Below are 57,671 nucleotides of genomic sequence, written 5' to 3'. Positions count from 1 at the left end.
GCTTAATGTTCTTTTGATGGTTATTAATCACAGTATTGCAGTTTATGAAAACATATATCATCATAAACTACCATAGCAAATGCTATCGGCCTTAACGGATAATACTGTGAATGATAAAATGATGTATGAAAAACCTATTTGAGTAGGGCTACTCAAATAAAAGAACTATTAGCCTGTGGTGATGAGGCTAATATTAAGCCAGTATAAGTTTAAGAATTACTCTCAAAATGTGATTATTTACAATTACGGGGCAAAGATAATCATTTTTGTTTGATTATTAAGATTTTGGGGTTTGAAAATATAGTTTGAATAATCATTCACTTTAACCTATTTTTTCTTCATTGTTGTAGGTATGAAGAACACGAGGGTACATATACCCAGAAATATACCCAGTTCGATTGAACTTCCCGGAAATATAAATTCGGCAATAGTCCTTATAAAGAAAAAGAAAGCCAAGGCAAATGACAAGGCTTTGCCTAACTTTGTATTGGCGATTTCTTTTCGAAAATTTATAAAGATTATTCCCAAAGACAAAAACAGGCATACGAACCCGACAGTTGACATTTGCATAATCCCGCTGTTTTCTGCGCTTAGCCTGGGTAATTCTTCCTGCCAGTTGAACAGGCTCCAGAATGAGAGGTGAAACAAAGCAAGTACTATCAGCAATACACCTCCGGTAATAATCAGTTTATTTTGCATGTCATTTTTAACTTTTATTTTTTTACTGACAAAGGTAAACCCTGAAATATTTAGGATAGTTGAAAATTAAGCCATATTTTTGTCCAAAAACGACAATGATATGTTTGTTGCAGCTGGTTTATTGAATCTATTAATAGCGCATTTTAAAACCGATCTGGCCGATATTTCTCGGATATTATCGGAATTGAAGCTTGATGGCTCGATTTTACAAAATCCGACAAATAAGATTGATGCAGATGTATTGGGAATGTATTTGGATTTTATTGTAAAGAAAACAGGCGATAATAGAATCGGGCTGAAAACCGGGTTTTTATTGCCATTTGTTTATACAGGAAGCCTTTATAATATTTATAATCAAAGTACAACTGTTCGTGAGATTTTTGGAAATCCGGAACCTTTTGAACCTGCTGCCAATAATATAGTAAACTATACAACAAAGGAAGAGGGAGATTGCTTCTTCTTTGAAATAACGCTTAACCCTGAATTTGAGCATCGGTTTCCTATTGCCTCCAGACATTGGCTTGAAATGCAATATGGGGTTTCGCTTCAATATGCATATAGCTTTACAGGTAGGTATTTATATCCTATCAGAGCGTATTCTGCGTATCAAAAAGAAGGGGAAAAAGATATGTTGGAAGAATTTTTATATTGCCCGATAGAATTTTATCAGGATAAATTAAGTCTTATTTTCAACAAAACTGTATTGGATCTACCAATAATTACAGGAAGCGATTCTTTATATTCAGTATTCAAAGATTACATGAATGAGATAAGAAACCTGGATATAGGACAGAACAATATGCTCTCCCGATCTGTTCGACGAAATCTGATGCACAACCTTTCGAATACAACTCTTTCTCTGAAGTATATTGCTGCCAGATTCAATATGAGTGAACGAAATATTCAACGAAAGTTAAAAGAAGAAGGTACGTCTTATCAACAGATATTAGATACTTTACGCATAGAGTTATCCCGGAAGTATTTAAAAGAAAAAATCCCGTTGGTGGAAATTGCGTTTCTTTTAGGCTTCGAGAGCCAAAGCGCTTTCAATAAATTTTTCCGGAAACATTTTCAGATTAAGCCGGGCCAATTTAGAAAAAATGGCGATGGGTTTAATATGTTTCAACCAGCCAAACCCTGACACATTTTATTTTATCTTAATTTTTTTTGCAACTTTGTATTATGGCAAAAATCAATGTAAAAGATACGGAAATAACGATTATATCGGTCGAAGAGCGAGATTATATTTCGTTAACGGATATGGCAAATGCCAAAGAAAGCGAAAGCCGAGCTGCTGATATTATCAAAAACTGGATTAGAACCCGCTATACACTTGAGTTTATCGGAACTTGGGAGCAAATCAATAATCCGAATTTTAAAGTGGTGGAATTTGACCACTTTAAAATGCAAGCAGGTTTACCGAGTTTTGTATTAAGTGTTTCCGAATGGATTGATAAAACAAATGCCATTGGAATAATCGTAAGAAAGGGTAAATATGGCGGAACATATGCACATAAAGACATCGCTTTTGAATTTGGTTCAGCTATAAGCGTTCCGTTCAAATTGTATTTGATAACTGAATTTCAACGTCTCAAAGAAGAAGAACAAAAGCAATTGGGCTGGACAGCTAAACGAGAATTAGCAAAACTTAATTACCACATTCATACAGATGCCATAAAACACAATTTGATACCGCAAGAACTTTCGTTTGCCCAAACATCAATCATTTATGCCAACGAAGCAGACGTTTTGAATGTTGCTTTATTCGGAAGAACAGCCAAACAGTGGCGTGAAACAAATGCAGATTTGAAAGGAAATATCCGTGATTATGCGACAATCAACGAACTGATTTGCTTATCCAATATGGAAAACTTAAATGCCGTTTTCATCAATGAGAAAATTCTACAAAAAGAACGATTGATAAAACTGAATAAAATTGCAATCCAGCAAATGAGTATATTACAAGACGTTGAAAAACGGAATTTATTAAAATAACGGCAAGAGGAATCCACGCTTTTGGTAGTACATTTGCAATTCGTACAAGCCAACCGTATAAAGCCAAAATTGCAAAAGAGCCTCCAAGCCAACGCACCACGAAGCGAGTAAACCAAACAAGATGAAAAGCATTACAAGCGGTTTGGTGTCACTCAGGCTGATTAGTGGAATTTTGGAAGTTTAATCGCTCGCTCAGGCATTTGCTTCGGTTGACAAGATTAAAGTCCCACCAACCATACTCCGCCAAGCGTTGTGTGCAAGTTGAGAACAGTACTATAATATTGAAATGCGAAAAAAGCGTAAAGAATTACAATATGGAAGAGTTTTTAATTGAAAAAATAGATAGTTCAGAGATTAATGAAGTCGCTGATATGCTAACTGATGCTTTTATAACAAATCCAGCCTATTCGATTATCTTTAAAAACAAAAATCAACTAAAAGAAGGTTTAATATGGGTATTCAGAGCGAGTCTTATTCTCAACAATCATAAACAGACCTTGACTCGTATTATTAAGAGAAAAGATACAGGAAAAATAATCGGTACCTTTACTTTATTGCCACCACAAGGAGTGAAAAACGGGATTGCTGTTTATTCGAAAATCGGGATATTTGACTTTATTTTGAAATTTGGATTGAAGTCATTTATTCGAATGTTGTATTTGGACAACTGTAATAAATTGACACTTAAAAAATCAATAAAAGAAGCAGATTTTTATTATTTGTCTATGGTCGTGATCCGAAACGAATACAGGGGTGTGGGTATAGGTTCTTATGCAATCAAATATGCTATAAAGGAACTAATCTCTTCGAATCCAGCGTGTAACTTAATTGGATTAACAACACAACTTCCTGAAAATGTAATATTTTATTCTCGATTGGGTTTTGATAAACCAAACGAAGGATATGTTTATTTCAAAGGAGACAAATATTATAATTACAATATGAAACTAACTATTTAGAAACAATTAATCCTTTTCAGAAATTTAATTACTTTGATTTCATCAATTGCAGGGATTGAAGCAGTTGTTCAATAGTAAAGTTTTCAGTATCAACAACGATATGAGCCTGGTTGTAAAACGGTTCCCGTTCTATCAGTTTATCTTCAATGTATAGTTGTAATTCTTCCGGGGATTTACCTTTGATAAGGGGTCTTTCGGTACGGGAACGCATCAGGCGTTTGGCCAATGTTCCGGATTCGGTTCTCAGGTATACTACCTTTCCTTTTCCTGACATGACTTTCATGTTCTCGTGATAACAAGGCATACCTCCACCAGTGGATATTACTATATATTCCCGTTGCAGGAGGGTTTCCAGCATTTCCTGCTCTATACGGCGGAAGGCTGCTTCTCCGGATTCAGAAAAGATTTCAGGAATGGATTTTCCGTATTTATGTTCGATCAACTCATCCGTATCCACAAAATCAAAACCTATTGGTTCAGCTAATCGTTTACCGATCGTGGTTTTGCCACTTCCCATGAATCCGATCAGAAATATTCTCATCTTTCTGCTTTTATATGACAGATACGATAACTGTCCGTTTTTCGATTACTCTACGGAAATAGGTTTAAATGATATCAGGCGGAATGGAATTTCTTCTTGTAATCACTGACAAAGCCGTAAGAATTGTCATCGATCCGTATTTCTTCTCTGGTAACATGTCCCAATGTCATGAAAGAAACACCCGTTTCCATCATAAAATCAATAAAATCCGTTTCCCTGGAGGTTGCGACACTTACGACGACACGGGAGGGAGATTCACCAAACAGGAAAGCATCTTTACGTATCTCTCCGTCGACTGTGATATCAAATCCAAAACCACGTATCATAGAGGATTCGAGCAAAGACAGGAACAAGCCTCCGCGTGATATAGCATGAGCCGATTTTACCAGTTTTCTCGAGATCAGGCGTTGAATGACAGATTGTACTTTCGCTTCGGCTTCCAGATCAATGGAAGGAGGAGGAGTATCTTTCATCTGATGGTAGGAACGGATGTATTCCGATGAGAGAAGGCTTTCCGTAGATCTGCCGATCAGGTAGATCATATCTCCTTTTCCTTTGAATGACATGGTTATGTGATGATGCTTGTCATTCAGGAAGCCGATACATCCGATGGATGCCTGAACCGGAGCGTCATTTGACGGACAGGCATTTTTAATATTGATGCCTGAAGAAGACATTCCCAATTTTTCACATGCAACAGCAAAGTTTTTTCTGATGGCATGCAGGTATTCCGGTTTTTGAATATCATTGATCTTGTCGAAATTCATACAACCGGTCAGGGCAAGGGGGGCTCCACCGGAGCAGACCACTCTTCGGGACGCTTCAGCAGCGATATTATGGATGGCTTCAGGGTATTTTTCAATATTGAACAAATGGTTACAGAATGATACGGCTAGGGCGTGACGTGAGCCTTTGACCTGCAATACGGAAGTGTCGGAAATAAAATTGGTGGTCAGGTTATTGGTGCCGATGGTACTGTCAAACTGTTCAAATATCCATTGTTTGGATAAAAGATTAGGGTTGCTCAGCATGAATTTGGCAATTTCCTGGTCATTTTCAGGAAGCGGTACTTCGGGAAAGTCCGGATCATTCCGTTTTTCAGGTGAGAGGTCTGCATTTCCCTCTTTCTGATCCGTGTTTTTAAAGGCTGTGAGGATATTTGCAGGAAGTTCGGCTATCTTCGTTTGATGATGAAGCACTGTTAACTGATGTTCATCTGTCACGGTTCCGATGTGTAACCATTGTTTGTTCCATTTACGGCACAATTGCTCCATGTCTCCCCGATGTTCCTCTTTGATAATAAGGACAATCTGATCCGGATCGTATTTCAGCAATTGTTGGAAATCAGGGGCCTGCTCAGTAAAAGGATCGGCATAAAATTCAATACCGTTATTTCCGGCAGCCACCATATCAGCACATGCACCCAGTACTCCTTGTTTTCCTACTCCACGTGCGGAAACGATCAGCCCTTCGTCATGCAGGTCACAGATCAACTCGTATGTCGTTCTGAAAGAAAAAATTTCCGGTTCGTTTTTATCATATGTACTAAGCAGATATACATGGTTACCTTCCCCATTACTGGCAGGAGACAACCAGGCGCTCTTATCGATGATACCTATGGACATAACGTCAGCGCTTACTCCCTTTCCGGCATCGCTGAAACAGATGTCTCCCCCTACCATCGGTATTCCGTACAGGTTATTGGGCGATGCGATCTGGGCAATGAGGTTCCTTGTTTTTTCAGGGGATGACATATCGGTTTTACTGACAGATAGAGATAATAATGATGCCATAGGCTGTGCTCCGTGCTCGAACAGATCCTGGTACATTTTTCCGTTTGTGGTGGCGATGTTTTCATCCGGAGAAGAAACACAGACCGGTTCGGTTTTGAATACACATGCGTAATCCTCCGTTAGATCCACAACTCCCGCCCTGTCGTCTGTTTCAGGCAGCAACAAGCCATCATTTTTGTTCACGATGATCCGGTCAACAGAAGCTGTATAATCATCATATAAGGAAGTGATGAGACTTTGTTCCAGACTACTCAGGTTACGGTTAAGGCTTTTTGCCGCGTATTTCAGTATTTCTTCCAGGTTATCCATTTCCTGCTTTCCAAAAGCGGATGTGTTTTGTGTATCCATAGGTATGGTAATTGTTATATCAACAGCTACTGTTTTGTTTTAATTATCTTTGCAAAAATAATGATAATCGGAGAAGAAAACTAATTTGTTGATGATTTGTACAGATGGAATGGTTATCCAGAACTGAAATGCTTGTAGGTAAGGGCGGCATGGATCAATTGCAATCTGCTCATGTGCTGGTCGTTGGACTGGGTGGAGTAGGAGCGTATGCTGCGGAAATGTTGTGCCGTTCGGGTATTGGCCGGCTGACGCTTATCGATGGGGACAGGGTACAGCCAAGTAACCGTAATCGCCAGCTCCTGGCACTAAAAAGTAATGAAGGTTGCCTGAAAACAGAAGTAATGGCAGAACGTTTGCAGGATATTAATCCGGAGATAAAATTAGATCTGATCAGTGAATTTATCCGGGATGATCGTTTGATCGAAATTATCAGCCGGCCTTATGATTATGTGGTAGATGCCATAGATACGCTTTCGCCGAAAATATTCCTGCTGTATTACGGGTTAAAGAATAAGCGGCGTATCGTCAGTTCCATGGGAGCAGGAGGTAAGTTCGATCCGTTACAGATAAAGGTCGAAGACCTCTCGAAAACCTATAATTGCCGGTTGGCCTATGTTCTACGGAAACGACTTCGTAAGCTGGGGATCACAGAAGGAATAAAAGCTGTTTTCTCGACGGAACAAATTAATAAAGAGTTGGTAGAGCCCTGTGATGAACAGAATAAGAAGTCGGTAGTAGGTACCATTTCCTATCTTCCGGCTATGTTTGGTTGTACCTGTGCTTCTGTTGTTATCCGGGATTTAATTGAACAATCTCATCTTAATTCGGAGGAAAATGAATAAGAAATGTTCATTTAAGACAAGATCAATGAATATATCACATAATGCAAATAGAGAACAGAAAGTTTTAAAAGCAGAACAATCATAGTAATAGTAACTTTCGCTTCTGGCTTTATATACATTCAGACATGCTAACTTTTACTTTATCAACTTTCTGATGTTAATATTGCATTTCCTATTTCTTCATTAATCATTCCACTTTGTCTCCACGGTCATCCGCTCTCCGTCATCGGAAGAATATTCTTCCAGGGAATTTTCTTTTGATTGAATTACCATGTACATCATCGGTTCATCCGATGAATTGTACAATCCCCGTTTCCCTTGCGGAGCGATCCGTATGATGCTTCCTTCCGTAATCGGGAAACAATCATCGTTTACCTGGAATTTTCCCGAACCTTTCAGGATCAGGTAAGTTTCTTCATTTTTACGATGAGTATGGAAATACGGTAATTCGGTTCTGGGAGGGAGTATCTGGAATGAAATTTCCGTTCCAGTAGCCTTTGTCACATCTTTCAGAAATACCTTTCCTTTGATCTCTTTCCCTGATTTGGGATGAATCATCGAGTAATCTGTAATCCCATCCAGTTTTCCGATATTGACGGCTGTGTGGTATTTATTTTCGGATATAAGTTCGGGTTTTTTCATTTTTTCCGGATAAAAGATTTTATCATCCATTATTGTTACCTGATGGTGGACAGTATCTTATCGATTCGCTTCACCACTTCTTCTTTGCCCAGCATGTTTGCGATCACCTGCAGGTCGGGGCCAAATGTTCCTCCTACCAGGGCGATACGTAACGGGATCATTACCTGTCCCATACCTATGGCTTTTTCTTCGGAGTATGCCTGTAAGGTATCATGGATATTTTGCTCCGAAAAGTCGGTCATTCCGGATAAAACTCCTTTTACATCCTGTAAAATGGACGGAGTATTTTCTTTCCAGCGTTTTTTGATGACAGCTTCATCATAGCTTTTGGGAGCAGTAAAGAAAAACGAGGACTGTTCCCACATTTCGGAAACAAAATTGACGCGGTCTTTTATCAGTCCGCATATTTTTTCCACATAACCTGTATCTGCAGTGATTCCTTTTTCATGTAGTATCTGCATGAATAATCCGGCCAGTTCCTTATCCGGTTTTGCGATCAGGTATTCATGATTGAACCAGTGCGCCTTTTTCAGGTCGAATTTAGCACCGGATTTACTGATCCGATCCAATGAAAACAAGTCGGTAAGTTCATCCATACTGAATATTTCCTGTTCAATACCTGGGTTCCAGCCCAGCAGTGCCAGCATATTTACCACTGCTTCCGGAAAATAGCCGCTTTCACGGTATCCCGATGAAACCTCATTGGTTTTCGGATCGGTCCATTGAAGTGGAAATACCGGAAAACCCAACCGGTCGCCATCGCGCTTACTCAGTTTACCGTTTCCGTCGGGTTTAAGCAATAGCGGCAGATGTGCGAAGCAAGGCATGGTATCTTCCCATTCGAAGGCTTTGTAAAGCATTACATGCAGGGGAGCGGAGGGTAACCATTCTTCGCCGCGTATGACATGGCTGATCTCCATGAGATGATCATCCACGATATTCGCCAGGTGATAAGTCGGCATTCCGTCAGATTTAAACAATACCTTATCATCCAATTGATTGGAATTAACCACTACCTCTCCACGGATCAGGTCATTGACATGTATTTCGGTATCGGCAGGGAATTTGAAACGAACCACATAAGGGGTTCCTTCATTCAGACGTTGTTGTACTTCATTTTCACTTAAAGTAAGGGAATTACACATCATACCACGTGTAGATGCGTCGTACTGAAAAGTCTTCTTTTCCTGTTCGTATTCTTTTCTTTTCTTTTCCAGATCCTCAGGCAGGTCAAAGGCATAATAGGCCCATCCGTTGTCAATCAGTTGGTCCGCATACTGTTTGTACATGGATTTCCTGTCTGATTGCCTGTAAGGTGCATAATCTCCTCCGGTATGTACACCCTCGTCGAATTGTATTCCCAGCCAGGTAAGCGCTTCGATGATGTATGATTCGGCTCCGGGCACAAAACGTGTCTGGTCGGTATCTTCGATACGGAGAATCATACTACCTCCATATTTACGGGCAAACAGGTAATTGTACAATGCTGTCCGGACACCTCCGATATGCAATGGTCCGGTGGGGCTGGGTGCAAAACGCACACGTATTTTTCTTTCTGTCACGGCTGGTTAATTATAATGATGAATTATAAATTGAAAATTGAAAATTTTCCATTCTCAATTCTCCATTTTCAATTAATTATACGTTGGCTACCCTGATGATGTCGGCAAAAACCCCGGCTGCGGTTACTTCCGCACCGGCGCCATAACCTTTGATTACCATGGGTTGTTCGAAATATCGGGCGGTAGTCAGCATGATAATGTTGTTACTTCCTTCCAGTTCATAGGAAGGATGTTTGCTGTCTACACTCTGCAATCCGACTGAAGGCTGTCCGTTTTCGAGTGATGCGATGAAGCGCCATTTTTTATTTTGTGCTGCAAGCTCTTTCCGACGGATTTCAAAGTCGGCGTCCAGCGCTTCTACCTTTTTCCAGAAATCATCCAGTGTGCCTTCGAAGCAATCATCCGGAAGGAAGGTTTGTATCTGCACATCTTTTTTCTCAATAGGGTAATCCGATTCCCGTGCCAGGATGATCAGTTTGCGTACTACATCGGTACCGCTGAGATCAAGACGGGGATCCGGTTCGGAATATCCTTTTTCTTTGGCCATCCGGATGGCTTTGCTCATAGGGATATCTTCACTCAACACATTGAAAATGAAGTTCAGTGTTCCGGAAACAACGGCTTCTATCTTTAAAATACGGTCACCGCTCCGGATCAGGTCATTGATGGTGTTGATCACCGGTAATCCCGCACCGACATTGGTCTCGAACATAAACCGCACTCCGTGCTCCTTGGCGTTTTCCTTTAAGGAGTGGTACAGGCTGTATTCAGAAGAACAAGCGATTTTATTTGCCGTTACTACAGAAATATAGTGTTCGAACAACTTACCGTAGGAGGAGGCGATGACTTCGCTTCCTGTACAATCGATGAACACGCTGTTACGCAGATTTAGTTCGGAAATATTGTCCGTAAACAGGTTGATATCGAAAGGTTCTCCTTTTTCTTCCAGGGTTTCGGCAAAAGTAGCCGGTTCGATGCCTCCGGGAGTAATGTACATCTTACGTGAATTGGTCACTCCTATCAGGTTGATCTTCAGCTTAAGCTCATCCATCAGTATGCTTCGCTGACTCTGTATCTGTTGGAGCAGGCTTCTTCCCACATTTCCGACACCCACCAGGAACAAATGAAGTTCTTTGTAATTCGAGAGGAAAAATCCTTCATGGATCGCATTGAGTGCCTTCCGGAGGTTATTACGGCGAATGACCAGCGAAATATTCAGTTCCGAGGAACCCTGGGCCGTAGCAATAACGCTTATTCCATTATATGCCAGTGATTTGAATAATGTGGCGGATATCCCCGGAGTGTTACGCATACGTTCACCTACAATGGCGATGATGGACAGGTCGGTTTCCACGATCAGTTTGATCTCTCCGGCTGTAGTGATCTTCGGATAAAATTCCTTATTCAACGCATCGATAGCGGTATCCGCTTCTTCGGGCCTTACAGCAATGGTGATGGAATATTCAGACGAGGCCTGGGTGACCATAATGATGTTGATCTTATGGTCTGATAATACTTTGAAGAACCGGGCCGATGTATTGGTGATCCCTACCAGTCCCGTTCCCTGCAGGGAGATCAGTGAAATATTTTCAATGGACGAGATCCCTTTGATCAGGGATGTCTCATTGTCCTGGAATTTCTTTTTGTTATATATCAAAGTCCCTTTTGCCTCGGGATTATAGGTGTTCTTGATCGTGATCGGAATATTTTCCTCGTATACCGGACGGATAGTCGGCGAGAAGATCACTGATGCACCGAAATGTGATAATTCGATGGCTTCGGAGTAGGATAGATGTTCGATAGGCTGGGCCTTCGATATGATATCAGGGTCGGCTGTCATGAAGCCGTCGACATTCATCCATAATTCCAGTCCGGTTGCATTCAATGCAGCAGCCAGGATAGATGCCACATAATCCGCTCCACGTTGTCCCAGATTGGTGATGTTTCCGTTTTTGTTACCGGCCATATATCCGGGAAGTACAGCTATATGGTCGAGACGGTCGAAACGCTTCCGGATAAGTTTATTGGTCTCGTTAAATTCCACTTTGGCATCAATATATCCCGAATTGGTACGAATGATCTCACTTGTACTATGGTACCGGGCATTATTTACAACCCGGCTGAGTACATAGGCCGACATACGTACTCCAATACTGAGAATCCGTGCCCTGGTTTTCGGGGTCAGATCCTGTAAGAGGTATAATCCCTGGAGGATATCCTCGTATTCTTCAAGGATACGTTGTACTTCGGCCAGTACGGTGGTTCGTTGTGCTGCAGGCACCAGGGAATTGACCACATCGAAATGTAGTTTGGAGATCGACTGTATATCGCTTTTATAGGAGTCGTCGTGCTGAACGGCCTGTTGCGCCAGTTTTAATAATTGGTGGGTAACTCCGTCAAATGCAGAAACAACAACGATACACGATTCTTTCTGAGATTCGATAATCTGTTGTACCAGGCTGATGGAACGGGCATCCCGCATAGATGAACCACCAAATTTGAGAATCTTCATATCAATAGGAAATTGATAATGGAAAATGGATAATTGATAATGAATGAACCGACGATCAGCCACAATGTGTTGATCGCGTAATTTTTAGATAACGGCGCTTTCGGCGTTTACTGACGGGTTGGTTTTTTTGATCAGTCCCTGTAAAACTTTTCCGGGACCTACTTCAATAAAATCAGTAGCACCATCGGCGATCATATTGGTTACGGATTGTGTCCAACGGACAGGAGCAGTGAGCTGTGCCACCAGATTGGCCTTGATCTTTTCCGGATCAGTTTCCGGTTTTGCCGTTACATTCTGATAAATAGGACATACCGGTTGATTAAATTTGGTAGCATTGATGGCTTCTTCAAGGGCGATACGTGCCGGTTCCATCAACGGGGAATGAAAAGCGCCGCCTACCTGTAATCTCAATGCACGTTTGGCGCCGGCCTCTTTCAATTTTTCACAGGCTGCATCTACTGCTTCAATGGCGCCTGAGATGACCAGTTGTCCGGGACAGTTATAATTGGCAGGAACTACTATGCCGTCAATAGGACCACATATTTCTTCTACCTTGGCATCGTCCAGTCCCAATACGGCGGCCATTGTGGATGGTTGCGCCTCGCAGGCTTTCTGCATGGCCATGGCGCGTTTGGATACCAGGACCAGGCCGTCTTCAAAAGACATGGCGCCACAGGCAACTAAAGCCGAGAATTCACCCAATGAATGGCCGGCAGCCATATCCGGGCGGAATTTATCCCCCAGCATCTTAGCCATAATGACTGAATGCAGGAAAACAGCAGGTTGGGTTACCTTGGTTTGTTTCAGGTCTTCTTCTGTTCCGGAAAACATGATATCGGTAATGCTGAAACCAAGTATTTCATTTGCCTTTTCAAATAAAGCACGTGCTTCTGCCGAATTATCGTACATCTCTTTTCCCATACCGGGATATTGTGCTCCCTGACCGGGAAAAACATATGCAGTTTTCATAATAAAAAATGTAATTTTAAATTAAGAGGGCAAAGGTAAGAAAAATGTTCATTGGAAGTATGTGGCCAGAGTCTGAATGTTCATAAAGTCTGAATGTCTGAAAGTAGGAATGTTAGAAAGTTTATAAAGTTTGAAAGTTTGAAAGTCAGAATGTTTATAAAGTAAAAAAGTTAAAAGTCAAAAGTAGGAACGATGAATTTTTCAATTCAGTTTATAGTTCATCATTCTCCATTCTCCATTCTCCATTCTCAATCCATTTCCATATAAAAACTGCCTTTGGCATTTTGGGCTATTGCCCTCACCCTGTATTTTTCCCCATGGATCAGGTTTTTTATTGTGTCTGATGTGTTTTTGGCCTGAAAACTAGTGATGAGAGTGTTTTTTGCATCATATAATTCAAAGCGGATGTTGCCTTTTTCCAGAAGAGAGGAATAAATTAACCGGGTATCACTGTTTTTTGCTGCAAAAGAGCCATTAACTTTTCCTTCGAGATAGGAGAATTCATAGTGCCACTTGTTACCGATATTATAGGAAAATCCATTTTTAACTTTTGTGGAATTGGTTGTTTCACGGCCAATCCATATATGTAGTAATACGATAATGATCAGACATATTATCAGATCTAATAAAGGATATTTAGTGGCGAGTTTGAATTTGAACACCTGCATAAGTTTATCTATTATTGCTGCGTTGTGAACCTTGTGCAATATAGATAAAAACAGAGAGATTTTATAGTTAATTCATCTGTTATTCCTTCATAAGTAGTTCGCATATATCATATTTCTGTTCTCCTGCTCATACAGAGGTGTTACACCAGGAAGGCCTGAGCTTCCGGAAGCGGACACCAGTTCTGCAAAGTGAAGGGGCAAGCCGGAAGCTGTCAGAGCCGTCAGGTGAGTTCTTCCGGTGTCCTGTAGCGTGCAGTGACTGGTCGCTGAGGAAGCAAGCCTTGATTTTTGCTTCTTTTTATCAAGAAAAAGAAGGGTAAAAAATAATTCCATATATGGATGATGTAATTTTGAATAATTACTTAATTTAATGCATAATTTTATCATTATGGTTCATGGAAAATAAAAAATGTATATTTACACAATTAGAAAAACATGGATCGCTTTAAGTTTTTAAAAACCTATTTACAAAATGGAACGACGTAGTTTTATCAAAACACTGGCTATGGCAACAACTGTTGTTTCTCTGCCGGAAATGCTCTCAGCTCAGGGAAAAGGAAAATTACCATCTTTTGGACTCATTACCGGAAATACGGGTGGTGATTGGATAAAGAATCATTCTAAAGAAGCATTGGAAGAAATCGCCCGGTTGGGGTTTAAAGACCCTGAATTCGGAGGTTATTTCGGCATGGATGTAACAGGATTGAAAAAAATCCTCAAGCAAACAGGCTTAAGGGCATTGATAGGCCCGACATCCATGCACGCTATGGGTAATACGGAACAACTAAGAAAAGATATCGCGGATTGTCAGGAACTCGGGAAAAAATTTATTGTATGTTACTGGCCATGGACTGACGATGGAAGAAATAAAACCCTGGATGATTGGAAGAATGTGGCCGATCAATTGAATAAGGGTGGAGAGGTTTGTAAAAAAGAAGGACTCCGTTTATTGTATCATAATCATGATATCGAATTCAGACCGGTCCAAGGAGAAATTCCATTTGATACCTTGCTTCCCAATCTTGATCCCAAACTTGTCAATATAGAATTAGACCTCTACTGGATAGTAAAAGGCGGACAATCTGCTGTTGATTACATTCGGAAATATCCGGGAAGATACCCTGTTTTTCATGTTAAAGACATGGATAAAACCGATAATATGGGATTTGCATGCGTCGGCGATGGTCGTATAGATTTCCCGGAGATATTCAGGCATAACAAAATCGCAGGAGCGAAACATTTCATTGTTGAGCATGATCATCCGGAAAACCCTGAAATGTGTATCAGGACCGCAGCAAATTACCTTTCTAACCTCAAATTCTGATGCGATGCTGGTAAGAAGAGACTTTCTGAAAAAAAGCTCATTGCTCGTTGCGGCCGGATTTTCCGGAATCAATCTGTTTGCTTCTGAACGTGCAAAATTGCGAAAAACACCTTCCTTTCGGATCAGTTTGAATACTTCGACAATCGAGCCTTATAAGCTGCCTGTGACAAAACAGATCGAACTGTGTGCCGAAACCGGTTTTGACGGAATAGAATTATGGATTTCGGATATACAACAATACCTGAATCAAGGGGGAAAAGTATCAGTTTTAGCCGGACACATTCAATCATCCGGGTTGAAATTGGAGAATATGATTGGCTTTGCGGCATGGGCTTCAGATGATGATACTGTTCGTAAAAAAGGACAGATACAAATGAAAGAGGAAATGGAATTGACTGCCCGGCTCGGTGGCCGGTACATTGCAGCTCCGGTAATAGGTATCAGCAAAATAGATGGCTCAAAACTTGAGGTTTACGCAGATAGGTATCGTCATATCCTGGAAGAAGGCGAGAAAATCGGGATAACCCCTTTGCTGGAACTATGGGGAGCCGGAACCTTGAACAAATTGTCCGATGCTTCACATATAGCCATTGGTGCTGCTCACAAAAGTGCTAATTTACTGTTGGACTTTTACCATCTGTACAGGGGGAATAATTCTTTTGATAGCCTGATGATGGTTAATACTTCGCGAATGCCACTCTTTCATATCAATGATTATCCTTCTACTCTAAAAAGAGAACAATTGAGTGATAGTGATAGGGTTTATCCCGGAGACGGGATATGTCCATTTCCTTCCATTATTCCGGAATTATTTGAAAACGGATTCAGAGGTGCATTCTCCGTAGAGCTATTCAACAAGGAATATTGCAGCCAGAATACGGTACAACAAGTTCTATTGACATCTCTCAATAAAACACGTAAGGTGATTGAAGCTGCATTAGTTTAAAAATGATGTATATTTTTGATGATTTCTCAATATTAAGTTAATAATTGAGATACAGTATCAATCAGTTTAAAATAATCCTTATTTTTACTACTTTTATGAAAATCCCATTCAAATGATGGATAACTTGTCCTTAATTGATTGTGATTTGTGAAGAAATTATCTGGAAACCACTTAAAAATATACGCTTTATGACGACAAGACGAAATTTTCTCCGCCAATCCGCATCGGCTATGGCCGCCGGTATCTTATTACCTTCCCTGTCGGATGGAAAAATATTTGCCCGGACTGTCGGAGCTAATGACAGGATTAGAGTGGGATTAGTCGGCTGCCGGAATATGGGGTGGGGCAATTTGAGTGATTTCCTGATCCATCCGGAAGTAGATTGTGTGGCTTTGTGTGATGTGGATCAGAACATGTTGAACGCAAAAGCAGTGGAAGTGATGAAACGGCGTGACAAGAAGCCGGAACTATACAATGACTACAGACAGTTGTTGGAGAGGAAAGATATTGATGCGGTCATTATCGGAACGCCTGACCACTGGCATTGCCTGCAGATGGTGGATGCCTGTGCTGCCGGGAAGGACGTGTATGTGGAGAAGCCGATCGCCAATTCCATTGCCGAATGTGACGCAATGGTGCAGGCTGCAGGCAGGTATAGCCGTGTGGTCCAGGTAGGGCAGCAACAACGGAGCGGGATCCTTTGGCAGGAGATGAAACGTTTTATAGACAGTGGACAATTGGGACGAATCCCTCGCGTGGAAGTTTGGGCCAATTTTAATTACGGAGCATTATCCCTTCCTATTCCGGATAGTACTGTTCCTGAAGGGGTGGATTTCGATATGTGGCTGGGGCCTGCACCACAACGGACATTTAACCAGCAGCGTTTTCATGGTTCCTGGCGGATGTTCTGGGATTACGGGGGCGGTTTACTGACCGACTGGGGGGTACATCTGCTGGATATGGCGCTTTGGGGGATGAATGTAACCGGGATGCCTCATCAAGTAACGGGATCAGGTGGAAAATTTGCTTTTCCGGAAAATGCTCCTGAAACTTTCGATACATTGACCGTGGTGTATGAATTTGATGATTTTCTGATCCAGTGGACCAATATAGCTGGTACGGAGACAGGTCCTTACGGGCGTAATTACGGGCTGGCATTCAAAGGAACGAACGGGACGCTGGTAGTCAACAGGGAGAGTATGGAAATATATCCGGAAGGAAACAAGATGGAGGCTATGAAGAGTTTACCAAAAAATAATGATCACCAGGATCATGTGACTAATTTTCTGGATTGTATGAAAAAACGGGAATTTGATACGGCTTGTACCATACAGAACGGAAGTCTGTGTGCTAAATATGCCCATCTTGGGAATATTTCTGCACGTGTCGGGTCTCAATTGAAATACGATGAAAACCGTCATTCTTTTCACCACCGGGAAGCAGATAAATTAATTCAACCAGCCTACCGGAAACCATGGAAATTTCCTCAATCCAAATGATCAGAAATTCGTAATTATTACGAACAAATGCTTTCTATGTACTTTTATTTAAAACGGGAAGATCAACGGAAGAACGAAGATCATTAATATTCCCAGGCCTATCTGTAAGGGCAATCCGACTTTCACATAATCCATGAAGGTATACCGTCCGGCCGACATCACGAGTGCATTCGGAGGAGTGGAGAAAGGACTGGCAAAACACATGCTGGCTGCTACAGTTACGGCAAACAGGAATGGATATGGGCTTGCCCCATTCGCAACAGCCACACTTATTGCGATAGGTGCAAAAAGCACTGCAGTAGCCGTATTACTGATGAACATGGTAAGCAAAGATGTTCCGAAATAGATCCCGGCCAACAACACTATATTACCGTATGAACCTAACATTTCAACCAGTCCCTTTGAAATAAGTGCGGAGGTCCCTGTTTTTTCCAGTGCGATGGACATGGGGAGCATGGCGCCTATTAATACGATACTTTCCCAGTTGATGGTTTTATACGCTTCTTCCACATTCCGCAAACAACCGGTAAGGATCATCAGTACAGATGCGATCAGTACAGCTGTTACCGCGGGTATAACATCAAAAGCCATGGCCAGTACCATTAATAACATGATAATGGCAGCCAAAGGCGCTTTGTAGTCCATAGTTACCTTGGAAGCTTCAGTCAAAGGCTGTCCTACGACCACCCACTCCAGTGATTCTTCGGTCATCCGGGCAATAGCACTCCATTCGCCCTGTATCAGCAATACGTCTCCGGACTGCATTTTTTCGTCTTTTAGGTCCTGAAGGATGTATTCATCTTTACGCTGGATACCGAGTATGTTTACATTGTATTTTTCCCTGAACCCTGATTTGCTGACAGGCTGATTGATCAATTGTGAGTTCGATAACAATACCACTTCTGCGATCCCGATTTCATCAAACCTGAGCTTTCCTGAAAAAGACGGGGTTTCCGTTTCATGGACATCCATAATTTTCAGTCGGTTATCATCGGCGAAAAGTTGTACTTTTTCAAAAGCGCCCGATACATACAGGATGTCGTTTTCTTCAATTACAGTAGTCGGGCCTGCAATCTTCTGGTTAATGGTTTTCATAAAGGGATTCTGGCTACTCGATTTTCGCCGTATCTCCAGTACTGAAAAACCATATTTCTGTGGAATTTCAAGTTCCAGTAATTTTTTATTGATGATTTGCGATTCTTTGTTCACCTGCAACCGGAAAAGATTCTGTGACAATTGATATTCCTGTGCCAGATCCTTTAACGACTTGTTTTTCTTCTTTTTACTTTCCTTGTCTTCATCTTTTGAGAGGAATTTTTTGCTCAGCGGCCACAGGGCAAGGGTGCCAAATACAACACAAATCAAACCTACCGGTAGAAATGAGAAAAACTTCAACCCTTCGTAATTATTTTCTATCAGAGTATTGTTGATGACCAAGTTGGGAGGTGTACCGATCAGCGTCATCATACCACCCATACTGCTGGCAAATGCCAATGGCATCAATAAACGACTGGGGCTCATATTGGCCGAAGCAGCAAGGCTGACAACAATCGGGAGCATCAGGGCGACCGTTCCTGTATTGCTGACAAATCCGCCTATGGCAGAAGTTACCAGCATGATCAGAAGATATAACCGGGTCTGGTTATTTCCGGCAAGTGACAATATTTTGCTGCTGATCATCTTTGCCAGTCCGGTCTGGAAAACAGCTCCACCCACAATGAACAGGCCGATCATCATGATCACGATCGAGTTGGAAAAACCGGAAAGGGCTTCTGCCGGAGTCAGGATATCGAAGAGCATTAAGAGGATCAATGCACACAACGCGACAATATCCGAACGTATTTTGCCACTGACAAAAAAGACGGTGGCCAGTAATAAAATTCCTAAGGTGATCCACATATGGTTTCTGTATTAATGATTCATTTTTATTTTAAAGACTGTGACTGCTTGTCCCTTAATAACAACTTTGTCGCCATTAAGTTTGATATTTAATTCTCCTGTCCTTTTAGACAGTTGTTTTGATTTGAATTGACTTTTACCCAGTTTTTCCGACCAATAAGGCGCCAGGATGCAATTGGCTGATCCTGTTGCCGGATCTTCGGTAATACCTGATGCCGGATGGCAGAATACCCTCACTACAAAATCGTAACCGGGAGTATCAGCAGGAGCCGTTACTGCGACCAAAACAGCCAGATCCTCTTTTTCAAAAGCACCGAAATCCGGAGCAGCGTCCAACACATCAGCTTCCGTTTTTACCCGCGCAACAATCCAGTTATTAGGACTTTTATAGGTTTCAACAGCGTTAATCCCGATGATCTCATTGAAACTTTCCGGCAAAGAAATTTTTGATATCTCATAAACGGGAAAGATCATTTTGATCCAACCGTCTTCCATTGAAATGAGCAGATCCGATTCGCTGGACTTAAAGGTAAAGGCACGGTCGACAGGAATCAATCCTGACTCATATACAATGTGTGCGCTTGCCAGCGTGGCATGTCCGCATAAGGGCACCTCATGTACCGGTGTAAAATACCTGATCTTGTATTGTCCCTCTTCTATGACGACAAATGCAGTTTCCGACAGGTTCATTTCCATAGCGATGTTTTGCATTAGTTCCGTCTCCGGAAATTTTTCCAGTATGCAAACTCCTGCCGGATTACCTTTGAAAGGTTCTTTTGAAAATGAATCTACCTGATATATCTGCATGCTATTTTATTTTCACGACTGTTATTCCTGTTCCTCCCTGCTGGATATCTTCATCATCATAAAAGTCGACTACGGGAGAGCTTTTCAGGTACTGGCGGATCATCTGCCGTAAGATGCCATTACCCTTTCCATGCAGGATCCTTACTTCACCGATGTTCAACATGGCTGCTTCATCTACCAGTTCCTCCACTTTCGGAAGGGCCTCTTCGGTGCGCATGCCACGAACATCGATGGATGATTTGAAACGTAACCGCCGTTCACCTACGTTATATACCTGTACCGTTGGTGCACGGCGTGTCTGGGTCTGCTTTTTGTATTCGTTTTTTGAAATCTTGGTCAGTCTGTCTGCAGAAATGGTACTCAACAACTGACCAAAAGCAACAGTGATGTGCTTACCGTTGATTTCCATGACTTCTCCGGCGGTTTCCTGTCCTTCGATCTTTACCATATCGCCTTTCCGGATCATCTTATCCTCCGGATTTTCTTCTACCGGTAATTCGGATCTGGTTTTCTGTTCAGCTGTTTGCTTCTTTTCGGCGCGCTTTTGCTCCCGTTTTTTTAATTGGGCAATCTTCCGGAGAATACGTTCCTCTTCTTCGCCTTTAGATTGATTAATCGTCTGTTCTTTAAATTGTTCCAATTCCTTTCGGACGGTCTTTGTTTTTTCTTTTTCTGCCTGGCTTTCTTTGATCGTCCGGATGGTATTCTCAATGGTACGGTTGGTATCGGCAAGGATTTGCTTCGCTTCTTCGCGTGCCTGATTGATAATACTTTTTCGCTCTGTTTCTATCTTTTCAAGTTCTGCCAGTTGCTTTCCGGAGATTTCGTCCAGACGTTTTTCATGCTTCCTGACTTCATCACGTTTTCGTTCCCAGTAACGCTTGTCCCGCTCGATCTCGCGCAGGTGTTTCTCGAAATCGACATGCTGGTGTCCGGCTTTATCGGCAGCGTCTGTCAGAATATCCTCTGGAAGCCCGATCTTTCTCGCGATCTCGAAAGCAAAGGAACTGCCCGGTTTCCCGATCTCCATACGGAAAAGAGGTTGCATTTTATGACTGTCGTACAGCATGGCCCCGTTGATCACTCCTTTATTCGATGAAGCGTAATGCTTAAGATTGCTGTAATGGGTGGTGATTACACCCCATACGCCTTTATGGTTGAGACTGGAAAGGATGGCTTCGGCAATAGCTCCTCCGATGATGGGTTCCGTGCCTGCTCCGAATTCATCGATCAGTACCATAGTGGAAGGTCCGGCATAACGAACGAACTGTTTCATGTTCAACAGATGGGAACTATAGGTACTCAGGTCGTTATCGATGGACTGTTCATCACCGATATCAATACAGATATTTTCAAATAATCCCATTTCGGAATTTTCGGACATGGGAACCAGTAATCCGCACTGGAACATGTATTGTATCAGTCCGGTCGTTTTCAGGCAGACACTCTTTCCGCCCGCATTGGGTCCGGATATCAGTATGATTCGGTCTTCTTCGGTCAGTATGATGTCCAGAGGAACTACTTCGCGGTTTTCCTTTTTAAAGTTCAGGAACATTACCGGATGTACAGCTCTTTTCCACTCGAAGGACTGTTGGTTTTGGAATGCCGGCTTGATGGCGTTCTGTTTGATGGCAAGTAGGGCCTTTGCTCTTATGAAATCGATGCTTCCTAAAAAATCAAAAGCCTGATATAATTCATCCATGTGCGGACGAAGTAGGTTGGCAAAAGCAGTGAGTATTTTTACTATTTCACGTTGCTCTGCAAAAGTCAGCTCGCGAATGGCATTGTTGGCGGCTACTACTTCTGCGGGTTCAATATATGAGGTGCGCCCGGTAGCCGATTCATCATGGACAATCCCGTTGATTTTGCGTTTGAATGATGAATTGACCGGAATAACCGTTCGTCCGTCACGGACAGCAGGGGTAGTTCCTGTTTCGACCAATCCGTCAGCCTGCGCCTGTTTGATGATGCGTTGCATGGTACGTGACACGGACATCTGCTTTTCGGAAATTTCCCGACGTATGCGGGCCAGTTCCGGTGTGGCATTGTCGCGGATACGACCGTTATGGTCCAGTATCTTATCAATAGCTTTAATGATATCAGGAAAATAGGCAATATCGCCCATCAGGTCGCGCAATAAGGGGTATTGCTCTTCCTTATTCCGGAAAAAAGCAAGAATATCGCGTATGGTTTCCAGTGATTTTTTTAGGGCAAATACATCTTCCATATTTGGAAACGTTCCGGGAATGACAATACGCTTGAACATGGGAGTCACATCAAAGTAATCCTGCGCAGGAAATCCGGTCTCCATCAGGCAGATCTGTCGAAACTCTTCGGTTTGCCCGGTCAGTAAATCGATTTCCCTGAATACGGTGCTGAAACTGATTTCATCTACCTTTTGCGCTCCCAGAGGAGAAATACACAACTCTTTCAGCCACTCACGTATGTGTAGAAAGTTGATCTTTTCTTCGAAATTATTCGGATAAATCACAAAAAAATCTTTACAATAACTAATTGAAATGTCTCAATGTTTTCCGCAAAAGTAGTAAAGTTTTATGAACCAAAAACTATGAATTACGAATTACGGATGATGAATTACGAATTATGATTTTTTCAGTTCATTGTTCTATACCAGAAGTCAAAAAGTCCGAAAGTGGGTTCGGATATCTTTTTCCATTTCTTATTCATCATTCAACATTCAACATTCCTACTTTATGACTTTATAAACTTTTAACTTTCCAACTTTATAAACTTTTGACTTTCTACTTTTTCATCTTTACTGCATTCTTCTGTGCCTGCAAGGTTAACTCCGTAGCCAGAAAACAATGTTCCTGAGTCATGGCTGTTTCTGTCCGGTTAACAATATCATCCACCAATTGCTTGCCGTAGGGCAGGTCCACATTTCCGCAATCGATGTGCCGGGTCTCTTTGTGATCGACCAGAAATAAATGATTGCCACCATTCTTTCCGTCAATATCAATGTTTTTTCTGATTTCTATATAACCGTCTGTCCCGAGGATGGTCAACCGTCCGTCTCCCCATGTTTTTAGCCCGTCAGGAGTAAACCAATCGACACGGATATAGCCGCTTCCATGATTTCCCTGTACCATTGCATCTCCGAAATCCTCAAATTCAGGATATTGCGGATAGTGTACATTTCCTATCTGCGATGCCAGGATTTTTGCTTCGGTAGAACCTGTAAAAAACAAAAACTGGTCAAACTGATGGCTGCCGATATCACAGATGATCCCACCAAAGTATTTTTTATCAAAAAACCATTCCGGCCTTGATTTGATACTTATCCGGTGGGGTCCCAGACCAATGGTCTGGATCACTTTTCCAATAGCTCCGGCCTTCACCAGCTCACCCGCTTTCACGGTTGCTTTATTTTCGAACCGTTCGGAATATAAAATGGAATATATGCGTCCGGTTTTCTTTTGTACCTTACGCACTTCTTTTAGTTGGGATAAGGACGTGATTCCCGGTTTATCCACCATAAAATCTTTTCCATGTTCCATTACCCGCACACCCAGCGGAGCCCGTTCACTAGGTATGGAAGCGCTCACAATCAGCTGTATGCTGTTGTCTTCGAGGATTTCTTCCTCACTCCGGGCCCGTTTGGCGTTTGGATAACGTTTTGCAAAAGCCTGGGACAGATCGTCCTCTTTTGCATAAAATGCAACCAGCTCCCCTCCACCTTTGATGACTGATTGTACCTGACCGTAAATATGTCCATGGTTCAGTCCTATTACGGAAAAACGGATGCGTGGTTGGCTTTGGCGATGGGGTATCATCAAGGGAGAAAATGCATTCCCCGATAAAGAATTGCCTGCCAGTATTCCGGCAGTTACCCCAAGTGTCGATCTGATAAATCCTCTTCTGGTATGTTGATTCATGATGTTGATGGATGAATATTTTTGTTCGTTATTACTTCCGGCTGAACCGGATTATTGATATGCAAAACTCTTTCCATCCACCAGTAAATGAATGTAGAAACAATTACGGCAATGATCATTCCTGCATACACATCTGTGATGAAATGTTGTGAGAGGTAAATCCTACCATATCCTACCAAAGCAGCTGCCAATGCAAGTAGCCAGTGGTATTGCTTTCCGGGAAGCAAAAATGCCAGGACTGTGGCTATGGAAAAAGCTGATGCCGTATGTCCGGATGGAAAACTTTCCGTTTTTAACTGGACCACGCCCTCAATGAGCCGGAGTATTTCTCTTCCTTCGAAAAGTACCGTCGGACGTGGAGTGCCGGGAAAAACCACATATTTGAAGAAAGCAATTACTAAAACTGTTACTGCAAAGCAGGAAGCTCCCTGTAAGGCTGTTTTCCACCCTTTCCATAACCATAGCAGAATGACGATTAACGCATTGAACCAAACTGTACCTATCTGGTTGATGCCTAATATAACGATATCCATTAACCCGGAATAACGCGCATTCACCCATAGCGAAAAGCCTTCTTTAGATGAAAAAAGTAAGATAAGTCCTCCTGAGATAATTAGGATGAATATGGTTATGAAATAATAGATATTTTGGCGGAAAAGTGTTTTCATGTAATGGCTGTTTCTACTTCAACAATTTACAAAAATAAATAAATGGATTGAATTGGAATGGTGAAAGATTAAAAATTAAAAAATATTTGGGACATCTGGAACATAATAATATCCGGATTGTTTTATTTTACGTATTTAACTATCTTTGCGGGGTCTTAACAAAGCATGACATAAACAGGATAATGATTTGACAAATATGGCAATACAAATGTGTGATCTTTTGGGTCAATATCGAAAGATTCAACAAGAAGTGGATGATGCTATATCAAAAGTAATAACAGATACAGCTTTTATTAATGGACCACAAGTAAGGAAATTCAAAGCAAATCTGGAGAAATATACGGGAGCTAAACATGTGATAACATGCGGGAACGGTACGGACGCCTTGCAAATTTCGTTGATGGCGTTGGGGCTGCAACCGGGGGACGAGGTAATCGTTCCGGCATTTACCTACGTAGCTGCAGCTGAAGTTATCGGACTTCTGAAATTAATACCGGTAATGGTAGATGTTGATCCGCGATCGTTTAATATATCCCTAGCAAATATAGAAAGAGGGTTAACTTCTAAAACCAAGGCTATAATTCCGGTACACCTGTTCGGACAGAGTTGCCCAATGGAAGAGATCATGAATTTTGCCCTGAAAAACAATTTATACGTAGTTGAAGATAACGCTCAGGCATTGGGAACCAGATATCAATTTTCTGATGGATCAGAAAAACAAACAGGTACCATCGGACATATTGGTTGTACTTCATTTTTTCCGTCTAAAAATTTAGGTTGTTTCGGCGATGGTGGAGCTATTATGACAGAAGATGACGAGTTAGCAGAAAAACTCCGCATGATCACCATGCATGGGCAAAAAGTAAAATATCATCATGAAGTGTTGGGTTGTAATTCGCGTTTAGATACCTTGCAAGCTGCTATTCTTGATGTGAAACTGAAATATCTGGATGAGTATGCACAATCCAGGTATCAGGCAGCACAGATTTATCATGATGGATTAAAAGGGATTAGTGGTATTGAAATACCTCAGGAAATGCCTTATTCTACGCATGTATATCATCAATATACATTAAAAATAAAAAACGGAAAGCGGGATAAATTAAAACAATACCTTGCAGAAAAAAGTATCCCGTCAATGATCTATTATCCTTTGCCGATGAGTGAACAACCCGCTTTTAGAAATATAGCCAAAGCTGCCGAATCATTACATATTTCTAAAGAATTGTCCTCATCTGTATTGTCTTTGCCGATGCATACCGAACTAACGAAAAAAGAACAAGAAATTATCATATCAGCAATTAAGTCCTTTTTTGAATAATGGATAAAATTTACTTTGCACATCCTACAGCCGTGATTGACGATGATTGTGCCATTGGTAGAGGAACGAAAATATGGCATTTTTCGCATATCATGAAAGGTTGTAAGATTGGGGAAAATTGTAATATAGGTCAGAATGTGGTAGTATCACCGGAAGTTATCCTGGGAAATAACGTCAAGATACAGAACAATGTATCTGTCTATACGGGTGTAACCTGTGCAGATGATGTTTTCTTAGGTCCATCCTGTGTTTTTACCAATGTGATCAATCCCCGAAGTCAGATTAATCGTCGGGGTGAATATGCCCGGACACACGTGGGAAAAGGTGCGACGATTGGTGCCAATGCTACCATCGTATGTGGAAATGATATAGGTGAATTTGCTTTTATCGGGGCAGGAGCTGTTGTTACTAAAAATATACCTCCATATTCCTTGTGGGTCGGTAATCCGGCCAGACATAAAGGATGGATGAGCGAATATGGTTATAACCTGGCTTTTGATGGAAACGGATTAGCTGTTTGCCCTGAAAGCAAGCAGAAATATCAACTGGAGAATAATAAAGTCCATCGGATTGATTAAATTTGCGTCAAATTTGAAAAATGAATATACACGAGAAAATAGATAATAATCAGGAAATTATTGGTGTTATAGGACTAGGGTATGTCGGATTACCTTTGGCGGTTGCATTTGCTGAAGCAGGTGTACATGTCATTGGGTTTGACAAATCTCAGTCAAAGGTAGATAAAGTCAATCATGGTGAAAATTATATAAAAGATATCCGTGATGCCGTATTGAAGGAAGTCGTCAACAAAGTCTATTTCCGTGCGACCACTGATTTTTCCGAATTGAATCAATGTGATGCTATTTTGATCTGTGTTCCGACTCCATTGGACCGGTTCAGAAAGCCGGATATGAGTTATATCGAATCAGCTTGTATCAGCATCGGACAAAATATGAAACGGGAAGTATTCATTTGTCTGGAAAGTACCACTTATCCGACAACTACCGAAAACGTGATGCTCCCTATTATTGAAAAGGAATCAGGGATGAAAGTAGGTAAAGATTTCTGGCTGGCCTATTCGCCGGAAAGGGTAGATCCCGGGAATAAAAATTTCCACACCAAAAATACGCCTAAGGTTTTGGGAGCCATGACTTCAGAAGGATTAGAAATCGGTAAGAAAATTTATTCCAAAGCCATTGATCATATCTATCCGGTCAGTTCTCCCCGCGTAGCGGAAATGGTGAAAATTCTTGAAAATACTTACCGGCTGATCAATATCAGTTTGATTAATGAACTGGCATTATTATCCGGAAAAATGGATATCAATATCTGGGAAGTCATAGAAGCAGCCAAGACCAAACCTTTCGGTTTTCAGGCTTTTTATCCGGGTCCTGGGATTGGAGGGCATTGTATTCCTTTAGATCCCTTTTATTTGGAACATATTGCCAAAATGTATGAATTTGATCTGAGTATGATTCATACGGCAGGACATATCAATATGCGAATGCCTCATTATATGTATATTAAAATAAATACAGCGTTGAACAGACAGAAAAAGCCTGTTAACGGGAGTAAGGTATTTTTCCTTGGAGTAGCCTACAAACCGAATATTGATGATGAACGTGAGTCCCCTGCATTGGAAATTATAGATGAAGTGGTTAAAAAAGGAGGTGTTGTATCATACAATGATCCTTTTATTTCACAAATAAAGACGTGCGGAGGAAATTCTTTTTCTTCAATTGAATTATCTCCCGAAAACCTTTCTGATGCAGATGTCGTAGTGATCTCTACGAAGCATTCGGCATATGATTTTGAGATGATCCGTAAACATGCTAAAATGATCGTAGATTTACAAAATGCTTATTCACAAAACGAAGAAAACATTTATAAGCTTTAAAAAGGAATGACACAAAATAAAAGATTGGCACTGGTCGGTTGCGGAAGAATATCTAAACGACACATCGAAGCGGTTCAGGTTGTTGACGGGATCGATATTACACAGATTTGCGATATAAATGAAGAAAAGGCCAAAGCGGTTTCTTCACAACTTTCCGTACCTTATGTTACAGATTATAAGCAACTGAAAGATGTTGACATAGTTGCTGTATTAACCCCTTCAGGTATGCATCCCCGGCATGTAATAGAAATAGCTGAGACCACGGACATTCCTTATATCATTTGTGAAAAACCTATTTCCCTTACTTCACGGGAAGTATTTGAAATGCTGGATAAAGTAAAAAGAGCTGGTAAAATCTTATTACCGGTCTTCCAGAATCGTTACAATCCTTTGGTGGCTTTTATGAAAGAACTGGTCGAATCCGGCCGTTTAGGCAAGATTTATCAGTTTGTATGTAATATATTCTGGAACCGGAATGATGAATATTTTAACATCGACTGGCATGGTACCAAAGCATATGACGGAGGTGTTTTTTATACACAAGCCAGTCATTATGTGGATATGATCCATTTCCTTTTCGGAAAGATAAAAAATGCTTATGGCGTAGGTGGGGATTTACGTAAATTTGAAGTCCATGACACCATTTCTGCCATCTGTGAATTGGAAAGCGGAACAATAGGTGCATTAAATGCAACGGTAAGCGTATATCGTACCAATTTTATGACGGAACTGACAGTCATTGGTGAAAAAGGAACTGTTCGTTTAAGCGGAACCAATCTGAACCGGATTGATTTTTGGGATGTGGAGGAGATGGAAAAACCGGATATGGATTTTACCATTGACCACCAGTATGGTAAAGGACATGATAAGATGTATGAATATATTGTAAAAAAACAATGGGAGAAATTTCCGAGTCAGGAGGATGTACTTTCTGGAATTAGATTGATGGAGAAGATATCGTTTTAAAAATAATATATGCATAGAGGGGCAAAGTTTGCTTTATTTTATGAAGAATGAAATGTGGAGAAAAATATAATTAATAAATTCTTTCATAAAGTGCTACAAGGGAGTGAGTTTAAGAAAAACTTGCTAACACTAATGAGTGGTACTGCCATTGCACAATTAATACCTATACTCTGTGCCCCGTTATTAACCAGACTTTTTTCACCGGATGAATTTGGGGTATATGAAAATTTTATGGCAATAACTGCAATTATTACGATTTTTATTTCGGGGAAATATGAACTAGCAATTATTTTACCAAAAAGAAATCAAGAAGCCATAAATGTTTTATCTCTTAGTTGTATATTGGCTTTATCTTTTTCTCTTATATTACTTTTTTTATTTCTAATTTTTGAAAAACCCATATCTTCATTTCTTTCTTCTATCCTCAATGGAGGAGATTTTCAAAATGTGTTGTGGTTAGTTCCAATGAGCGCATTTTTGGCTACAATATACTTGGTTTTTAATGAATGGTGCATAAGAAAAAAGAGTTTTATTATATTAAGTAAGAATAAAATCACTAATACAAGCGGTATTACAGGAGGATCTCTCCTGTTTGGTTTTACAAAGACCTCTTCAGGTCTGATATTTGGACAAATAATCGGTCAACTTATTTCATCATCATTGGCAATTTATAGAGTTTTAAAGGAAGATCTCTATTTGTTTAAATATGTTACAATACGCAAAATGAAATATTTTTCTAGAAGATATTTGGATTTTGCAAAATATAACATTCCAGGACAATTTCTAAATACTTTAGCCGGCCGGTTGCCCATATTTTTTATTACTATGGAATTTGGTATTCATGAAGTCGGTTTGTTTGCACTAACAGATAGAGTTTTAGGTGTTCCTCTTAGCTTTTTAGGCAATACATTTAAAGATGTTTTTAAGCAGAGAGCAACTCATGATTATAACAATACAGGAAATTGTCTTGCTATATACAGAAAAACAACCCTTACTCTTTTAAAGATTGTGATTATCCCATTTATTATTTTATTCATTATTGCGCCCTCTCTTTTTTCGTTCATTTTTGGCGCAGAATGGTATGTTGCAGGAGAATATGCAAGATTATTGTGTGTGATGTATATGATAAGTTTTATTAGTATGCCAACGAGTTGGATTTTTATTATTGCTGAAAAACAAAAATTGGATTTATTTTGGCAGAGTCTCTTTTTATTGTTAACTTTAACATCATTAATAATAGGTATGGTTTTAGACGATATTAAGGCCACACTGATTTTGTTTTGTATAGGACGAAGTCTTGCTTATCTTATTCAGATTGGTCTTACATATAGATTGGCAAAAGGAAAAAAATAAAACATGTTTTTTAAATTACAACATAAGATATGGTATTGGATAAAAAAAAGAACGAAAGTACGTTCTTGGGAGGCCTTCAAAACGAATGTTAAAAGAAAAGTTGAACAAAAAATATATAAACAAACCTATTCGACCTATGATTTAATTGAACTAATGAAGTCTATGGGACTAAAAAAAGGAGCTACTATTTTCATTCATAGTTCATGGGATGAGTTTTATAATTATACAGGAACAATAAATGAATTTATAAATGCAGTACTTACAGAAATTGGAACTGAGGGAACTTTGGCAATGCCGGCATATCCATTATTAAGGAAACCGGATAGTGTTTTTAGTATCAAAGGAACTCCCACAGCTGCAGGAATAATTGCCGAAACTTTCAGAAATTATCCTAATGTAAAACGTAGTATAAACAGGCATTCTGTTTGTGCCTTAGGTCCGATGAGTGATTACCTTTTAAATGAGCATCAGTTTTCAACTAGCTGTTGGGATGAAAAATCACCGTACTATAAGTTGGCGGAACTTAATGCTCTTGTATTTACATTCGGACTAGGTAAGTATTTTGTAGGAACGATAATGCATTGTGCTGATAGTATATTAAGAACAGAATTGCCTTATTTTGCTCTTTTTTTTCAAAAAGAAACAATAATAAAGATAAAATTAGAAGATAATACAATTTATGAACAGAAATATTTAACCTCTTCCGATAATTTTTCCTATCATTTTACAAATCGTTCTCATAATAAGATGATCAGCAAATATTTTGATAAATCTAAATATATAAGAAAACGAATTTCTAATTTGACAGTTAATGTGTATGATGCAAAATATTTTATACATAAAACTATTGAGCTTGGAAGAAGAGGTATTGTTGTATATTTGCGACCTGTTCCTTTAAAGAAATATTTCACGAAAAACAATTAATTCCAAATGCAAATAAATATAATTGAATATTTTGAAGAAACGGTTAAAAAGCAACCATCTAAAATTGCCGTTATAGATGGTGAATTTAATGTTAGTTTTTTATCTCTACAAAAAAGATCTTTAGCATTAGCTTTACATTTAGATACTTTTTTTTCAAATATAATCAATAAACCTATTGCGGTTTACCTACCTAAAAGTGTAGATAGTGTCGTTGCTGATATTGCAATTACCTATAGTGCAAATTTTTATATGAATATAGATATAAAATCTCCGGAAATCCGGATCAATAATATACTAGAACTAATTCAACCTGCTGCAATAATTACAAATTCTTTTAATATTGAAAAGTTAAGAAGAATAAACACTAACATCAATATCATCAATATTGATGATATTGATAATGACTCTTATTCAAAAAATGAACGTTTAAAAATAAAACGAGATTCTGTAATAGATACAGATCCTTATTGTATCATAAATACTTCTGGATCAACAGGTGTTCCTAAAGGAGTGCTACTTAATCATAAAAGCTTTATTGATTTTACAGAATGGGCAAAAGATACATTTCAATTTTCCGATAATGAAATTATGGGTTCTCTTTCTCCCTTGGTTTTTGATATTTATAGTTTTGAACTTTGTATGTTAATGGCAAAAGGGAGTACAATTGTTTTGATCCCTGATTCTTTTGCTGCTTTTCCTATAAAAATATTGGATTTATTAAAGGAAAAAAAGGTTACTTTTTTATTTTGGGTACCTACTATCATGGTAAATATTGCCAACATGGATCTGTTATCGAAAATTCAGTTGCCTGATTTAAAAAAAGTATGGTTTGCTGGTGAAGTATTTCCTACTAAGCAATTTAATTATTGGAAAAAACAATTGTCAAATGTCCAGTTTACTAATTTATATGGGCCAATAGAAATTACACTGGATTGTACTTTTTTTATTGCAAATAGGGAAATAAATGATGATGAACCTATTCCTATTGGATTTCCATGTAGAAATACAGATATCCTTATTTTAAATGAAAAAGAAGAATTAGCATCTCAAGGGGAGGAAGGGGAATTGTGTGTCAGGGGAACTTCTCTTGCAATGGGATATTATAATAATCCTGAAAAAACAAAAGTTGCATTTGTCCAGAACCCAGTGAATAGATCATATCCTGAAATAATTTATAGAACTGGTGATATTGTAAGTACTAATAATAGAGGTGAAATAATTTTTAAAGGTCGTAAGGATAGTTTAATCAAGCATTTAGGGTATAGAATAGAGTTGGGCGAAATTGAACATGTTATAGTAAATACACTAAAGTTAGCAAAAAATGGATGTGTAATATATAATTATGCAAAAAAAGAAATTACTCTTTTTTATGAATCCGAAAAAGAAATATCTATAGCGGAGTTCAGGAAGCAAATTACTACAGTTTTACCCAAATATATGCTTCCTACCATTTATTTAAAAATGGATGAATTACCCAGAAATACGAATGGAAAAATAGATAGACTATCTTTGACTAAAATAGTGAATGGATAATTTATATGGTTTTAGTTGAAAACATATATCAAATTCAAGAAGCTGTCGCTGGTGTAAAATCTAAAGGTTTTATCACTAATTTTTTCCTTGACATGAAAAAGCACAATTTATGGGTGGAAAAAAGAGTGCTGAAATTAGTAACATTTGGAAACACACTTTTTTTGTTAAAACAAAATGATGACTTTTATCACCTTTTCTTTTGCTCAGGTTCTATAGAAGATTTATCTAGAGATGTAAAGTATTTAGATAAATGTAGTTATTCAATTGATATTTTGGGAGGAGATAAAGAAACAATTGAAAGATTGAAAATACCTTTTTTAGAATATGGGTTTTCTCCGTACAAATCTTTAATAAGGATGAGTAGAAAAACAGTCCTTGAAGCTTCATTCATTGGTGATGAAATTATTGAAGCACAAAAAACGGATGCTGAAGACATATTATCTTTATTATATGACAATTTTGATAAAAGGGCAGAGCAAATCCCATTCATAGAAGAGATTGATAATTGGATTGAAGACAAGACATTATTGCTATATAAGAAAAACAATAGAATTGCAGGTTTTCTCGCATATGAAATATCAGGTGCTACTCAATATCTGCGTTATTGGTTTGTAGCAAAAGAATGTCGAGGTATTAAAATTGGATCTCTTTTGTTAAGAAAATTCTTTTTTAAAGGAAATAATTCGAAACGGCAATTATTTTGGGTTTTAAAGGATAATGAAAATGCCATTAAGCGATATATACACTATGGCTTTCGATTTGAAAATATTATGGATGAAATACTTATAATGTAATTAATCATATGATAGAGAAAATAATAACAATTTTAACCGATCTTCGCCCAGAATTTGATTTTACTGAAGATGTTAATTTTATAGAAGAAGGAATGTTGGACTCATTTGATATTGTAAATTTGGTCAATTCCTTAGATACAACATTTGATATTTCTATTGATGGAATAGATATTATCCCTGATAATTTTTCTTCTATTGAAAGTATCGCTACTTTATTAAGAAAAAAGGGTGTTATATAATTATGGATTTTAAATTTCAAAATAAGAAAATAACCGGAATCTTATCTATTCTCCCTGATAGGGAAGTCTATTTTGAGGATGAAATGGGAAATTATAATTTTTCCACTGCGAAATCCTTAAAATTAAAAATGGCTATGGGATATAATAAGAAACGAATTGTAGAAGAAGGAGTCTGTTCTTCTGATCTCTGCATACATGGATTATCGTATCTTTTTGAAGTTGGAAAATTGGAAAAGGAAGATATTGATGCGCTTGTGTTGGTTACTCAATCAGGGGATTATATAATGCCCCCTACCAGTAATTTGATACAAGGATATTTTGGACTGAAGGAAGATATGATATGTCTGGATATAAACCAAGGGTGTGCAGGATATATTCTCGGCCTTATACAAGCTTTTATGTTATTGGATTTGGAAGCCATTAAAAAGGTTGTACTGCTTAATGCTGATGTGTTAAGTCCTAAGGTATCGAAAAAGGATAGAAATAGTAATCCGTTAATCGGTGATGCAGCAGCAATTACTATTGTTGAAATTTCTGATGACGAGAATATTATTTTTGGAAATATAAAAATGAATGGTGCAGGTGCAATGGCTCTTAATATCCCTGCTGGAGGTGCGCGACTGCCATCATCTCCGAAAACAGCGATTCTGGAAGAAGATATTAATGGTAACCTTAGAAGTAAAGATCATCTGGTAATGAAAGGAGATGAAGTATTTAATTTTGTCCAGAAAGAAGTACCTCCGATGATTGAGTCACTTCTTGTTCAAGCAAATGTGACTAGGGACGATATTGATTATTACATGTTTCATCAACCTAATCGGTTTATGCTGCAGAAATTAGCAGATAAGATAGGTGTCTCTCGTGATAAAATTCCCAGTAATATCGTAGAAAATTTTGGAAATTCGAGCGGTGTTACAATTCCGCTAAATATTAGTTATAACTTGGGAGAAAACCTGACCAAACATAACTTTAAATTATGTTTAGCCGGATTTGGTGTCGGATTGACCTGGGGATCGCTTTTACTTGATATGAATAATTTAAAATTTAATGAAATCATTTATTATTAATCATTATGGAAAATTTTGAAAAAGATATGGCAGAAGTTCTTGAAGTTGATACCGTAGAATTAGATGATGAATTATCTGGCTTTGATTGTTGGGATTCGTTAACAATTCTTTCAATTATTGCATTAGCAGATGAAAATTATAGTGTTACTCTTTCTGCTGCTGAAATTAATGATGCAAAAACAATTGGTAATTTAAAGAAACTGATAATTAGTAAAAAGTAATTTGATAAAACGATGGATATAAATCCATTCTCTCTTAGGGAGAAAACATTTTTGATAACAGGAGCTGCATCTGGAATCGGGAGAGCAACAAGTCTTTTTTTGTCTCAAATGGGAGCTAAGCTTCTTTTAGTTGATATAAATGAAAATGGACTAAAAGAAACGCTACAAGCTTGTGCATCAACCGATGATTATTTGATCGTTGATTTAAGTATTCCTTCTGAAATTAAAGATAAAGTACTTACTAAAGTATGTGATTTTGGAAAACTCAATGGATTGGTTCATCTTGCAGGAAAGCCATATATTGCACCTCTTAAGTCAATTAATGAAAGAAAATGTCAGGAAATCTATAATCTGAATACATATTCGGCAATCGAATTAGCTAAAACTTTTATAAACAGAAATGTATATGCAGGAGGAACGGCTTCCATTGTTCTGGTTTCATCAGTATATGGTATTGTTGGTTCTGCTGCAAATGTAGGGTATGCGATGAGTAAATCAGCGATCATTGGTATTACTAAATCTCTATCGATGGAGCTTGCATCAAAAGGGATACGTGTCAATTGTGTCGCTCCGGGATTTATTAAAACAAAAATGTCGGATGATATTAATCCAATGTTTGATGAAAGCCATTCAGATATTTTGGAAAAATTACATCCTTTAGGACTTGGCGATCCGGAAGATATCGCTTATGCGATATCGTATTTATTATCGGATGCCAGTAAATGGGTTACTGGAGCTGTTTTTAATATCGATGGTGGATTTACAGCACAATAATAATTAGAACATATCATTATGGAAGATGAAAGGGATTCTTATTTATTGTTAACCGGAGCTTCTTCCGGAATAGGAAAGGTTATGGCATCTATTTTGTCAAAAGAATATAATATTATTCTGAACGGAAGAAACGAAGAACGATTAGAATCTACGGAAAAAATGTGTGGAAAAGAAAGGAAAATCTTAATCTGGACATTTGATTTAAACAATATCAACGACATAGCATCAACCTTATCTGAATTTATAGAAAAAAATCAGATCAGAATAAGCCATTTTGTCCATTGTGCCGGTTATATGAAAATGCTTCCGTTAAAAATGGTGACAATTGATAATATCTCAAATACATTAAATACGAATTTCATATCGGCAGTTATTATAATAAAAACCCTGATGCAAAGGAAAATAAATAACCTGGCTATGAAGAATATTGTATTTATATCAAGTAATATAAGTAACATGGGTGCAAAGGCGCTTAGTGTTTATGGAGCATCTAAGGGTGCTTTGGATTCACTTATGCGTTGTTTGGCTGTTGAGTTAGCTCCTCATGTCAGAGTTAATTCTGTTCTTCCCGGCGGAGTAAAAACAGAAATGACAGAAAGTATTTATGAGAATGAAGAAGTTTTGAAAAGAATGGAAGCTACTTACCCTTTGGGACTTGGTTTTCCGGAGGATATTGCTGAAGCTGTTGTATTTCTTTTATCTGAAAAATCCCGGTGGATAACGGGTCAGCAAATAACAGTAGATGGAGGAAGGACTATAAACGTTACTGCCTGATCTGATGAAAATTGAGGTAAAACAAATTATAAATTCGCCTGTTGATTCGAATTGTTTTATTCTATATATTCAAAATAATGCTAATTGTATTATTGTAGATCCGGGAGCAGAATATTGCAATGAACTTTTAAAGTTCATCAAAGATAGAAAAATATCTCCGGAATATATTATACTTACACATGAGCATTTTGATCATATATGGGGGGTAAATCAACTCAAAAATTTGTTTCCATGCAAAGTTATTTCATCTGCAATTTGTAGTGAACATATGATTGATGCAAAGAAAAATTTATCTGCTTTTTATAATCAATCCGGATTTAAATGCTGTCCTGCAGATATAACTATAGAGTCCATTAATAATGAATTATTGTGGAATGGGGTAATGATTGATTTTTTTAATACACCCGGACATACTGATGGTAGTATTTCTTTTTATTTTTATAATAATTTATTTTGTGGAGATCTTTTAATAAAAGATTTCCAAACAGTCACGAAATTACCCGGGGGGAATAAAAATCAATTGAAAAACAGTTTGGATCTTGTTTTTTCAAAATTTTATAATAAAAATATTATTGTATATAGTGGACATGGAAATCCCTTTTTACTAAAAGATATTGATATTAATTTTTTTGTGAATGGAAAATGAAAATATCTATTTAACTGTAAATGCCATAAAATATACAATTAAGCATTTATTAATGATTGCATGCCCTGAATTTCAGGATCAAGTATTAATTGAAGTCGCAGAAGATAGAAAAAAGGCATCAGCGCTCATTGGGACAAAAAAAATAATATTTCAAATCTCACATTGTTCTGATATTTTGTCTCTTATAACTGGGGGGCTTAAGCTTAATAAAATTGCAACTATTGATGGTATGGGGATGATCCCAATTCCTCTCGAAGATGGTTTTTCTTTTGCAGAAGTAATAGGTAATGAATTATTTATATATGCAGATATTATACCCCTATCATTTATTATGCTTTCACGTTGTGAGGAAGCATTTATTCAAGACCGGGATGTATATGGCAGGTTTGAAAGCAAACATAGCATTGCAACAAAATATAATTTCATCGATTATCCTATTGTAGACGAATATGCTTTAATACTACAAAAATATCTAAAAATATTATTTCCGGAAAATACTTTTGTTATTCCGAAGTGTACAATAATACCATCTCATGATATTGATGAGGTAAGAAGATTTTCCAGTTTTAAAAAATCAATAAGAACCCTTCTTGGAGATATCTATTTGTCTAAAAATATTTTTGTTTTTTTTAGATCTGTTATTCAATATATTCGATCTTTTAATAGACCAGCAAATGACCCATATATTACAGCTATTAATGAATTGCTTAACATATCTCATCAATACAATCTTATATCTGAATTTTATTTTATGGGTGCAGTACCTAATAAATATGATTGCGGATATGATCCAAATCAATCACAGGTTCGAGATGTTTTTCTTCAGATCGATAAAATAAATATGATTATTGGATATCATGCAAGTTTTGAAACTTTAACTGATGAAAACTTGTATTCATTGGAGAAACAAAAGATAGAGTTAGCATCTAATAAATCTATTATATATGCGAGACAGCATTATTTACGTTTTGATATTCATTCTACATTCAGGAATTTAGAAAAAGCAGGAATATTATATGATTCTACTCTTGGATATGCAGATAGGGAAGGGTTTCGATGTGGAACATGTTATGACTTTCATCCATATGATTTGAAAAATGATGTACAATTTACGATTAAAGAACGTCCGCTTATTGTAATGGATATGACTTTATTTGGGTACAAGAAATATACAATCAAAGAAGCCCATAGACAGATTGTAAAGTTATATCAAAGATGTAAAATAGTTGGTGGAAATTTTACTATCTTGTGGCATAATAATTCTGTAACAAGAAAAAGAAAATGGTTTAAAAAGTTGTATTGTAATTTTCTAAAAAAACATAATGGTAACTAATTTCCATCATACAGATACCTATCAAAATAAATCATTCGTTTTTTTAGGTAATATTATATCATGGGTATTTGTTTTACTTTGTTTTGGCTATCCAATATGTGCAATATTGTCTGTTTTATTGAATGTTCCGTCCACTCCGATTAGTATAATTTATAGAGGCATATGTTTGTTTTTATCGTTATATGTAATTATTATCCTGTTATCTTCAAAAGTTCATTCTTTAAGCAAAGCCTCAACTCCTTTACTAATATTTTTATTTATTTATTTGTTAAGAATAATCTGGGATACTTTAATTGTAAAGGTTAATGTATATTACGGACTGTTAAATGTTTATTCCTATTACTTGGGTTCCATTTTAATCCCTGTAATTGGAATACTTATAGCTTTTAAATTTTCGGATGTAAAAAAAACAATAATGCGTTGTTTTTATTTGCTGATTATTGTTAATATTTTAATATTACTATGTTATTTCTATCAGAACAATTGGTCATTCTCTTCAGGCTTTTTTATCAGGAGAGCGGGTCTTTTATATAAAGATCTGGATATACTTAACCCAATTAGTTTTGGCATATATGGAGGATGTCTTTTTTTATCATGTTTTTGTGTATTGGTAAAATACAAACATCTATTCCCTCGACTGATAATCAATGCTGCTTGGTTTTTTTTGATAATAGGATTATTTAATCTGATAATCAGTACCTCCAGAGGACCTATATTATCAACAATTTTAACGACTATGGTAATCGCCTTTATTACTTATTCGGATTCAAAAAAGACATTCAATTTTTATAATAAAATTCTCACCATTTTATTTATTATATTTATTTCCGGGACTTTAGTTTTATCATATATATCTGTGAATAATATCGAAATAGGCATTTTTAATCGGTTCAAATTAATGAAAGAAAATTCACAGACAGGTAAAAAAGAGACCAGAGTTGATTTATATTCAGAAGCTTTTGAGATGTTTAAATCATCTCCTATTATAGGTAAAAGATTTGTAACTGAATCTAAGTATAGTGGAGGGGCTTATCCTCACAATATTTTTTTAGAAATAATGATGGCGTTAGGACTTTTGGGCCTATTCTTTTTTATTATAATTATGTATAATTTATATAAAAAAATATCTTCTTTAAGAAGGGAATCTGCATACTATTTATTTTTTTTCTGTTTATTAGTATTTTTTTTCTGGATGGCTCAAGTTACTGGTAGTCTATTCAATAATTTTGAACTATGGATATTGAGTGCCACTATGTTTTCGTTAAAAAATAATTGCGATTTTTCAGAACCTTTGTTTTCAAATAAAATTTCTCATACTATTCTATGAAAATTCTAATGTTATGTGATTTTTATAATCATACCTTACAATATCAGGAAAATTTCCTATCAAAGTATTATAAAAAACATGGTCATGATGTTACAATTATCGCTTCAACATTTGAATCTGTATTTGATTATATGTCTGATAAATATAACGGAAACGTTGTTAAAAATGAAAAGATTATCGATGGCGTGAAAATAATAAAACTTCCCTATTTGTTTAATGTTTTTAATAAACTTCGTAAGTTCGGAGGTGTTACTAAGATATTGAATATTGAAAAACCAGATATTATTTTTGCACATAGCATACATCTGAATTTGAGAGAAGCGATAAAATATAAAAAGAAAAATCCTAATACTAAGATTATTATGGATTATCATGCTGATTATAGTAATTCTGCAAACAATTGGATTTCTTTAAATATTTTGCATAAAATTATAAGAAAAATATTTCTTCATAGCGTTATTAAATATATCGACCAAATCTATCCGGTTGTACCAGCTAGCTTGACTTTTTTACATGATGTATATAAAGTTCCCTACGATCGAATGGAGGTATTACCATTAGGAGCCGATATTGACATGGTTAATGAAGTTAAAATGGCGCATAATGGTCATATAATCAGAGAAAAACTCAATATTCCATATGGCGATTTTGTGATTTTTACTGGTGGAAAATTAGATATAGTGAAAAGGACTCATTTTTTGATCGAAGCATTTATTATGCTGTCAGATCCTCGTCTCCATTTAATCGTAGTAGGAGAACCTCAAGGTAAGGATAGTACCTATAAGATTAAGTTAGAAAAAATGAGTCAAGGATTTAACCAAATCTATTTTACTGGATGGTTAAGTGGTAAAGAAGTGTATGACTATATGGATGCCTCTGACTTTGCTGTTTTTCCTGCAAGTCAATCTATTTTATGGCAACAAGTAATTGGAATGGGATTACCGTTGATTGTGGGACAGTTAAAAGATCAACCGGTAGCGTATCTAAACAAAAATAATAATATGATGATTTTAAAGGAAGATGAAATTAATGCAGAAAATATAGCTGAGAAAATAAGAGTATTAATTGATACTCCAAATTTATTAAATAAAATGAAAGCAGGGGCGTTAAAAACTTCTGAGGAATTTCTTAGTTATGATAAAATAGTACAACGAACATTAAAATTTGATAAAAATACAGTAATATGAGTATGAAATATCACATTATTCATCATATACCATCCAGGTTATTTGTCTTTTTTCGAGGCAGTGGCTGGTATGGAAACTATAAAACGTGGGACGAAGCAAGTAGGCTCACAACCGGTTACGATGCGGAAAATATTCTCATAAAAGCCGAAAGAACCCTGTTAGAATTAAAGAATGCATCAAATAAACAGGCAAAACAATATCCTTGGGAGTTGTTACTTTCTTTGATGTGGATAGCAGCTCAAAACAAAGGTAAACTGAATATTATTGACTTTGGTGGTGCTCTGGGTACTGCGTATTACCAAAATAAAATATTTTTTGACCAGTTAGAGAGAATCCGATGGAATGTAGTGGAACAACCTCATTTCGTCGAATATGGGAAAAAAAAATTTGAAACTGATATTTTGAAATTTCACATGTCGGTTGATGACTGTATTTCTCAAAATACAGAAGAAATTCAAGGTGTATTGTTCGGTTCCGTATTACAATATTTGGAAAGTCCTTATGATTTATTATCCGATGTTCTTGGAAAGAAATTTAAATACATCGTCATAACTCGTACTGGTTTCACGAAAAGTCAGTCTGACAGGATCACTATTCAAAAAGTTCCCAAAAATTATTATAATGCAAGCTATCCATGTTGGATTTTTAGTGAACATAAATTCATGAATTTTTTCAACCAATATGGATATGAGCCAGTTTATTACTTTAAAGATAAGTATCAATTAAATCTACCTTCAGAATATAAAGGATGTTTATTTAAACTGAAAGAAAATGAAAATGATATTGTCACAGGTTAAATTGTTTAATCTCCCCAAAATAATGGATGATAGGGGAAATCTAACTTTTGTTGAAGAGCATAATCATATACCGTTCGAAATAAAAAGAGTATATTTCATTTATGATGTTCCTGGCGGTGAATCAAGGGGTGGACATGCATACAAGGAATTGGAAGAAGTATTTATTGCTATTTCAGGAAGTTTTGATCTTAATATAGATGATGGGTATGAACAAACGAAGATAAGTCTCAATCGCTCATATCATGCTGTGCATGTTCCAAAAGGATTATGGCGTAAATTAGATAATTTTTCAACTAATTCGCTTTGTTTGGTATTGGCTTCAACTGTATATAATGAAGACGATTATATTAGAGATTATACGAAATTTTTGGAATTTGTAAATTATGGTTAAGAAAGTTAGTATATTTGAATGTTCTGTTATTGAACTACCCCGCATTGTAGAACGAGCTTGTGGAAATATAACTCCTATACATAGTTCTGTTGATATACCCTTTGCTATAAAACGAGTTTTTTATCTTTACGATATTCCCGGAGGTGAGGATAGAGGAGCTCATGCACATAAAGAATGTCATCAGTTGTTAGTCGCTGCAAGCGGAAGTTTCGAAGTTGAACTCAACGATGGTTCTAATAAAAGGACAATTTTGTTGAACCGTCCTTATTATGGATTACATATTCCTCCCGGTATTTGGGCTGCAGAAAGAGGTTTTTCATCCGGATCCATTTGCTTGGTACTTGCATCACATAAATACGATGAAGCCGATTATATCAGGGAATATGAAAAATATTTGAAATACATTAAACAATGATTAAAAATATAGATCTTCAGGCTGTTACAAACTTACATCTTGACGAGTATAAACAAGCTGTTTGCCGAGTCATTGAATCAGGTTGGTATCTGCAAGGACATGAAAATGCCGAATTTGAAAAAAAATATGCTCAATTCATTGGAACAGAGCATTGTGTAGGGGTTGCTAACGGATTAGATGCGTTGAAGTTAATCATGCGGGCTTATATAGAGCTTGGAATAATGCATTATGGTGATGAAATAATAGTTCCCGCTAATACATATATAGCCACAATTTTGGCTATTTCTGAAAATAATTTAGTTCCAATACTGGTTGAACCGGACATCAATACATATCAGATTGATCCTGAAAAAATTGAGGGTTTTATAACAAATAGGACTAAAGGAATAATGATCGTGCATTTATATGGACAATGTGCATATACAGAAAAAATAGCTTCTATATGCAAAAAATATAAATTAAAGCTTATGGAGGATAATGCACAGGCACACGGATGTAAATATAGAGGAAAAATGACCGGATCTCTTGGAGACGCTGCTGCGCATAGCTTTTACCCCACAAAAAATATGGGAGCCTTTGGGGATGCTGGTGCTATTACAACCAATGATAAAAAAGTTGCCGATTTGATACGAACGTTAGCGAACTATGGTTCTGAAAAAAAATATATATTTGACTATCAGGGATTAAATAGCCGATTGGATGAAATACAGGCTGCTGTTTTAAACATTAAACTTAAATACATAGACGAAGATAATAATCATCGAAAAAATGTAGCTCGTTATTATATTGATCACATTAAGCATCCGGAGATAATTATGCCTAAAGTAATGGATTGGGATACTCATGTGTTTCATATATTTACTGTCAGGACAAAAAAAAGAAATGAACTGCAAGGTTATTTGTATGAAAATGATGTACATACAGTCGTTCATTATCCTATTCCACCTCACAAACAACGATGCTATAAAGAATATAATTATAAATCTTTTCCGATAACCGAATTGATCCACAATCAGGAATTGAGTTTACCAATGAGTCCTGTTATTGCTTTAGATGAAGTGGAAAAAGTGGTTGAATTAATAAATGAATGGAGAGCATAAAAGCATGGAACATTCAACATATAATTTTTGTACACTTTTCGATTCATATTATTTACCTAAAGGTTTAGTTCTTTATGACTCTCTTTTTAGTGTGTGTAATAATTTTCACATGTATGTATATGCTTTTGATGATGAATGTTATCAGAAATTAATGAAATTGCGTCTACCTAAAATGAGTGTTATTTCGTTGAAAGAACTTGAAACAAAAGAACTATTGGATGTAAAACCTACTCGTAATCGTGCTGAATATTGTTGGACTTGTGGACCTTCTGCGATTTACCATACAATCCGGAATTTTAACTTGGAACATTGCACATATATTGATGCAGATCTCATGTTTTTTAATTCGCCTAAAATTGCATTTGATACTATTGAAAGCGTAAATGCATCTATAGCTATTACAGAGCACTTTACACCTAAAGAAGATCCGGCAGGAAAATACTGTGTTCAATTTGTTTATTTTAAAAATGACAAAGATGGAATGGCTGCTTTAAAATGGTGGAAAGATTCTTGTATTGAATGGTGTTATGCACGTTATGAAAATGGAAGGTATGGTGATCAAAAATATTTAGATATGTTTCCTTCAAAATTTAGAAATGTTTATATATTTGAAGATAGAGGGATTGGGGTAGCTCCATGGAACATGAATCAATACAGATTTCAGAACAATTATCAATTCATGTTTAATGAAAAGAGCTATTCCATTGTTTTTTTTCATTTTCATGGTACCAGTATAAGCCTTGAAAATAAAAAATTAATATTGAGAACGGTAACTTATGATCTTTCAGTTAGTATTAAAAATATTATTTTTGATGCTTTTATGAAAAGATACAAAAATGTATGTAAAACGTATTTATGTGTTGATATAGATGGTTATATAGTAAAAAGGAGAAAAATATATGAGCGTTTATATTCTAAAATAAAATCTATTTTTAAAAATATAAATTTTATTCGAAATATATTTTACTTTTTATCAAATAAGAGATATAATGGATATGAAAAGGACATAATATAAAAAATATAATGTTTACTGATAAAATTCTTTTGATTACCGGAGGAACAGGATCTTTTGGGAATGCAGTGCTTAAACGCTTCTTAAATACAGATATAAGAGAAATCCGTATATTTTCCCGTGATGAAAAAAAACAGGATGATATGCGTCATCAGCTTCAAAGTAATAAAGTGAAATTCTATATTGGAGATGTTCGAGATAAACGTTCCATTGATGGGGCTATGGATGGAGTGGATTATATCTTCCATGCAGCAGCACTTAAACAGGTCCCATCTTGTGAGTTTTTCCCTATGCAGGCTGTACGTACCAATGTATTAGGTACGGAAAATGTACTTGATTCAGCGATACAACATGGAGTGAAACGTGTCGTCGTGTTAAGTACAGATAAAGCATGTTATCCAATCAATGCCATGGGAATTTCGAAAGCAATGATGGAAAAAGTAGCTATTGCTAAGGCCCGATCTCTTGGCAATAATGCTGAAACTATAATTTCCTGTACCCGTTATGGGAATGTAATGGCCAGCAGAGGTTCGGTCATTCCTTTGTTTGTCAATCAGATAAAAGATGAAAAAGATTTAACCATAACAGATCCGAATATGACTCGTTTCATGATGACATTAGATGATGCGGTAGATCTTGTTTTGTATGCTTTTCAAAATGGAAACAATGGGGATCTTTTTGTCCAAAAAGCACCGGCTGCAACCATTGAGGTATTGGCACAAGCATTAATTACATTATATAAGACAGAAAGCAAGATAAAAGTTATTGGTACAAGACATGGAGAAAAGCTTTATGAAACGCTTGTTACCAGGGAAGAAATGGCTAAATCAGAGAGCCTGGAAAAATATTTCAGGATTCCATGTGACGCAAGGGACTTAAATTATGACCAATATTTTGTTGAGGGACAGGAGAAAGTATCTATTATAGACGATTATCATTCCCATAATACATATCAGTTAAGTATAGATGAGATGAAACAATTACTATTAAAGTTGTCTTTTATTGCTGATGATATAAAATTTAACTGATTCCTGGAAGGATTCAAATACCAGTTAAAAAATATGAAGAAAGTAGGTATTACCGGGCAGGCAGGATTTATTGGAACTTATCTTTTTAATTACCTGAAAATAAAAGAGGAAATTGAAGTTGTTCCATTTAAAGATACTTATTTTGATAATCCGGACCTGTTAAATGATTTTGTGGCTAAATGTGATGTAATAGTTCATTTAGCCGCAGTTAATCGGTGTGATGATCAGGAAAAACTTTACCAAACAAATATAAATCTTGTTCACCAGTTAATTAATGCATTAGATAGGATGCAAGTTACTCCTCATATTATATTTTCTTCATCTATACAGGAAGAAAGAGATAATTTGTATGGAAAATCAAAACATAAAGGCCGGGAACTTTTCAGTTTATGGGCCAGACAACATCAATCATTATTTACCGGACTCGTTATTCCAAATGTTTTTGGTCCTTTTGGTACTCCTTATTATAATTCAGTAGTTGCCACTTTTTGCTATCAATTAACTCATGGACAGGTACCTATAATAGATACAGATGGTGTGTTACAACTTATTTATGTTGGAGAGTTGGTTGAGTGTATATACCAGGTTATTTTCTCAAATAAGAGTCAGGAAGAATTACTTATACCCCCTTCTGTTAAAAAGAAAGTATCTCAAGTATTAGAACTCCTGAACATTTATAAAGAACAATATTATATTAACGGGATAATCCCTGATCTATTATCTTCGTTCAAATTGAATTTGTTTAACACATTTCGTTCATATATTGATATCAAAAAATATTTTCCAAGTCTGTTACAGGAAAACAAAGACGAACGAGGATCATTTGTAGAAGCTATAAAGCTATATGCGGGTGGACAGGTTTCATATTCAGTAACAAAACCTGGAATTACCCGGGGAAATCACTACCATACACGTAAAATAGAACGTTTCATTATAATTCAAGGAAGTGCAAGAATTCAGATTCGTAAAATTGGAACAAGTGAAATTTTAGAATTTCATGTTTCACATGAAGTTCCTACATATATAGATATGCCTATTTGGTATACCCATAACATTACTAACGTTGGTCAAGGCAATCTTTTAACATTATTTTGGATAAATGAACAGTTTGATCCGAATGATTCTGATACGTATTTTGAGCCAGTTTAGAATTAAGAATTTGCTCATATCAACTATCAACTGTACCTTTGTAGGAAATAAATGCGATGAAAAAATTGAAGGTAATAACAGTTGTAGGAACGCGTCCGGAAATAATCCGATTATCACGGGTTCTGATCAAATTAGATTTGTCCCCGGTTATTGAACATGTGCTGATACATACAGGACAAAATTATGACTATGAGTTGAATCAGATTTTTTTTGATGACTTAGGACTTCGTATGCCGGATTATTTTCTGGATGCTGCTGGAAGTAATGCTGTTGAAACTATTGGTCATATATTAATAAAGATAGATCCTATATTAGAAAAAGAAAAACCCGATGCATTTCTAGTATTAGGAGATACCAACAGTTGCTTATGCGCGATTCCTGCAAAAAAACGTCACATTCCTATTTTTCACATGGAAGCTGGAAATCGTTGCTTTGACCAACGAGTTCCGGAAGAAACAAACCGTAAAATTGTAGATCATATTAGTGATATTAATCTTACCTATAGCAGTATTGCACGAGCGTATCTTTTAAATGAGGGATTTCCTGCAGATAGGATTATAAAAACGGGTAGTCCAATGTTTGAAGTATTACATAATTATATGCCTAAAATTAAAACATCAACCATTTTAACTGATCTCAATTTAAATGAAAAGGAATATTTTGTAGTATCTGCTCATCGCGAAGAGAATATTGCAGATATACAAAATTTTAAAAATTTGATAGTTGCATTGAATTTAATTGTTGAAAAATATAAGTTCCCAATCATAGTTTCTACACATCCTCGAACCAGAAAAGTAATTGAAAATCAAAAGATACAATTTGACCCTTTGATACGGTTAATGAAACCATTGTCATTAAGTGATTACATATCATTACAAGTTAATGCAAAAGCAGTACTTTCAGATAGTGGCACCATTTCAGAAGAGGCTTCTATACTGGGGTTTTCTGCACTTAATATCCGCGAAGCACACGAACGTCCTGAAGCAATGGAAGAAGCTGCCGTAATGATGGTAGGCTTAAATCCTGAGAGGATAATACAAGGTTTGTTCCAACTGGAAAATGATAGTAATACTGAATTTCAAAAAGTATCGGACTATAATATACCTAATGTTTCAGATAAGATAGTACGAATAATATTATCATATACAGATTATGTCAAAAGAAAGGTTTGGTTTGAATAAACCAAGATTGTGGATTGTTTCTGAATTGTTTTATCCGGAACAATCATCAACAGCAGCTATTTTGACCGAGATCGCTGAATCAATGAGCCTAACCAGAGATGTTCATGTATTATGTGGACCTAAAGGCTATGAATCTGTAAATTACACTAAATCTGATGATCATTTACCTGGAATAACTATTCATAGAATTAATATCTTCAATTTTAATAAAAATATCTTTTGGAAACGAATTGTTAGAATGATAGGAATAAGTATGGCCCTTTGCTTATGTTTTCTATTTAAAGCTCGAAAAAGAGAAAATGTTTTAATAGTCACAAATCCTGCATTACTTTTGATTTTTTTTACATGGATTGCCCGTTTGAAAAAAAGTAACTTATCCATTTTAGTTCATGATATATTTCCGGAAAATTCGATTGCTGCAGGAATTATTTCAAAAAAAACTTCCATATTGTATCGATTTTTATTAAAAATATTTAATCGATCCTACAGAAGGGCCAATAGACTAATTGCAATAGGTTCGGATATGGCTGAAGTTTTAGAAAAAAAAATTAGGAAGAAAAATAAAAAAACTGTAGAAATCATTGTTATTCCCAATTGGAGTGATATAGATAAGATAAAGCCAATTCCAAAAGATGACACCCATCTGAAAAGATGGGGAGTAGAAAATAAATTTGTATTTCTTTTTGCTGGGAATATGGGGAGGGTTCAAGGACTTAATAAATTATCGGAAATTATTGATAAAGTGAAAAATCCATTGGTTTATTTTATTTTTTTGGGTGAAGGGGCTTATAAAGAAAGACTAAAAGAGTTAACGAAAGATAATCTTAATGTTATGATTGGTGAGTCATTTTCTCGAGATCAACAGGAAGTATTTTTAAATTCATGTCAGGTGGCTTTGATATCTTTATCCCCAAATATGTATGGACTTGGTGTCCCTTCAAAATTTTATAATATATTAGCAGCAGCAAAACCGATATTATATATTGGAGAATCTGGAAGTGAAATTGATAGATATATTCTGAAATATAATATTGGATGGTCATTTAGTGATTATGATGATGAGTTAGTGCAGTTTTTTAACAATGTTGATGAAAGGTACTTTGATATAGCTTTTCAATTAGGTGTGAATGCACGTATTTGTGCAGAAAACATTTTTTCGAAGAAGAAGATTATGAAACAATTTGATACAGTTTTATAAATGGAAAATATTTGTATTATTGGTGGATCTGGGTTTATTGGAACTAGACTTATAGGGTTACTAAAACAGGATAGTAATTATTCTCTTTTGAATATTGATAAAAAGGATAGTCTTTTTTACCCAGAGATTACGACTGTTGCGGATGTTCGAGAAAAGAATAGGCTTGAAGAGTTATTAAAAGGACAAGATATAGTAATATTACTTGCCGCAGAACATCGTGATGATGTGGCTCCAGTATCACTTTATTATGATGTTAACGTAGAAGGGACTCTTAATGTTCTCCATGCAATGGAAAAATGTGGTGTGAAAAAAATTATATTTACTAGTTCTGTCGCGGTATATGGATTGAATAAAAATAATCCAAATGAGGAACATTCAACTGACCCATTCAATCATTACGGTAAAACAAAGTTTCAGGCTGAAGAACATTTACGAGCATGGTATAGAAATGAGAGTGATCAAAAAATGTTAACAATTATAAGGCCTACTGTTGTTTTTGGTGAACGTAACAGGGGAAATGTTTATAATTTATTAAAACAAATTGCTTCAGGATTATTTTTGAAAATAGGTCATTGCAATAATAAAAAATCAATGGCTTATGTTGAAAATATTGTTAATTTTATGCAATATACAATTGAAAGCAAACAAACAGGGTATTGTCTTTATAATTATGCTGACAAACCTGATCTAACTACAAATGAATTAATAGATGTAGTTGGGAAATCTTTGGGGCGAAAAATTCCCTCAATAAAGTTACCTTATTGGTTAGGAATGTTTGGAGGGTATTGTTTTGATCTCTTGTCGAAGATAACTTCAAAAAAGCTTTCAATAAGCAGTGTTCGAGTAAAAAAATTCTGTGCAACAACTCAATTTGATGCATCTAAAGTTCGTGATTTGGGTTTTAGTGCTCCATATACTTTATCGGAAGGTCTAGAACGGACGATTAAATTTGAGTTTTTACACGAAAAAGTTGATGATATCACATTTATTTCAGAATAGGTACACACTAATATTATGTGTATTTAGCATATTTTTTTTATTTTCATGCAATTATGGTGAATACGAAATATCAATAATTGGAGATTTTCCTGAAAATAAAACAGTTTTAATATACATATACCCTAATCCTGATAATGATAGGTTCGAACCTAGAATGATCGAAATCCTACCAACAACTAACGACATCATAACAAAAGAAATTATTTTTTTTATACCTAAAGAAGAATGGGTAAATTTACTTTGGATACAACTATATTTTATACAGGAGGATAGCGAAATTTGCATGCGTGAAATTCAAATCAAGAATACGGTGCAGGTGTCTGGTAATGAGATGTATGATGCAATAACAGGTAGTGGGAATATTTATGAAACTGTTAGGCTCGTGGACAATCAATGTTGCTTAATTGCTAATGATGATGGATTATCTACAGTCGCTTTTAGTCCTCTCACATTTTATAATTCTAATCCCATTGGATTTCAATATCTCTTCCGTCTTTTTTTTGTCGGTAGCTTATTTTTATTTTTACTTTTTTTTTTATACAGCCATACCTTTTCTCAATTTCTTCCTATCATGGGAATAGGTATTTTTCTTATTACCCTTCCTTTAAAGATTAGTTATAACACTTGGGGCATGATAATCATGGCTCTAACCATAATAATCTATTATATAAAAAATAGACCCAGAAACCTTACATGGCACCCCATTTTTTATATCCTTTCTGGTTTGTTTTTTCTAAATATCATAGGCCTAATATATACAAGCGATTTTCAAAATGGAATTAAACGGCTGGACACCACAATTCCTTTCGTATTATTTCCCTTCTTATTCAGCATAGTTTCTTTCTCTACAAAAAATGTCATGTTATTATTACGCCTTTTTATCTGGATTATAATCGCTTTTTGTGGATTTGGGTTGCTATCATATATCACGATTATTCCTGAATTTGATTGGAATACGCTATATAGAGATAGCAAATTATATGCATCAATTCTATTGATATGGCCAGCACACGCTCACCCATCTTATTTTAGTACTATAATAATAATGGCTATACCCATTGCTTTTTATTTACGATTTCAGGATAAAAAAGAAATTACGATCGTTGAATTGTGTTTGGGTGTTCTGTTACCCGTTATATTTACTGTGCTAACCGGAGCACGAATAGGATTGGTGATTATTCCGTTCCTGTTATTTTTCGCTTATTTCTTCTATTGTAGGCTAAAACCCATTCTTAAATGGGGATTGGTTGGTTTAGGTGTGATTATTCTTTGTCTGTTCATCTACAAATTTCCAAAAGTAGACGACCGCTTTCAGGATCCTATTCGCAAGGATTTAAGGACTATAGCCGTAGAAGCTATTAAGGAAAAACCCATATTGGGCTGGGGAACTCGTTATGTTAGCCCGTTAATCCGGTCTGAAGACACAAAAGAACTATTAGGGATTGAAACACCATATTCTTTTAATCAGTTTCATAACCAATATCTGGAGAATATGGTACAATTCGGGATTCCCGGAATTCTTATTCTTCTTTTGTTGTTCGGATGGATGTTATATCTGTCCATTCGATACAAAGACTATTTGTTATTATCACTCCTGACTATTTATGTTTTATTTTTTTGGACGGAATCAGCGTTATTTACCTTCAAGGGGATTGTCCCGTTTACTTTTTGGTTATGCTTTTTGGTGGCGACACAAAAACAACGATTGGGAGACCGTAACGAAAAGTTAAATGAACAGGTCAATCAATAACTGCCTGTCTAAAAAATTACTTCTACATCAACATAAGCATTCCCTACCGTCCAATTACTTCCATTATTGATGAGACGTACGGCTTCCTGATCAGAAGTATGGCATAAACTTTCAATAACCTGTAAGTTGTATGGCCGGCCGGATTCGTTTACATAAAAACGGACCACTACTTTTCCTTTAATGTTAGCGCACACTTCATCAGTGGGACGTATCAATTCTTTTTCAAGGTATTTTTTCCAGGCTCGTTTTCCAATTACTGGTTCCGGAATGACTGCTTGTTCCTCTTTTTCCTTTTTTGAAGAGACCTTTTCCGTAGAGCCTATCACCGATTTTTTCCTCTGAGTACCGAATGCCACCACTACTACTTCATCCAATTGAGTTTCGGATTCATGCAGAGCTATTAGCATGGAAGTGTCGGCTTTCATTTGCCGGAGTTCATATCCGATAAAACTTGCCAGAATTGTGGTACTATCTGGTACGGTTAATGCAAATTCACCATCAATATTTGTAACAGTACCTGTTTTTTGATCTGCAGAAACAATGCTTACTCCGGGTAGTGCTTCTCCCAATTCATCCACCACTTTTCCCCGTACCTTTAATAGACCTTTATCTGTTAAGATGGATCTCTTTTCTGTATTGGCCATTATTTTACCAGTAACAGATTCGGAGGCATTTTTAACCGTATCGCGTATTCGGGCTGATGCCGGAAGATTAGCCTGTTTAGTCGTTATCAGTATCACTTCGTTGGCACCTCTTACACCATACAAGGCTGTTGCTGAGGTATCCTTCAGCAGCGCGAAACTTTCAACATCGGCAGGATCTACCTGACTCAAGTCACTTTTCAATCCGTCAACCAGTACCAAAGCGCCGGAATCGGCCTTGAACGTCTTGAGACCACGTATAAAGAAGTCAGCATTATCGGAGTCAGATTCATTGCTACGCTGGTAAACGATTTTTCCGGCTACCCGTCCTGCCTGTTCAATGGTAAGGTCGCGGGAAGGCGCTTTCATGTCTTCGGGATTAATTGATGTTACCGCATCGATGACGTTTTCCTTTTTTTGTTTTCCGGATGCCACAACCACAACTTCATCTGATAATTCAGATTTCTCCTTATCAAAAGAATCTGATACTTCAGCAACAACTATTTCTTCTTCCAATGCTAACTGATCATCAGTCACCGACATATCTTCCACTATATTGAGCACCGGAGATGAGGCGGAGGGAGGAACGGACTTTTTTAGTTGTACATCAGGATGTGATTCCGATTCTAATTGGAGAATGCTTTTGGCCGGCGCAGGAGATTCGCTCTGTGGTATTGAATCCAATATCGAAAGCGTAGGAATATCGGAAGAATCGGAACGTAACAAATACCAGCCGATACCCGAAATAAGTAAAATACTTGCCGCCATACTGGTCCATAATAAAATGCTCCTGCTTTTTGATGGTCCGGAGTGCATGACCTGTTGCTGCATGCGTTCTATGGCAGTACTATGTTCTCCGGGAACAACATCATATCCTTCCAGTGCTTCGGCAAGAAAAGGATCCTGCATGGCTTCCCGCTCGATACGATGGGCTGCCTTTCCTTTTCGCTTTCCCTGTATGTAATGAAACAAATTCATCCGGCCATTTTTTTTTCAATACAAATCTTCAAATTCCGTTTTCCATTCTGGATATAACTCTTGACACTTTTCAACTGATATCCGGTAACATCCACGATATCGGCATATGACATCTCCTCCAAAAAGAATTGGGTAACAGAGATACGCTGCGGTTCGGGTAATTGTTTCAAACATCCCTGAAGTGCCTGAAAACGTTCTTCATCTATATTTTCATTAAATAGATGCAAAAATGATTCCGATTCCATAACCGGAACATCAAAATCAATGGAGATTTCCTGTTTTTCTCTCCTCAATATTTGTAAACAATGGTTTTTTGCTACACGATACAACCAAGTCTTAAATTGTTTGATTTCATACCTGGCAATTTTGTGAGAAAGTTCTTCATACAATTGCATGACTGCATCCTCGGCTTTTTCAGCATGCCGCAGATATTTCAACGACAGTCCGTATACCAGCGGAATGTACCGGTGATATAGCTGTCCGAAATATTCCGTACGGCCGGTCGTGACAAAAAGCCTCAACAGTTCTTCATCAGATATGTTGGATACTTTGTGTTTGAAGAACATCATTCTTTATGCCTAAAATTTCAAATCGGCCACTACCGGTTGATGGTCGGACGGATAACGTTGGTCTTTAGCATCCGTCAGGACGGCATATTTAAGTACTGTAAACTGTTTACTGACAAAAATATAATCAATACGGCTCTTCATAGGTGCATCGAATTTAAAACTATTGAATGTTCCTACCGGACCATAAGGAGGCATTACAGTTACGTCATAGGCATCGTTCAATAATGTCTGCATGGCTTTTATCTGCTCGGTTTCGGGTGTTGAATTGAAGTCGCCCGTACAAATCACCGGAGATTTTCCTGCAATTTCCTGTATTTTTTTCACCATCAGTTTTCCGGATTCTTTGCGAGCTTCCACTCCCTGATGATCAAAATGAACATTGAAAAAATAAAATTCTTTGCGTGTATGATTGTCTTTCAGTTTCACCCAGGAACAGATCCGGTTACAGCAGGTAGCATCCCAGCCTACTCCCGGTTTGTCGGGCGTCTCATTCAGCCAGAAATTACCGGAATCCAACAACTTGAACCGGTCTTTTTTATAAAAGATGGCCGAATGTTCCCCGGCTTCTTTCCCGTCATCACGGCCGCCTCCCGAATAAGAATAAATCCCGGTTTCGAGGATATCTTTCAATTGATGGATAAAACCTTCCTGGGTACCGAAAATATCAAAGTCATGATACAAGATTAATGCATTTACATGATCTTTCCTGTTGGGCCATGCATTAATGCCATCTCTGGAGGTATCCATACGCAGGTTATAACTGGCCACCCGTATTTCCTGTTTCTTCTGTGCGGATAACCCGGTACACACCAGGCATACGCAGATCGATAATAAAATTCTTGCCATGTTGGGATCATTTAAATAATTCCGATAAATTAATGTTACATTTAATAACCGTAATCAATTTGATCAATGCAATTTATGAAAACAATAAATTGCATTGAATGATTGAAAGTGATACAGGCAAAAATAAAGTATTATCCCCAACAATCAAAAGGCGATCATCAAAATTGATTACCTTTGTCATTCAAATATCGTAAATCAAACTTTTTAATTTATAGAACATGGAATATCGCATAGAAAAAGACACGATGGGCGAAGTAAAAGTACCTATCGATGCTTATTATGGTGCACAGACACAACGAAGTGTGGAGAATTTTAAAATCGCCCGCGACATTAACCGGATGCCTAAAGAGATCATTAAGGCTTTCGGTTATTTAAAAAAAGCCGCTGCGTTAACCAATTTCGAGGCCGGAGTATTGCCGAAAGAAAAATGTGATTTAATTGGTAAAGTTTGTGACGAAATCCAGGAAGGTAAACTGGATGATTACTTTCCATTAGTTGTATGGCAAACCGGAAGCGGAACACAGAGCAATATGAATGTAAATGAAGTGGTAGCATACCGTGGTCATGTTCTTCACGGAGGAAAGCTTACCGACAAAGAAAAGTTTCTGCAACCCAATGATGATGTAAACAAATCCCAGTCATCCAATGATACTTTTCCGACAGCTATGCATATTGCTGCCTATAAAATGTTACTGGAAACCACGATCCCGGGCATCGAAAAACTCAGGAACACACTCGCTGAAAAAAGCAAGCAGTTCATGAAGGTGGTGAAGATTGGCCGTACGCATTTTATGGATGCCACTCCTTTGACTGTCGGACAGGAGATCAGCGGTTATGTAGCCCAGCTGGATCATGGATTAAAAGCCATTAAAAATACGCTTCCTCATCTTTCGGAACTGGCTTTGGGAGGAACAGCTGTAGGTACGGGAATCAATACCCCTGAAAACTATGCCGAAAATGTGGCCCAAAAGATAGCCGAACTGACCGGACTTCCATTTGTTACGGCACCTAATAAATTCGAATCATTGGCAGCTCATGATGCGATTGTTGAAGCACATGGTGCTTTAAAAACCGTAGCTGTCAGCCTGATGAAGATTGCGAATGATATCCGTATGTTGAGTTCAGGTCCCCGTTCAGGTATCGGAGAATTACATATTCCGGATAATGAACCGGGATCATCCATTATGCCGGGAAAGGTAAATCCTACCCAATGTGAAGCGCTGACCATGATCGCTGCACAAGTCATGGGTAATGACGTGGCTATCAATATCGGCGGTGCTACCGGGCATTTTGAGCTGAATGTATTCAAACCCATGATGATCTATAATTTCCTGCACAGTGCCCGCCTGATCGGAGAAGGATGTGTCAGCTTCAACGATAAATGCGCTGTAGGAATTGAACCCATCGAAGCCAATATCAAAAAACATCTGGATAACTCATTAATGCTGGTAACTGCCTTGAATCCGAAAATAGGCTATTACAAAGCAGCTGAAATTGCCCAGAAAGCACATAAAGAAGGAAAAACATTAAAAGAAAAAGCAGTGGAGCTGGGTTACCTCACTGCAGAAGAATTCGATCAATGGGTAGATCCATCTAAAATGGTCGGAAAAATAAATTAATAGCTTTATCATCCACAAAAACCGTCCTTTTCTATTATAAGAAGGACGGTTTTTTATTGAATAATATTCGTTATATTAATAACATCAGTTAAGATGCTACTATAAAGCTGTATTTATTTAAAAAGAATAATCAATAGGTTTAAGGAATTTTGTTCGTAAAATTCGATTTTTAGCTATTGTTCCGGTGCAATGATGAAAGAAACTAGACGATAATTTTCAGTTGCAGTATGGAGCTTTTCAGATATTCTTCAAAACGATCGTCGAATTTAAATTGTCCGATTTGGATCAATGGTTTTGTTTTCCCGTGAAAATCGCTTCCACAGGTCATCAGGCCATTTCGTTTTTGCACGACCGAAGCAAAATAATTAATTTGTTCCATATCGTGATAATTGTTAAAAACTTCCAGTCCTTCGGCGCCTTTCTCGAGTAGTTCTTCAACAGTGTTTTCCCGTCCTTTAAGGTTCAATCCCGGATGTGCTACAACAGGTGTTCCGCCGTTGTCCCTGATCATTTGGATGGTGTCGGCATAAGACATGTATTCAATGGGAACGAATGCCAGTTTTCCCTGTGCAAAATAATCCAGATAAAAATTGATATAGGGCATATCGCCTCTTTCACCGTCCTTTCTGTATGGCGCCAGCAATGGGGAATCATATTTTTCATCAGAGAGCATTACTTCGGCAATCAACTCACCCGTCGGCAACTTCCCTTTGGCACGGGCAAGCACTGATGCGGTATCGATGACGAATCCCAGTTGATTCAGGTTTACCATCATCTGGCCGAACGAATCCATTATTCTGGATGAAATATCTTCTTCCAGTTTAAGGAAATCGGCAGAATTCCAGTCAATATTATAACCCAACACATGAAGATCAATTCCTTCATAGTTGCAGTCGATTTCAATTCCCGGGATAAAGTCGGGCTGATTTTCACGGATAAGAGAGATGGCCGGATTAATCCCTTTTACAGAATTATGATCGGTAATAGAAAAGATATCGATACCTTGCCCGATACATCTTTCGACGATCCGGGCAACTTCGAATTCACCGTCACTACTGAATTGGGAGTGGATA

At 37.2% G+C, this 57,671-nt stretch carries 54 protein-coding genes; 36 read left to right on the top strand and 18 right to left on the bottom strand.

The window, feature by feature from the left end:
* Positions 1–327: 327 nt before the first annotated feature.
* A complete protein-coding gene (locus LBQ60_00270; GenBank protein ID MDR2036335.1) occupies positions 328–699 on the bottom strand; it encodes a hypothetical protein in 372 nt (123 codons plus the stop codon).
* A 100-nt stretch (positions 700–799) separates the two neighbouring features.
* On the opposite strand from LBQ60_00270, the gene LBQ60_00265 reads away from it, so the two are divergent.
* The 3 genes from LBQ60_00265 (at position 800) to LBQ60_00255 (ending at position 3,653) form a co-directional block, all read left to right on the top strand.
* The gene (locus tag LBQ60_00265; GenBank protein MDR2036334.1) at positions 800–1,840 is read left to right on the top strand and encodes an AraC family transcriptional regulator; all 1,041 of its coding nucleotides are present in this window, start codon (positions 800–802) and stop codon (positions 1,838–1,840) included.
* Positions 1,841–1,881: 41 nt separating this feature from the next.
* Positions 1,882–2,694, top strand: a complete 813-nt coding sequence (locus LBQ60_00260) for a KilA-N domain-containing protein (GenBank protein MDR2036333.1) — start codon at positions 1,882–1,884, stop codon at positions 2,692–2,694.
* Positions 2,695–3,008: 314 nt separating this feature from the next.
* Entirely contained in the window at positions 3,009–3,653 is a 645-nt protein-coding gene (locus tag LBQ60_00255; protein ID MDR2036332.1) for a GNAT family N-acetyltransferase, read from the top strand.
* Positions 3,654–3,681: 28 nt separating this feature from the next.
* Here the strand turns inward: LBQ60_00255 and LBQ60_00250 are convergent, their stop codons facing one another.
* Complete coding sequence (locus LBQ60_00250) at positions 3,682–4,194, bottom strand: shikimate kinase (GenBank protein ID MDR2036331.1); 513 nt, start codon at positions 4,192–4,194, stop codon at positions 3,682–3,684.
* Positions 4,195–4,268: 74 nt separating this feature from the next.
* On the bottom strand, positions 4,269–6,335 hold the full coding sequence (locus tag LBQ60_00245; GenBank protein MDR2036330.1) for a hypothetical protein: 2,067 nt from the start codon (positions 6,333–6,335) through the stop codon (positions 4,269–4,271).
* Positions 6,336–6,439: 104 nt separating this feature from the next.
* On the opposite strand from LBQ60_00245, the gene LBQ60_00240 reads away from it, so the two are divergent.
* Entirely contained in the window at positions 6,440–7,177 is a 738-nt protein-coding gene (locus LBQ60_00240) for a tRNA threonylcarbamoyladenosine dehydratase (protein ID MDR2036329.1), read from the top strand.
* 183 nt (positions 7,178–7,360) lie between these two features.
* Here LBQ60_00240 and LBQ60_00235 read toward each other — a convergent pair whose 3' ends face one another.
* From LBQ60_00235 to LBQ60_00210, 6 genes are all read right to left on the bottom strand, one after another.
* The gene (locus LBQ60_00235) at positions 7,361–7,819 is read right to left on the bottom strand and encodes a cupin domain-containing protein (protein MDR2036328.1); all 459 of its coding nucleotides are present in this window, start codon (positions 7,817–7,819) and stop codon (positions 7,361–7,363) included.
* Positions 7,820–7,854: 35 nt separating this feature from the next.
* Positions 7,855–9,381, bottom strand: coding sequence for a glutamate--tRNA ligase (gene gltX, locus LBQ60_00230; GenBank protein ID MDR2036327.1), 1,527 nt, complete (start codon positions 9,379–9,381; stop codon positions 7,855–7,857).
* A 76-nt stretch (positions 9,382–9,457) separates the two neighbouring features.
* A complete protein-coding gene (gene thrA, locus LBQ60_00225; GenBank protein MDR2036326.1) occupies positions 9,458–11,893 on the bottom strand; it encodes a bifunctional aspartate kinase/homoserine dehydrogenase I in 2,436 nt (811 codons plus the stop codon).
* A gap of 84 nt (positions 11,894–11,977) precedes the next feature.
* Positions 11,978–12,862: an ACP S-malonyltransferase gene (fabD, locus tag LBQ60_00220; protein ID MDR2036325.1), complete on the bottom strand. Its 885-nt coding sequence runs from the start codon at positions 12,860–12,862 to the stop codon at positions 11,978–11,980.
* Between the two features lie 248 nt (positions 12,863–13,110).
* Entirely contained in the window at positions 13,111–13,530 is a 420-nt protein-coding gene (locus LBQ60_00215; protein MDR2036324.1) for a hypothetical protein, read from the bottom strand.
* Between the two features lie 87 nt (positions 13,531–13,617).
* Complete coding sequence (locus tag LBQ60_00210; protein MDR2036323.1) at positions 13,618–13,917, bottom strand: hypothetical protein; 300 nt, start codon at positions 13,915–13,917, stop codon at positions 13,618–13,620.
* Between the two features lie 85 nt (positions 13,918–14,002).
* Between LBQ60_00210 and LBQ60_00205 the strand changes: the two genes are divergently transcribed.
* From LBQ60_00205 to LBQ60_00195, 3 genes are all read left to right on the top strand, one after another.
* Positions 14,003–14,854 (top strand): sugar phosphate isomerase/epimerase, encoded by an 852-nt coding sequence (locus tag LBQ60_00205; GenBank protein ID MDR2036322.1) that lies wholly within the window; start codon positions 14,003–14,005, stop codon positions 14,852–14,854.
* 4 nt (positions 14,855–14,858) lie between these two features.
* Positions 14,859–15,800 (top strand): sugar phosphate isomerase/epimerase, encoded by a 942-nt coding sequence (locus tag LBQ60_00200; GenBank protein ID MDR2036321.1) that lies wholly within the window; start codon positions 14,859–14,861, stop codon positions 15,798–15,800.
* 188 nt (positions 15,801–15,988) lie between these two features.
* On the top strand, positions 15,989–17,299 hold the full coding sequence (locus tag LBQ60_00195) for a Gfo/Idh/MocA family oxidoreductase (protein MDR2036320.1): 1,311 nt from the start codon (positions 15,989–15,991) through the stop codon (positions 17,297–17,299).
* Between the two features lie 48 nt (positions 17,300–17,347).
* On the opposite strand, the gene LBQ60_00190 is transcribed toward LBQ60_00195, so the two are convergent.
* From LBQ60_00190 to LBQ60_00170, 5 genes are all read right to left on the bottom strand, one after another.
* Entirely contained in the window at positions 17,348–19,198 is a 1,851-nt protein-coding gene (locus LBQ60_00190) for an SLC13 family permease (GenBank protein MDR2036319.1), read from the bottom strand.
* 12 nt (positions 19,199–19,210) lie between these two features.
* Positions 19,211–20,005, bottom strand: a complete 795-nt coding sequence (locus LBQ60_00185) for a PhzF family phenazine biosynthesis protein (protein ID MDR2036318.1) — start codon at positions 20,003–20,005, stop codon at positions 19,211–19,213.
* 1 nt (position 20,006) lies between these two features.
* Positions 20,007–22,496 (bottom strand): Smr/MutS family protein, encoded by a 2,490-nt coding sequence (locus LBQ60_00180; GenBank protein ID MDR2036317.1) that lies wholly within the window; start codon positions 22,494–22,496, stop codon positions 20,007–20,009.
* A gap of 271 nt (positions 22,497–22,767) precedes the next feature.
* Positions 22,768–23,901, bottom strand: coding sequence for a Gfo/Idh/MocA family oxidoreductase (locus tag LBQ60_00175; protein MDR2036316.1), 1,134 nt, complete (start codon positions 23,899–23,901; stop codon positions 22,768–22,770).
* A complete protein-coding gene (locus LBQ60_00170) occupies positions 23,898–24,569 on the bottom strand; it encodes a phosphatase PAP2 family protein (GenBank protein ID MDR2036315.1) in 672 nt (223 codons plus the stop codon). The genes LBQ60_00175 and LBQ60_00170 overlap by 4 nt, the downstream gene beginning before the upstream one ends.
* Before the next feature lie 196 nt (positions 24,570–24,765).
* On the opposite strand from LBQ60_00170, the gene LBQ60_00165 reads away from it, so the two are divergent.
* The 28 genes from LBQ60_00165 (at position 24,766) to LBQ60_00030 (ending at position 51,945) form a co-directional block, all read left to right on the top strand.
* On the top strand, positions 24,766–25,890 hold the full coding sequence (locus LBQ60_00165) for a DegT/DnrJ/EryC1/StrS family aminotransferase (protein MDR2036314.1): 1,125 nt from the start codon (positions 24,766–24,768) through the stop codon (positions 25,888–25,890).
* 8 nt (positions 25,891–25,898) lie between these two features.
* Positions 25,899–26,468, top strand: a complete 570-nt coding sequence (locus LBQ60_00160; GenBank protein MDR2036313.1) for an N-acetyltransferase — start codon at positions 25,899–25,901, stop codon at positions 26,466–26,468.
* 20 nt (positions 26,469–26,488) lie between these two features.
* Positions 26,489–27,787, top strand: coding sequence for a nucleotide sugar dehydrogenase (locus LBQ60_00155; GenBank protein MDR2036312.1), 1,299 nt, complete (start codon positions 26,489–26,491; stop codon positions 27,785–27,787).
* A 6-nt stretch (positions 27,788–27,793) separates the two neighbouring features.
* Positions 27,794–28,753 (top strand): Gfo/Idh/MocA family oxidoreductase, encoded by a 960-nt coding sequence (locus LBQ60_00150; GenBank protein ID MDR2036311.1) that lies wholly within the window; start codon positions 27,794–27,796, stop codon positions 28,751–28,753.
* A 54-nt stretch (positions 28,754–28,807) separates the two neighbouring features.
* Positions 28,808–30,106, top strand: coding sequence for an oligosaccharide flippase family protein (locus LBQ60_00145; GenBank protein MDR2036310.1), 1,299 nt, complete (start codon positions 28,808–28,810; stop codon positions 30,104–30,106).
* A 3-nt stretch (positions 30,107–30,109) separates the two neighbouring features.
* A complete protein-coding gene (locus tag LBQ60_00140) occupies positions 30,110–31,030 on the top strand; it encodes an AAC(3) family N-acetyltransferase (GenBank protein ID MDR2036309.1) in 921 nt (306 codons plus the stop codon).
* 6 nt (positions 31,031–31,036) lie between these two features.
* Positions 31,037–32,563 (top strand): AMP-binding protein, encoded by a 1,527-nt coding sequence (locus tag LBQ60_00135; protein MDR2036308.1) that lies wholly within the window; start codon positions 31,037–31,039, stop codon positions 32,561–32,563.
* Between the two features lie 5 nt (positions 32,564–32,568).
* Positions 32,569–33,357, top strand: a complete 789-nt coding sequence (locus LBQ60_00130) for a GNAT family N-acetyltransferase (GenBank protein MDR2036307.1) — start codon at positions 32,569–32,571, stop codon at positions 33,355–33,357.
* Positions 33,358–33,365: 8 nt separating this feature from the next.
* Entirely contained in the window at positions 33,366–33,596 is a 231-nt protein-coding gene (locus tag LBQ60_00125; protein ID MDR2036306.1) for a phosphopantetheine-binding protein, read from the top strand.
* Between the two features lie 2 nt (positions 33,597–33,598).
* Positions 33,599–34,663, top strand: a complete 1,065-nt coding sequence (locus LBQ60_00120; GenBank protein ID MDR2036305.1) for a ketoacyl-ACP synthase III — start codon at positions 33,599–33,601, stop codon at positions 34,661–34,663.
* Positions 34,664–34,668: 5 nt separating this feature from the next.
* A complete protein-coding gene (locus LBQ60_00115; protein ID MDR2036304.1) occupies positions 34,669–34,884 on the top strand; it encodes a phosphopantetheine-binding protein in 216 nt (71 codons plus the stop codon).
* 12 nt (positions 34,885–34,896) lie between these two features.
* A complete protein-coding gene (locus tag LBQ60_00110; GenBank protein ID MDR2036303.1) occupies positions 34,897–35,658 on the top strand; it encodes an SDR family oxidoreductase in 762 nt (253 codons plus the stop codon).
* Positions 35,659–35,676: 18 nt separating this feature from the next.
* Complete coding sequence (locus tag LBQ60_00105) at positions 35,677–36,432, top strand: SDR family oxidoreductase (GenBank protein ID MDR2036302.1); 756 nt, start codon at positions 35,677–35,679, stop codon at positions 36,430–36,432.
* Positions 36,433–36,436: 4 nt separating this feature from the next.
* A complete protein-coding gene (locus tag LBQ60_00100) occupies positions 36,437–37,078 on the top strand; it encodes an MBL fold metallo-hydrolase (protein MDR2036301.1) in 642 nt (213 codons plus the stop codon).
* Positions 37,068–38,411, top strand: a complete 1,344-nt coding sequence (locus LBQ60_00095) for a polysaccharide deacetylase family protein (GenBank protein MDR2036300.1) — start codon at positions 37,068–37,070, stop codon at positions 38,409–38,411. Before LBQ60_00100 ends, LBQ60_00095 begins: the two co-directional genes overlap by 11 nt.
* A 415-nt stretch (positions 38,412–38,826) precedes the next feature.
* Positions 38,827–39,738, top strand: a complete 912-nt coding sequence (locus LBQ60_00090; GenBank protein ID MDR2036299.1) for an O-antigen ligase family protein — start codon at positions 38,827–38,829, stop codon at positions 39,736–39,738.
* Positions 39,735–40,925 carry a glycosyltransferase family 4 protein gene (locus LBQ60_00085; protein ID MDR2036298.1) on the top strand — a complete coding sequence of 397 codons (1,191 nt, stop codon included), beginning with the start codon at positions 39,735–39,737 and terminating at the stop codon, positions 40,923–40,925. The genes LBQ60_00090 and LBQ60_00085 overlap by 4 nt, the downstream gene beginning before the upstream one ends.
* Positions 40,922–41,722: a methyltransferase, TIGR04325 family gene (locus LBQ60_00080; GenBank protein MDR2036297.1), complete on the top strand. Its 801-nt coding sequence runs from the start codon at positions 40,922–40,924 to the stop codon at positions 41,720–41,722. The genes LBQ60_00085 and LBQ60_00080 overlap by 4 nt, the downstream gene beginning before the upstream one ends.
* Positions 41,703–42,113, top strand: coding sequence for an FdtA/QdtA family cupin domain-containing protein (locus LBQ60_00075; protein MDR2036296.1), 411 nt, complete (start codon positions 41,703–41,705; stop codon positions 42,111–42,113). The genes LBQ60_00080 and LBQ60_00075 overlap by 20 nt, the downstream gene beginning before the upstream one ends.
* A complete protein-coding gene (locus LBQ60_00070; protein ID MDR2036295.1) occupies positions 42,106–42,528 on the top strand; it encodes an FdtA/QdtA family cupin domain-containing protein in 423 nt (140 codons plus the stop codon). Before LBQ60_00075 ends, LBQ60_00070 begins: the two co-directional genes overlap by 8 nt.
* Entirely contained in the window at positions 42,525–43,628 is a 1,104-nt protein-coding gene (locus LBQ60_00065) for a DegT/DnrJ/EryC1/StrS family aminotransferase (GenBank protein ID MDR2036294.1), read from the top strand. Before LBQ60_00070 ends, LBQ60_00065 begins: the two co-directional genes overlap by 4 nt.
* A gap of 109 nt (positions 43,629–43,737) precedes the next feature.
* Positions 43,738–44,643, top strand: a complete 906-nt coding sequence (locus LBQ60_00060) for a glycosyl transferase (GenBank protein MDR2036293.1) — start codon at positions 43,738–43,740, stop codon at positions 44,641–44,643.
* A gap of 8 nt (positions 44,644–44,651) precedes the next feature.
* On the top strand, positions 44,652–45,668 hold the full coding sequence (locus LBQ60_00055; GenBank protein MDR2036292.1) for a polysaccharide biosynthesis protein: 1,017 nt from the start codon (positions 44,652–44,654) through the stop codon (positions 45,666–45,668).
* 33 nt (positions 45,669–45,701) lie between these two features.
* Positions 45,702–46,817 carry an NAD-dependent epimerase/dehydratase family protein gene (locus LBQ60_00050; protein MDR2036291.1) on the top strand — a complete coding sequence of 372 codons (1,116 nt, stop codon included), beginning with the start codon at positions 45,702–45,704 and terminating at the stop codon, positions 46,815–46,817.
* Between the two features lie 56 nt (positions 46,818–46,873).
* Positions 46,874–47,998 (top strand): UDP-N-acetylglucosamine 2-epimerase (non-hydrolyzing), encoded by a 1,125-nt coding sequence (gene wecB, locus LBQ60_00045; protein MDR2036290.1) that lies wholly within the window; start codon positions 46,874–46,876, stop codon positions 47,996–47,998.
* The gene (locus LBQ60_00040; protein MDR2036289.1) at positions 47,970–49,196 is read left to right on the top strand and encodes a glycosyltransferase family 4 protein; all 1,227 of its coding nucleotides are present in this window, start codon (positions 47,970–47,972) and stop codon (positions 49,194–49,196) included. Before wecB ends, LBQ60_00040 begins: the two co-directional genes overlap by 29 nt.
* Positions 49,197–50,195, top strand: coding sequence for an NAD-dependent epimerase/dehydratase family protein (locus LBQ60_00035; protein ID MDR2036288.1), 999 nt, complete (start codon positions 49,197–49,199; stop codon positions 50,193–50,195).
* 1,045 nt (positions 50,196–51,240) lie between these two features.
* Entirely contained in the window at positions 51,241–51,945 is a 705-nt protein-coding gene (locus tag LBQ60_00030; protein ID MDR2036287.1) for an O-antigen ligase family protein, read from the top strand.
* 8 nt (positions 51,946–51,953) lie between these two features.
* On the opposite strand, the gene LBQ60_00025 is transcribed toward LBQ60_00030, so the two are convergent.
* Genes LBQ60_00025 through LBQ60_00015 form a run of 3 tightly spaced genes read right to left on the bottom strand, consistent with a single transcriptional unit; the run spans position 51,954 to position 54,979 of the window.
* Positions 51,954–53,564, bottom strand: a complete 1,611-nt coding sequence (locus LBQ60_00025) for a carboxypeptidase-like regulatory domain-containing protein (protein ID MDR2036286.1) — start codon at positions 53,562–53,564, stop codon at positions 51,954–51,956.
* Positions 53,561–54,133: a sigma-70 family RNA polymerase sigma factor gene (locus tag LBQ60_00020; GenBank protein MDR2036285.1), complete on the bottom strand. Its 573-nt coding sequence runs from the start codon at positions 54,131–54,133 to the stop codon at positions 53,561–53,563. Before LBQ60_00020 ends, LBQ60_00025 begins: the two co-directional genes overlap by 4 nt.
* A 9-nt stretch (positions 54,134–54,142) precedes the next feature.
* Entirely contained in the window at positions 54,143–54,979 is an 837-nt protein-coding gene (locus tag LBQ60_00015) for an endonuclease/exonuclease/phosphatase family protein (protein MDR2036284.1), read from the bottom strand.
* Positions 54,980–55,197: 218 nt separating this feature from the next.
* Between LBQ60_00015 and fumC the strand changes: the two genes are divergently transcribed.
* Positions 55,198–56,598 carry a class II fumarate hydratase gene (gene fumC, locus LBQ60_00010; protein ID MDR2036283.1) on the top strand — a complete coding sequence of 467 codons (1,401 nt, stop codon included), beginning with the start codon at positions 55,198–55,200 and terminating at the stop codon, positions 56,596–56,598.
* 202 nt (positions 56,599–56,800) lie between these two features.
* Here fumC and LBQ60_00005 read toward each other — a convergent pair whose 3' ends face one another.
* Positions 56,801–57,670, bottom strand: a complete 870-nt coding sequence (locus LBQ60_00005; GenBank protein ID MDR2036282.1) for a PHP domain-containing protein — start codon at positions 57,668–57,670, stop codon at positions 56,801–56,803.
* Position 57,671 lies beyond the last annotated feature (1 nt).

The organism is Bacteroidales bacterium (genome assembly GCA_031275285.1).
Taxonomy (GTDB): domain Bacteria; phylum Bacteroidota; class Bacteroidia; order Bacteroidales; family UBA4181; genus JAIRLS01.
The sequence above is the reverse complement of the archived record's forward strand: the minus strand, read 5'-3'. Positions and strand labels throughout refer to the sequence as shown.

What these genes read in the sequence shown, in the direction of transcription:
- LBQ60_00155 (MDR2036312.1), top strand. Translation starts at nt 26,489, where the DNA reads ATGAATATACACGAGAAAATAGATAATAATCAGGAAATTATTGGTGTT.
- thrA (MDR2036326.1), bottom strand. Translation starts at nt 11,893, where the DNA reads ATGAAGATTCTCAAATTTGGTGGTTCATCTATGCGGGATGCCCGTTCC.
- LBQ60_00090 (MDR2036299.1), top strand. Translation starts at nt 38,827, where the DNA reads ATGCGTTGTTTTTATTTGCTGATTATTGTTAATATTTTAATATTACTA.
- LBQ60_00215 (MDR2036324.1), bottom strand. Translation starts at nt 13,530, where the DNA reads ATGCAGGTGTTCAAATTCAAACTCGCCACTAAATATCCTTTATTAGAT.
- LBQ60_00135 (MDR2036308.1), top strand. Translation starts at nt 31,037, where the DNA reads ATGCAAATAAATATAATTGAATATTTTGAAGAAACGGTTAAAAAGCAA.
- LBQ60_00080 (MDR2036297.1), top strand. Translation starts at nt 40,922, where the DNA reads ATGAGTATGAAATATCACATTATTCATCATATACCATCCAGGTTATTT.
- LBQ60_00195 (MDR2036320.1), top strand. Translation starts at nt 15,989, where the DNA reads ATGACGACAAGACGAAATTTTCTCCGCCAATCCGCATCGGCTATGGCC.
- LBQ60_00205 (MDR2036322.1), top strand. Translation starts at nt 14,003, where the DNA reads ATGGAACGACGTAGTTTTATCAAAACACTGGCTATGGCAACAACTGTT.
- LBQ60_00060 (MDR2036293.1), top strand. Translation starts at nt 43,738, where the DNA reads ATGTATGTATATGCTTTTGATGATGAATGTTATCAGAAATTAATGAAA.
- LBQ60_00250 (MDR2036331.1), bottom strand. Translation starts at nt 4,194, where the DNA reads ATGAGAATATTTCTGATCGGATTCATGGGAAGTGGCAAAACCACGATC.
- LBQ60_00100 (MDR2036301.1), top strand. Translation starts at nt 36,437, where the DNA reads ATGAAAATTGAGGTAAAACAAATTATAAATTCGCCTGTTGATTCGAAT.
- LBQ60_00085 (MDR2036298.1), top strand. Translation starts at nt 39,735, where the DNA reads ATGAAAATTCTAATGTTATGTGATTTTTATAATCATACCTTACAATAT.
- LBQ60_00020 (MDR2036285.1), bottom strand. Translation starts at nt 54,133, where the DNA reads ATGATGTTCTTCAAACACAAAGTATCCAACATATCTGATGAAGAACTG.
- fumC (MDR2036283.1), top strand. Translation starts at nt 55,198, where the DNA reads ATGGAATATCGCATAGAAAAAGACACGATGGGCGAAGTAAAAGTACCT.
- LBQ60_00035 (MDR2036288.1), top strand. Translation starts at nt 49,197, where the DNA reads ATGGAAAATATTTGTATTATTGGTGGATCTGGGTTTATTGGAACTAGA.
- LBQ60_00040 (MDR2036289.1), top strand. Translation starts at nt 47,970, where the DNA reads ATGTCAAAAGAAAGGTTTGGTTTGAATAAACCAAGATTGTGGATTGTT.
- LBQ60_00240 (MDR2036329.1), top strand. Translation starts at nt 6,440, where the DNA reads ATGGAATGGTTATCCAGAACTGAAATGCTTGTAGGTAAGGGCGGCATG.
- fabD (MDR2036325.1), bottom strand. Translation starts at nt 12,862, where the DNA reads ATGAAAACTGCATATGTTTTTCCCGGTCAGGGAGCACAATATCCCGGT.
- LBQ60_00140 (MDR2036309.1), top strand. Translation starts at nt 30,110, where the DNA reads ATGTTTTTTAAATTACAACATAAGATATGGTATTGGATAAAAAAAAGA.
- LBQ60_00265 (MDR2036334.1), top strand. Translation starts at nt 800, where the DNA reads ATGTTTGTTGCAGCTGGTTTATTGAATCTATTAATAGCGCATTTTAAA.
- LBQ60_00125 (MDR2036306.1), top strand. Translation starts at nt 33,366, where the DNA reads ATGATAGAGAAAATAATAACAATTTTAACCGATCTTCGCCCAGAATTT.
- LBQ60_00245 (MDR2036330.1), bottom strand. Translation starts at nt 6,335, where the DNA reads ATGGATACACAAAACACATCCGCTTTTGGAAAGCAGGAAATGGATAAC.
- LBQ60_00055 (MDR2036292.1), top strand. Translation starts at nt 44,652, where the DNA reads ATGTTTACTGATAAAATTCTTTTGATTACCGGAGGAACAGGATCTTTT.
- LBQ60_00025 (MDR2036286.1), bottom strand. Translation starts at nt 53,564, where the DNA reads ATGAATTTGTTTCATTACATACAGGGAAAGCGAAAAGGAAAGGCAGCC.
- LBQ60_00065 (MDR2036294.1), top strand. Translation starts at nt 42,525, where the DNA reads ATGATTAAAAATATAGATCTTCAGGCTGTTACAAACTTACATCTTGAC.
- LBQ60_00015 (MDR2036284.1), bottom strand. Translation starts at nt 54,979, where the DNA reads ATGGCAAGAATTTTATTATCGATCTGCGTATGCCTGGTGTGTACCGGG.
- LBQ60_00115 (MDR2036304.1), top strand. Translation starts at nt 34,669, where the DNA reads ATGGAAAATTTTGAAAAAGATATGGCAGAAGTTCTTGAAGTTGATACC.
- LBQ60_00175 (MDR2036316.1), bottom strand. Translation starts at nt 23,901, where the DNA reads ATGAATCAACATACCAGAAGAGGATTTATCAGATCGACACTTGGGGTA.
- LBQ60_00110 (MDR2036303.1), top strand. Translation starts at nt 34,897, where the DNA reads ATGGATATAAATCCATTCTCTCTTAGGGAGAAAACATTTTTGATAACA.
- LBQ60_00210 (MDR2036323.1), bottom strand. Translation starts at nt 13,917, where the DNA reads ATGATAAAATTATGCATTAAATTAAGTAATTATTCAAAATTACATCAT.
- LBQ60_00190 (MDR2036319.1), bottom strand. Translation starts at nt 19,198, where the DNA reads ATGTGGATCACCTTAGGAATTTTATTACTGGCCACCGTCTTTTTTGTC.
- LBQ60_00165 (MDR2036314.1), top strand. Translation starts at nt 24,766, where the DNA reads ATGGCAATACAAATGTGTGATCTTTTGGGTCAATATCGAAAGATTCAA.
- wecB (MDR2036290.1), top strand. Translation starts at nt 46,874, where the DNA reads ATGAAAAAATTGAAGGTAATAACAGTTGTAGGAACGCGTCCGGAAATA.
- LBQ60_00050 (MDR2036291.1), top strand. Translation starts at nt 45,702, where the DNA reads ATGAAGAAAGTAGGTATTACCGGGCAGGCAGGATTTATTGGAACTTAT.
- LBQ60_00200 (MDR2036321.1), top strand. Translation starts at nt 14,859, where the DNA reads ATGCTGGTAAGAAGAGACTTTCTGAAAAAAAGCTCATTGCTCGTTGCG.
- LBQ60_00255 (MDR2036332.1), top strand. Translation starts at nt 3,009, where the DNA reads ATGGAAGAGTTTTTAATTGAAAAAATAGATAGTTCAGAGATTAATGAA.
- LBQ60_00150 (MDR2036311.1), top strand. Translation starts at nt 27,794, where the DNA reads ATGACACAAAATAAAAGATTGGCACTGGTCGGTTGCGGAAGAATATCT.
- LBQ60_00030 (MDR2036287.1), top strand. Translation starts at nt 51,241, where the DNA reads ATGGCTATACCCATTGCTTTTTATTTACGATTTCAGGATAAAAAAGAA.
- LBQ60_00170 (MDR2036315.1), bottom strand. Translation starts at nt 24,569, where the DNA reads ATGAAAACACTTTTCCGCCAAAATATCTATTATTTCATAACCATATTC.
- LBQ60_00185 (MDR2036318.1), bottom strand. Translation starts at nt 20,005, where the DNA reads ATGCAGATATATCAGGTAGATTCATTTTCAAAAGAACCTTTCAAAGGT.
- LBQ60_00235 (MDR2036328.1), bottom strand. Translation starts at nt 7,819, where the DNA reads ATGAAAAAACCCGAACTTATATCCGAAAATAAATACCACACAGCCGTC.
- LBQ60_00270 (MDR2036335.1), bottom strand. Translation starts at nt 699, where the DNA reads ATGCAAAATAAACTGATTATTACCGGAGGTGTATTGCTGATAGTACTT.
- LBQ60_00070 (MDR2036295.1), top strand. Translation starts at nt 42,106, where the DNA reads ATGGTTAAGAAAGTTAGTATATTTGAATGTTCTGTTATTGAACTACCC.
- LBQ60_00260 (MDR2036333.1), top strand. Translation starts at nt 1,882, where the DNA reads ATGGCAAAAATCAATGTAAAAGATACGGAAATAACGATTATATCGGTC.
- LBQ60_00095 (MDR2036300.1), top strand. Translation starts at nt 37,068, where the DNA reads ATGGAAAATGAAAATATCTATTTAACTGTAAATGCCATAAAATATACA.
- LBQ60_00130 (MDR2036307.1), top strand. Translation starts at nt 32,569, where the DNA reads ATGGTTTTAGTTGAAAACATATATCAAATTCAAGAAGCTGTCGCTGGT.
- LBQ60_00105 (MDR2036302.1), top strand. Translation starts at nt 35,677, where the DNA reads ATGGAAGATGAAAGGGATTCTTATTTATTGTTAACCGGAGCTTCTTCC.
- LBQ60_00120 (MDR2036305.1), top strand. Translation starts at nt 33,599, where the DNA reads ATGGATTTTAAATTTCAAAATAAGAAAATAACCGGAATCTTATCTATT.
- LBQ60_00075 (MDR2036296.1), top strand. Translation starts at nt 41,703, where the DNA reads ATGATATTGTCACAGGTTAAATTGTTTAATCTCCCCAAAATAATGGAT.